Annotated in this window: 50 protein-coding genes (1 of these 50 only partly in view); 33 read left to right on the forward strand and 17 right to left on the reverse strand. The window is 69.4% G+C overall.

What is annotated here, in order from left to right:
• Positions 1-341, reverse strand: partial view of a cytochrome P450 gene (locus ACFYTS_RS27160; RefSeq protein ID WP_357278786.1) — the beginning only. The gene continues 772 nt to the left of window position 1, outside the view; only the first 341 of its 1113 coding nucleotides appear in the window; the start codon lies at positions 339-341; the stop codon falls past the left edge of the window.
• Between the two features lie 171 nt (positions 342-512).
• On the opposite strand from ACFYTS_RS27160, the gene ACFYTS_RS27165 reads away from it, so the two are divergent.
• Positions 513-1325, forward strand: a complete 813-nt coding sequence (locus ACFYTS_RS27165; protein WP_357278788.1) for an SAM-dependent methyltransferase — start codon at positions 513-515, stop codon at positions 1323-1325.
• 23 nt (positions 1326-1348) lie between these two features.
• On the opposite strand, the gene ACFYTS_RS27170 is transcribed toward ACFYTS_RS27165, so the two are convergent.
• The 4 genes from ACFYTS_RS27170 to ACFYTS_RS27185 form a co-directional block, all read right to left on the reverse strand.
• Positions 1349-1789 (reverse strand): hypothetical protein, encoded by a 441-nt coding sequence (locus ACFYTS_RS27170; protein WP_387308161.1) that lies wholly within the window; start codon positions 1787-1789, stop codon positions 1349-1351.
• A complete protein-coding gene (locus ACFYTS_RS27175; RefSeq protein WP_387308163.1) occupies positions 1786-2643 on the reverse strand; it encodes a hypothetical protein in 858 nt (285 codons plus the stop codon). Before ACFYTS_RS27175 ends, ACFYTS_RS27170 begins: the two co-directional genes overlap by 4 nt.
• A gap of 386 nt (positions 2644-3029) precedes the next feature.
• A complete protein-coding gene (locus ACFYTS_RS27180; RefSeq protein ID WP_387308165.1) occupies positions 3030-3617 on the reverse strand; it encodes a polyprenyl synthetase family protein in 588 nt (195 codons plus the stop codon).
• Between the two features lie 271 nt (positions 3618-3888).
• The gene (locus ACFYTS_RS27185) at positions 3889-6051 is read right to left on the reverse strand and encodes a germacradienol/geosmin synthase (RefSeq protein WP_387308167.1); all 2163 of its coding nucleotides are present in this window, start codon (positions 6049-6051) and stop codon (positions 3889-3891) included.
• 301 nt (positions 6052-6352) lie between these two features.
• On the opposite strand from ACFYTS_RS27185, the gene ACFYTS_RS27190 reads away from it, so the two are divergent.
• Positions 6353-7561 carry a glycosyltransferase gene (locus ACFYTS_RS27190; RefSeq protein WP_387308169.1) on the forward strand — a complete coding sequence of 403 codons (1209 nt, stop codon included), beginning with the start codon at positions 6353-6355 and terminating at the stop codon, positions 7559-7561.
• Between the two features lie 119 nt (positions 7562-7680).
• Positions 7681-8037: a ribosomal subunit interface protein gene (locus ACFYTS_RS27195; RefSeq protein ID WP_357278800.1), complete on the forward strand. Its 357-nt coding sequence runs from the start codon at positions 7681-7683 to the stop codon at positions 8035-8037.
• 105 nt (positions 8038-8142) lie between these two features.
• Here the strand turns inward: ACFYTS_RS27195 and ACFYTS_RS27200 are convergent, their stop codons facing one another.
• The gene (locus ACFYTS_RS27200; RefSeq protein WP_357278802.1) at positions 8143-9003 is read right to left on the reverse strand and encodes a LuxR C-terminal-related transcriptional regulator; all 861 of its coding nucleotides are present in this window, start codon (positions 9001-9003) and stop codon (positions 8143-8145) included.
• A 55-nt stretch (positions 9004-9058) separates the two neighbouring features.
• Between ACFYTS_RS27200 and ACFYTS_RS27205 the strand changes: the two genes are divergently transcribed.
• From ACFYTS_RS27205 to ACFYTS_RS27235, 7 genes are all read left to right on the forward strand, one after another.
• Entirely contained in the window at positions 9059-10696 is a 1638-nt protein-coding gene (locus ACFYTS_RS27205; RefSeq protein ID WP_387308171.1) for an AMP-binding protein, read from the forward strand.
• Positions 10693-12399, forward strand: a complete 1707-nt coding sequence (locus ACFYTS_RS27210) for an AMP-binding protein (RefSeq protein WP_387308175.1) — start codon at positions 10693-10695, stop codon at positions 12397-12399. Before ACFYTS_RS27205 ends, ACFYTS_RS27210 begins: the two co-directional genes overlap by 4 nt.
• Before the next feature lie 53 nt (positions 12400-12452).
• Complete coding sequence (locus ACFYTS_RS27215; protein WP_379094651.1) at positions 12453-12644, forward strand: hypothetical protein; 192 nt, start codon at positions 12453-12455, stop codon at positions 12642-12644.
• Between the two features lie 68 nt (positions 12645-12712).
• Positions 12713-13627, forward strand: a complete 915-nt coding sequence (locus ACFYTS_RS27220; protein WP_357278810.1) for an AraC family transcriptional regulator ligand-binding domain-containing protein — start codon at positions 12713-12715, stop codon at positions 13625-13627.
• 49 nt (positions 13628-13676) lie between these two features.
• Complete coding sequence (locus tag ACFYTS_RS27225) at positions 13677-14603, forward strand: AraC family transcriptional regulator ligand-binding domain-containing protein (protein ID WP_387308177.1); 927 nt, start codon at positions 13677-13679, stop codon at positions 14601-14603.
• A gap of 9 nt (positions 14604-14612) precedes the next feature.
• Positions 14613-15623 (forward strand): AraC family transcriptional regulator ligand-binding domain-containing protein, encoded by a 1011-nt coding sequence (locus ACFYTS_RS27230; RefSeq protein WP_387308180.1) that lies wholly within the window; start codon positions 14613-14615, stop codon positions 15621-15623.
• Between the two features lie 179 nt (positions 15624-15802).
• The gene (locus ACFYTS_RS27235; protein ID WP_357086464.1) at positions 15803-15994 is read left to right on the forward strand and encodes a hypothetical protein; all 192 of its coding nucleotides are present in this window, start codon (positions 15803-15805) and stop codon (positions 15992-15994) included.
• Positions 15995-16012: 18 nt separating this feature from the next.
• Here ACFYTS_RS27235 and ACFYTS_RS27240 read toward each other — a convergent pair whose 3' ends face one another.
• On the reverse strand, positions 16013-16510 hold the full coding sequence (locus tag ACFYTS_RS27240) for a DUF3558 family protein (RefSeq protein ID WP_357278816.1): 498 nt from the start codon (positions 16508-16510) through the stop codon (positions 16013-16015).
• A gap of 14 nt (positions 16511-16524) precedes the next feature.
• A complete protein-coding gene (locus tag ACFYTS_RS27245) occupies positions 16525-17034 on the reverse strand; it encodes a DUF3558 domain-containing protein (protein ID WP_387308182.1) in 510 nt (169 codons plus the stop codon).
• Between the two features lie 40 nt (positions 17035-17074).
• Between ACFYTS_RS27245 and ACFYTS_RS27250 the strand changes: the two genes are divergently transcribed.
• A complete protein-coding gene (locus ACFYTS_RS27250) occupies positions 17075-18043 on the forward strand; it encodes an ABC transporter permease subunit (RefSeq protein WP_387308185.1) in 969 nt (322 codons plus the stop codon).
• Here ACFYTS_RS27250 and ACFYTS_RS27255 read toward each other — a convergent pair.
• The gene (locus ACFYTS_RS27255; RefSeq protein WP_387308187.1) at positions 17955-18917 is read right to left on the reverse strand and encodes a DNA polymerase domain-containing protein; all 963 of its coding nucleotides are present in this window, start codon (positions 18915-18917) and stop codon (positions 17955-17957) included. The genes ACFYTS_RS27250 and ACFYTS_RS27255 overlap by 89 nt on opposite strands.
• 248 nt (positions 18918-19165) lie before the next feature.
• On the opposite strand from ACFYTS_RS27255, the gene ACFYTS_RS27260 reads away from it, so the two are divergent.
• On the forward strand, positions 19166-21388 hold the full coding sequence (locus ACFYTS_RS27260) for a LuxR C-terminal-related transcriptional regulator (protein ID WP_387308189.1): 2223 nt from the start codon (positions 19166-19168) through the stop codon (positions 21386-21388).
• 54 nt (positions 21389-21442) lie between these two features.
• Here ACFYTS_RS27260 and ACFYTS_RS27265 read toward each other — a convergent pair whose 3' ends face one another.
• From ACFYTS_RS27265 to ACFYTS_RS27285, 5 genes are read right to left on the reverse strand one after another with little or no spacing between them, the layout of a single operon-like run.
• Complete coding sequence (locus tag ACFYTS_RS27265; RefSeq protein ID WP_387308191.1) at positions 21443-21631, reverse strand: hypothetical protein; 189 nt, start codon at positions 21629-21631, stop codon at positions 21443-21445.
• Positions 21632-21646: 15 nt separating this feature from the next.
• Positions 21647-22900, reverse strand: a complete 1254-nt coding sequence (locus ACFYTS_RS27270) for an epoxide hydrolase family protein (protein WP_387308192.1) — start codon at positions 22898-22900, stop codon at positions 21647-21649.
• Entirely contained in the window at positions 22897-24315 is a 1419-nt protein-coding gene (locus tag ACFYTS_RS27275) for a cytochrome P450 (RefSeq protein ID WP_387308194.1), read from the reverse strand. The genes ACFYTS_RS27270 and ACFYTS_RS27275 overlap by 4 nt, the downstream gene beginning before the upstream one ends.
• A 45-nt stretch (positions 24316-24360) precedes the next feature.
• The gene (locus ACFYTS_RS27280; protein ID WP_387308196.1) at positions 24361-25389 is read right to left on the reverse strand and encodes an alpha/beta fold hydrolase; all 1029 of its coding nucleotides are present in this window, start codon (positions 25387-25389) and stop codon (positions 24361-24363) included.
• Positions 25331-26344 carry a ParB N-terminal domain-containing protein gene (locus tag ACFYTS_RS27285; RefSeq protein WP_387308198.1) on the reverse strand — a complete coding sequence of 338 codons (1014 nt, stop codon included), beginning with the start codon at positions 26342-26344 and terminating at the stop codon, positions 25331-25333. Before ACFYTS_RS27285 ends, ACFYTS_RS27280 begins: the two co-directional genes overlap by 59 nt.
• Before the next feature lie 453 nt (positions 26345-26797).
• Here ACFYTS_RS27285 and fabD point away from each other — a divergent pair, with 453 nt between their 5' ends.
• The 21 genes from fabD to ACFYTS_RS27390 all read left to right on the forward strand — a co-directional run bounded on the left by fabD (position 26798) and on the right by ACFYTS_RS27390 (position 48486).
• Positions 26798-27787 carry an ACP S-malonyltransferase gene (fabD, locus tag ACFYTS_RS27290; protein ID WP_357278824.1) on the forward strand — a complete coding sequence of 330 codons (990 nt, stop codon included), beginning with the start codon at positions 26798-26800 and terminating at the stop codon, positions 27785-27787.
• 106 nt (positions 27788-27893) lie between these two features.
• Complete coding sequence (locus ACFYTS_RS27295; protein WP_357086477.1) at positions 27894-28316, forward strand: acyl carrier protein; 423 nt, start codon at positions 27894-27896, stop codon at positions 28314-28316.
• Entirely contained in the window at positions 28316-29098 is a 783-nt protein-coding gene (locus ACFYTS_RS27300) for a 3-oxoacyl-ACP reductase family protein (protein ID WP_357278826.1), read from the forward strand. Before ACFYTS_RS27295 ends, ACFYTS_RS27300 begins: the two co-directional genes overlap by 1 nt.
• Before the next feature lie 41 nt (positions 29099-29139).
• Complete coding sequence (locus ACFYTS_RS27305; RefSeq protein WP_357086481.1) at positions 29140-29592, forward strand: hypothetical protein; 453 nt, start codon at positions 29140-29142, stop codon at positions 29590-29592.
• Positions 29589-30899 (forward strand): beta-ketoacyl-[acyl-carrier-protein] synthase family protein, encoded by a 1311-nt coding sequence (locus ACFYTS_RS27310; RefSeq protein ID WP_387308201.1) that lies wholly within the window; start codon positions 29589-29591, stop codon positions 30897-30899. The genes ACFYTS_RS27305 and ACFYTS_RS27310 overlap by 4 nt, the downstream gene beginning before the upstream one ends.
• Positions 30896-31408 (forward strand): 3-hydroxyacyl-ACP dehydratase FabZ family protein, encoded by a 513-nt coding sequence (locus ACFYTS_RS27315; RefSeq protein WP_387308203.1) that lies wholly within the window; start codon positions 30896-30898, stop codon positions 31406-31408. Before ACFYTS_RS27310 ends, ACFYTS_RS27315 begins: the two co-directional genes overlap by 4 nt.
• Positions 31405-32679, forward strand: a complete 1275-nt coding sequence (locus ACFYTS_RS27320) for a beta-ketoacyl-[acyl-carrier-protein] synthase family protein (RefSeq protein WP_387308205.1) — start codon at positions 31405-31407, stop codon at positions 32677-32679. The genes ACFYTS_RS27315 and ACFYTS_RS27320 overlap by 4 nt, the downstream gene beginning before the upstream one ends.
• A gap of 18 nt (positions 32680-32697) precedes the next feature.
• Positions 32698-35250: a beta-ketoacyl synthase N-terminal-like domain-containing protein gene (locus ACFYTS_RS27325; protein WP_387308207.1), complete on the forward strand. Its 2553-nt coding sequence runs from the start codon at positions 32698-32700 to the stop codon at positions 35248-35250.
• Between the two features lie 55 nt (positions 35251-35305).
• Positions 35306-36439, forward strand: a complete 1134-nt coding sequence (locus ACFYTS_RS27330; RefSeq protein WP_387308210.1) for a 3-oxoacyl-ACP synthase III family protein — start codon at positions 35306-35308, stop codon at positions 36437-36439.
• Positions 36429-36986, forward strand: a complete 558-nt coding sequence (locus tag ACFYTS_RS27335) for an ester cyclase (RefSeq protein ID WP_387308212.1) — start codon at positions 36429-36431, stop codon at positions 36984-36986. Before ACFYTS_RS27330 ends, ACFYTS_RS27335 begins: the two co-directional genes overlap by 11 nt.
• Positions 36983-38197: an FAD-dependent monooxygenase gene (locus ACFYTS_RS27340; RefSeq protein ID WP_387308215.1), complete on the forward strand. Its 1215-nt coding sequence runs from the start codon at positions 36983-36985 to the stop codon at positions 38195-38197. The genes ACFYTS_RS27335 and ACFYTS_RS27340 overlap by 4 nt, the downstream gene beginning before the upstream one ends.
• A 1-nt stretch (position 38198) precedes the next feature.
• Positions 38199-38906, forward strand: coding sequence for a bifunctional 2-polyprenyl-6-hydroxyphenol methylase/3-demethylubiquinol 3-O-methyltransferase UbiG (ubiG, locus tag ACFYTS_RS27345; protein ID WP_387308218.1), 708 nt, complete (start codon positions 38199-38201; stop codon positions 38904-38906).
• Positions 38903-39868 (forward strand): NADP-dependent oxidoreductase, encoded by a 966-nt coding sequence (locus tag ACFYTS_RS27350; protein WP_357278844.1) that lies wholly within the window; start codon positions 38903-38905, stop codon positions 39866-39868. The genes ubiG and ACFYTS_RS27350 overlap by 4 nt, the downstream gene beginning before the upstream one ends.
• Positions 39869-39911: 43 nt before the next feature.
• The gene (locus tag ACFYTS_RS27355; protein ID WP_379094597.1) at positions 39912-40268 is read left to right on the forward strand and encodes a hypothetical protein; all 357 of its coding nucleotides are present in this window, start codon (positions 39912-39914) and stop codon (positions 40266-40268) included.
• A gap of 205 nt (positions 40269-40473) precedes the next feature.
• Complete coding sequence (locus ACFYTS_RS27360; protein ID WP_357278848.1) at positions 40474-40947, forward strand: DUF1772 domain-containing protein; 474 nt, start codon at positions 40474-40476, stop codon at positions 40945-40947.
• A gap of 45 nt (positions 40948-40992) precedes the next feature.
• On the forward strand, positions 40993-42741 hold the full coding sequence (locus ACFYTS_RS27365; RefSeq protein WP_357279038.1) for a BTAD domain-containing putative transcriptional regulator: 1749 nt from the start codon (positions 40993-40995) through the stop codon (positions 42739-42741).
• A gap of 2 nt (positions 42742-42743) precedes the next feature.
• Positions 42744-43247 carry a DUF2505 domain-containing protein gene (locus ACFYTS_RS27370; RefSeq protein WP_357278850.1) on the forward strand — a complete coding sequence of 168 codons (504 nt, stop codon included), beginning with the start codon at positions 42744-42746 and terminating at the stop codon, positions 43245-43247.
• The gene (locus tag ACFYTS_RS27375; protein ID WP_357278852.1) at positions 43244-44170 is read left to right on the forward strand and encodes an SDR family NAD(P)-dependent oxidoreductase; all 927 of its coding nucleotides are present in this window, start codon (positions 43244-43246) and stop codon (positions 44168-44170) included. Before ACFYTS_RS27370 ends, ACFYTS_RS27375 begins: the two co-directional genes overlap by 4 nt.
• Before the next feature lie 6 nt (positions 44171-44176).
• Positions 44177-46369: an MMPL family transporter gene (locus ACFYTS_RS27380; RefSeq protein WP_387308222.1), complete on the forward strand. Its 2193-nt coding sequence runs from the start codon at positions 44177-44179 to the stop codon at positions 46367-46369.
• Positions 46370-46456: 87 nt separating this feature from the next.
• The gene (locus ACFYTS_RS27385) at positions 46457-47773 is read left to right on the forward strand and encodes a DUF2786 domain-containing protein (RefSeq protein ID WP_387308224.1); all 1317 of its coding nucleotides are present in this window, start codon (positions 46457-46459) and stop codon (positions 47771-47773) included.
• Between the two features lie 80 nt (positions 47774-47853).
• A complete protein-coding gene (locus ACFYTS_RS27390; protein ID WP_387308226.1) occupies positions 47854-48486 on the forward strand; it encodes a hypothetical protein in 633 nt (210 codons plus the stop codon).
• Between the two features lie 409 nt (positions 48487-48895).
• Here ACFYTS_RS27390 and ACFYTS_RS27395 read toward each other — a convergent pair whose 3' ends face one another.
• The 3 genes from ACFYTS_RS27395 to ACFYTS_RS27405 all read right to left on the reverse strand — a co-directional run.
• Positions 48896-49393, reverse strand: a complete 498-nt coding sequence (locus tag ACFYTS_RS27395) for a DUF4232 domain-containing protein (RefSeq protein WP_387308228.1) — start codon at positions 49391-49393, stop codon at positions 48896-48898.
• A gap of 175 nt (positions 49394-49568) precedes the next feature.
• Entirely contained in the window at positions 49569-52034 is a 2466-nt protein-coding gene (locus ACFYTS_RS27400) for an FHA domain-containing protein (RefSeq protein WP_387308230.1), read from the reverse strand.
• A gap of 199 nt (positions 52035-52233) precedes the next feature.
• The coding region (locus tag ACFYTS_RS27405) for an Ig-like domain-containing protein (protein ID WP_387308231.1) at positions 52234-52702 on the reverse strand (469 nt) is incomplete at its 5' end.

The raw sequence follows: 52702 nt of genomic DNA on the forward strand, positions 1-52702 counted from the left end.
GGCCCGGCGAACTCCGCCATCAGATCGAAGCTGCCGCGCGCGAGCAGCGGCTCCAGCATCGAGACCGCGATCTCGCGCAGCCGCGGCCCCAGCGCCTGCACCCGGTGCGCGGTGAAGGCCCGCGTCACCAGGCCGCGCAGCCGGGTGTGCTTGGGCGGGTCCATGGCGACGAAGGAGAAGAAGCGCTCGGCTTGCGGGCCCCAGAAGGCGGGCTCCATACGCAGGCCGTTCTTGCTGGAGAAACGATCCGAATCGCGGAGGGCGGCGAGCACGTCCGCGTGGCGCGACAGGGCCCAGAAATCGTCGGTCTCGTTCCGGTAGACCGGGGCCTCGCTGCGCAACCTGGCATAGTAAGGGTACGGATCGGAATGGACTTCGAAATCGAACGGGCTGTATCGCAACTGCATGACGAACCTTCCGGCGATGTCGCGGCGCGGGCGCGGGACCGCCGCTACCGATCCGCAACTGGAGCTGACATAGTCAGACAGTAGCCGAAAAGGATTGGGAGCGTTGTGAACTCGGATTCAGCGGCGGAGCGCGTCGACACCACCAAACCACACCCGGCCCGCCGGTACGACTATTGGCTGGGTGGTAAGGACAATTTCCCCGCGGATCGCGAATCCGCCGACGCGGTCGCCGAGGCTTTTCCGACAGTCCAGCTCGCCGCGGTCGAGAATCGGAATTTCCTGCGGCGCGCCGTTGCATATCTGACCGGTGAAGCCGGAATCCGCCAGTTCCTCGATATCGGCACCGGCCTGCCCACCGCGGGCAATGTGCACGAGATCGCCCAGGGCATCGCCCCCGAATCCCGCATCGTCTACGTCGACAACGACCCCATCGTGCTGGTGCACGCCCGGCACCTGCTCGACAGCTCCCCCGAGGGCCGGACCGCCTACCTGGACGCGGACCTCCGCGACCCGAAGCGCATCCTCGATCACCCCGACCTACGCTCGACCATCGACCTGAGTCAGCCGGTCGCGCTCATGGTGGTGGCGGTGGCGCACTTCATGCCCGACGACGAGCACCCCTACGAGCTGATCCGCACCCTCACCGACGCCCTGGCGCCGGGCAGCTACCTGGTCATGTCGCACGCCACCAACGACTACTTCGACGAGCATGATCTGGCCCGGTCGGCCGAGGCCAACACCCGCAGCGGCGTGCCGTTCCAACTGCGCTCGAGCGCCGAATTCGCCCAGTTCTTCGACGGCTTCACCCTGGTCCCGCCGGGCATCACCGCGGTCACGCTGTGGCGGCCGGAGGAGTATCGGCCGCATCCGCGACCGGAGGCGGTGTCCATGCTCGGCGCGGTGGCCCGGATTCCCTGACCGGTCCGCGCCGAGCCGCGTGGTCACAACCTGCCGACATCCTTGAGCACCCGCCGGGCCTGCGCGAAGAGCATGCCCACATTGACCGATTTGCGGCACACCACCACCACGACCACATCCTCGCGGCTCTCGGTCCTCACGAACAGGTGGGTGAGGTTGTCACTGTTGACCAGGACCTCCTGGAAGTAGTGGCGGTCGGAGCGGATGCCGCGGCGCTCCTTCCAGATGTTCTCGATCATGACCACATTGCGGCCCTGGAACAGCTCCAGGGTGGCCGCGGCCAGCAGATCGAGCACTTCGGTGGGGTGGTTGTCGACGGTCTCCACGGCCAGCAACATGCCGGTCGCCATATCGATGGCGCCCGCGGCGATGCAGTCAGGCACGTCCGATCGCAGCATCTTGACCAGCGTCGCGATTCGATCCGTCATGCTGCCGGGTGCGCCGGCTCCGCTCGGATTGTTCATTGCGTCCTCTCTGATTTCCTTGGGGTGAGGCTTCGTTGACCGCCGCGCAGCATGGGCTGGGGCGGGCTGGGCGGGAGCGCGTCATTGATGCCGCTGGCCCCGCGGCGGCGGCGCGGCAGCAAGGTGCGGCCGGTCAGGCCGCGGGCGGACGCGGGGCCGAGCGGACCCGGATCGGCTTCCACCGGTGCGATGACGAGCAGGTCGTCGTCGAGCATCCGGACCACCTCGACGGTGACCGCGTACAGGCTGCGGCACAACAACTTCGCGATATCGCGGCAGCTGCGGCGGCCATTGGACCACAGCAGGATCTCGCGGCGGTGGCCGCTGCCCGGACCGCTGAGCAACACCCGGCCACGTTCGGTGAGCTGCAGGTGATTGCGGTGCGGGGAGATACGGCCGTGGGCGAGCGCGCCCAGCCGCCGTTCGGTCTCCAGCAGTATCCACTCGGGTTCGAAGCCGGGCACCTGCGGCGCGGCGTCCTCGAATGTGCCGGGCGCGTCGGTGGATTCGAGGTCAGTGTCCGACTGCCAGAAGCAGTTGCCGATCCAGCCTGAGGTGATGGCGAAACAGCCGTCCACCGCGGCCATCATGGTCACCACGCGCAGATCGGCCTCCCCGGTGGAGGTGCGCCCGGGGCGCGCGAGCAATTCGCGCACCCCGGGCGCACCGGGCGAGTCCACCGTGACCACCAGCCCGTGGACGATGCGGAGGTCGCCGCCCGGCTCCCCGGTCACCCGCAGTACCCCGGTCCGCGTGGTGGCCGCCGCCTGCGCCAGTTCCCGGACCAGCTCGCGGGCCGATTCGCGGTCCAACGCCGGAAGGCGCCCGGGTCCGGCGACAGGTCCCGTAGTCATGCGCGAACTCCTGGGGAAATAGGCAGAACGACATGGCGCGAATGTGCGACCGACCGCGGCCGACAGCGAAATGCGCACGCCTGGTGAATATTTCGACGGCGAATCGCACCAAACTCGCTCTCCGCGTGTGGGATATCGTGACAGCCCAGCAGTTTTGGGGCAATGGATTCCTGCGAATCGAGTACTTAAGTCCCTTCGCGGCTACCGAATTCACTGGGCGGGATACCAGCATCACCAGCGCAAGCGATCCGCTACCCGCGCGTCACAGGGGTCAAGTCCTATTAACAGAGGCAGCGCGGAGTCACAATTCTTCCCGACGGAATTATTTTGCGGCGCAATATGAACCGCCCGGTCGAATTGATTTGTCTGATTTCGAATCGGCGCGATTATCGAGGACTCACCGATCGCGCGGGACGACGCATTCCGCCAGGGCCAGCAGATCCGCGGCGGGACGTCCCCCCAGCATGTCCGCGGCGGCGCGCAGATGGCGCAGGGATTCCGCTTGCGCCCAAGCCTTTCCGCCCGCACGCGCGATGAGATCCGCGGCGTGCGCGGCCGATTCGCGATCCAGAGCCTTCCTGGGCCCGGTCGTGATGCCGGCCCAGGCAGAGCTCGATGACCACGTCCGCCAGCCGCGCGATGCTGTCCAGCGTCGTGGTCGCCGGGGCGTCGGCCAGGGTCCAGATGGCCCGGCTGTGCAGGGCGTCCCCGACCAGCACCGCGTCGTCCACGCCCCATAACTGCCACACCGTGGGACGCCCCCGGCGCACGGTGCCACCCTCCACGATGTCGTCGTGGATGACCGTGAAGTTGTGCACCATCTCGGCCGCGGCCGCGGCGTGCACGGCGGCGGCGGGCTCGGCGTCCAGGGCCGCGGCGGGCGCCAGCACCAGCGCCGGGCGCAGTCCCCGGCCCGACTCCCCCTCCGCCACCACACCGTTCGCGTCGCACCAGCCCACGTGGTACTCGGCCATCAGGCGCAATTCACTGGGCAGGGTGTCGAACGCGACCCGCAGCAGCGGCCGGGTGAGACTCTTGGCCCGCCGCAGTAGGTACGGGGCCCGCTCATCGAGCCCGATTCCACTGTCCCGCGTGCCTTTCCGGTGAGAAACGCGGGACCGGCCGCTGTCGACGAACTCATGGCAACCTCCAGTGAACTGCTGCGGACTCGTGATCGCCGGACCCGACCGGGCCGGCGCCGACCCGATGGGCACCGGGCCCCGCGAGATGTGGGTGCCGACCGGCTCAGCGACGAGCCGCGGGGACGGCGTGCGCGCTGACGAACGGCCCCAGCGGGCGGCCGAACGCCGGCCTGGGCCGCGGCACGCGCAGCGCCGCCTCGGAGTAGCGTCCGGTCCTGATGTGCCAGTGCAGGTTTCCGGCCATGTGATCGCGCAGCCGATCGACGTGCGTCAGCAGCGCGGCCCGGACCTCCTCCGACAGTTGATGATCGGCCATGAAGCCCGGAAGCTGATCGCGGACAACGAGTTCGAACTGCCGCAGCCGCTCATTGGCCAGGTCCACCACGATCGCCGACGCGCGCTCCCGCGAACAGCCCAGGAACGACTGCGTCAGATACACCAGATTGTGCAACTCGTGGTCATATTCGATTTCCCGCTGATACGAGTACAGATCGTTGACCAGACCGGCGTAGTCCTGCGCCGAATGGTGCAGCTGCCGGACGATACCGGAGTCCGCGAGTTCCGCGACCGCCGGATCCGAGACAACTCCGGGCGAATGGAGAGCATCCAGCGCGCCGAACAAGGGACCGCCGGAGGTGATCCGCCGCAATTCGAGATAGTCGACCGGATCCGGCAAACGGTTCCGGGTCTCGTTCTCCAGCACGGTGATCCAGCCGTCGACGAGTTCGATCAGCGCCGCACGCAGTCGATTCCGGCCACTGTCGTCGCACACCGCCGACGTCTCCCGCCACAGCGCGGCCAGACCGAATTCGAGCGGACTGGACGGCGCCGGCGCGCTCTCGCTCAGCTGAAGGGGTAAGCGCCGCAATTGATCCCGGCCCGAGACCGGATCGGCCCGGAACACCCGGGTCCCCAGATCATCGGCGTAGCTGCCCCAGGCGCACCAGCGCGAGCGCGACATCAAGGTCTCCGCGTCGGCCTCGGGGTCGGCCATGGCCAGGAGCGCCGGGAAGTCCGCGCCCGTCAGCGATTCCGCTGTCCAGCCCACCCGCGGATCCAGCAGTCCCACCGAGGCCGCCCACTTCGAGACATCGGCGCGGGCCAGCTCCACGTGCGGATTCACCCCCACGACATAGGGCATCTCCAGCCCGGTGACGGGCAGCGGACCTGCCACCCGGGGCGGCGGCACATGCTGATTCAGCTGTACCCGCAGCCCGGGCCGCAGCCGTGCGCCGGCGGTGCCCAGCCCGGTCGGCCCCCGATCGACGCCGCTGTTCATGTAGCGACTCGACCGCAGATGCCATTCGTGCCCACCGGACTGCCAGTCCTGCAGTCCCAGCGTGTAGCGCGTCACCGCGAACTGTTCCTCGGGAGTGGCCGCGCGTTCGGTGAACAGCTGCGGCACCTCGGCGAGGGCGGTGTGCTCGAACTGCCCGAGGCGGGAGGTGAGCACGTCATTGGTGAGCTCGGCGGCCGCCTGGGTGGGTAAACCCAGGAACCGTTCCAGCACCAGCACCATGTTCGCGTTCTCACCCTCGACCCGCACCTCGCGTTCGTAGGAGAACAGGTCGTTGCGCAGATGCACTGCGTCGGAGAAGGTTTCGCACAGCACTCGCAGCGGGCGCTCCTCGGCGAAACGGTCGGGCACCTCGGCGCCGCAGGCGAATTCCACCAGCGCGGCCGACCAGGGCGCGCCGCCCACCCGGCGGCGCATCTCGATGTACTCGATCGGATTGGCGACCCGGTCGCGGGCGATATTGTCCAATTCCCAGAGGGATTCGACCATGAGGTTGTGGGTGGAGCGGCGCATGCGCCGCCGCCAGCCCTCCGACATGGCGGGCACGGTGCGGGCCCAGCAGTCGGCCAGCCCGGCCTCCGAGGCGTTCTCCGGTTCCGGTGCGGGACAGCCCGGTTCGGCCATGAACTCTTCCAGGCGCGCCAGGTAGCGGGTGGCCTCGGCGCGGTTGCCGGTGCGCTTGTAGGCGTCGAGGAACCAGTCGTCGAAGTAGAAGACCCAGATGTACCACTCGGTCAGAAGCGTCAAAGTCTCGGCGTCGCAATCGGGATGGGTGTAGGCGCACAGCAGCGCGTACCCCATGCGCTCCAGTTTCTCGGCGTCCCAGATGGGTTTGCCGTCGACCCCGGGCTCACCGAGCATGCCCAGGCGCTCGGCCCATTCGGCGGCGTGGACGCGGGCGTAGTCGTGATGGGGATTGAGCCGGGCGGGGTGCGGCGTATAGAAATCGGGCAGGGTGAAGGGCTTCAATGCGTGGCCCTCTCGCTGGGCTGATCAATAGGACATGCCGGTGAGCACTGCTTTTGGGAAATATCGCTACTCGGGGAAAGGCCGAACGGGACCGCGTAGGAACTGCACTGCGAAGACGTGACTCTCACTGCGACAACGTGATCAGTGTCACAACCATGGTAAAGGCCCGTAGCCGTCTCGCCAACACCTCGCAATATTCTCCGACCGACCGGTACCTCCCGGACCGGTCCCCGCAGCCGTTCCCGGGATAGCCTGGGCGCTGCCCCACCCACCCGACCCACCCCGCCCAGGAGGATCGTCCATGTCGAATCCCGCCGCCGACCGCACCCCGATCCTGCAGCGGCTGGGCGATCGTGGCCGGGTCCGGGTGATCGTCGCCGGCGGCGGCACCGGCGGCCACACCTATCCGGCGGTCGCCGCGGTCCGGGCGCTGCGCGATCTGGCCGCCGAGGCCGGCGCCACCGCCGAGGTGCTGTGGGTCGGCGTGCCCGACAGTCTCGAGCAGCGGGTGGCGGCCGAGAACGACATCGACTTCACCGGCATCAAGGCCGGAAAGCTGCGGCGCGACCGCAATCCGCTGAAAATGCTCAACAAGGACAATGCCCGCGACGCGCTGCGGGTGCCGGTCAGCGTGCTCACCGCCCAGGGCGTGGTGGGCCGCTTCCGGCCGGACGCGGTGCTGTGCACCGGCGGCTACGTGTGCGCCCCCATCGGCATGGCGGCCGCGCTGCGCCGTCGCCCGCTGGTGATCCACGAGCAGACCACCGGCATCGGCAAGGCCAACCTGCTGCTGGCCCGGATGGCCGACCGCATCGCGCTGTCCTCCGAGGCCTCCATCGGCATGCTGCCCGCCAAGGTCCGGGGCCGGGCCCTGGTCACCGGCAACCCGATTCGGCCCGCGCTCGCCACCGGCGACCCCGCCGCGGCGGTCGGGGCCCTCGACTGGGAGGGCTACGCCCCCGGCCTGCCGACCGTCTACATCACCGGCGGTGCGCAGGGTGCGGTGCAGATCAACGATCTGATCCGGGAGCTGCTGCCCGAACTGCTGCACTCCGCCAACGTGATTCACCAGTGCGGGCGGCTGTCCTTCGAGCAGGTGCGCGACTTCGCCGCCACCCTGCCCGAGGGCGTGCGCGGCCGCTACCTGGTGCGCGAGTTCATCGGCCCGGAGCTCCCGGACGTGCTGGCGCTCACCGATGTGGTGATATCCCGTTCCGGCGCGGGCACTCTCGCGGAACTCACCACGCTGGGCAAACCGTCGGTGCTGATCCCCTACCCGCATTCGGTGGGCGGGGAGCAGATCCGCAACGCGCGGATCCTGGCCGACCACAATGCGGCCCGCGCCCTGGTCGGAGAGGACGCCACCGCCGCCAATCTGCGCGCCGCCCTGACCGAGCTGCTCACCGAATCCGAGACCCGCGCAGCCGTTTCCGCCGCGGCCCGCGCCCTCGGACACCCGGAGGCCGCCGAGCACCTGGCCCTGACCGTGCTGGACCTCGCCACGCGATGAATCGGTTCGCCGCGTGGTGATTCCGGTCCCACGCGAGCGATCCCACAGGCGGGTCTCAGCCCGGGTAGGTATGGTCGAAGGTGTCAGCAAGTTCTCGGCTATTACCGAGAAGATTGGAGATGCCAGCCATGCAAATCCAGGTCTTCGCCGACAAGAACGTCGGCGGCGGCGCGATCGCCCAGGATGCAACCGATACCATCGCTGCGATTCTGGACCGGTTCGCGGATCATCTCACCCGGGTCGAGGCCCACATCACCGATGTGAACGGCCACAAGGGTGGTTCCGAAGACAAGAAGTGCACCCTCGAGGCCCGGCCCAAGGGCCAGCCGCCGGTCGCCACCACGCATCGCGCGGCCACCGTCGAGGACGCCTACACCGGGGCCGCCGACAGCATGGCGCACCTGCTCGACAGCAAGTTCGGAAGACTGCATCACGCCAAGGGCGGCGAATCCATCCGCCACCTGGTGGCGGACTGAGCCGGCCGACTCTCGGGGCTTTCCGGGGCCGGCCCCTGAAAGCCCACCCGGGTAGGACGAGTTCGATTCTCCGGGGCAGCTGAAGCCCCATCCCGTGGGACGCGTTTACGGAAGGAGCCCGAGGCGGCGTGCTCGCACGACCGCCTCGTGGCGATTGTGCGCGCCCAGTTTGGTCATGGCGCTGCGCAGGTAGCTCTTCACGGTCTCCGGACTCACCGAAAGCCGCTGGGCCGCTTCCACATTGGTGCAGCCCAGGGCGATATGGGACAGCACGTCCAGTTCGCGCGGAGCCAGCGTCACCGCGTCGTCGGCGGCCGCCACCCCCGACACCAGGCGGGCGAGTTTCTCCGTGACGTCCCGCAGCCGCGCCCGCGCCGTGGCGTCGGAGACCACCTGGGTGATCCCCCGCAGTTCGGCGTGCAGATCCCGGAGTTGTTCGGTGGCAATCACATTGGCGCTGTTCAGGGACTCCCGCGCGAAGGACAGCCGCAGCCGCCGATCCACCTCGTCGCGGATGGCCAGTTCCGTGCTGAGCCGCCGCGCGGCCTGCACCATCTCGTCGGCCACCCCGTCGCCGATCACCCCCGTTTCACGATTGGCGACATAGATCACCGCGCGCGCCTCGCCCTTGACCACCACCGGCACCGCCACCACCGAGCGCAGGCCCTCCCCCAGCACCGGGACGTCGTAGTGGTGGGTGATGGTGGACGCCGAGCGGTAGTCGGCCACCGAGCGCGGGCGGCCCGTCGCCACCGCCGAACCGCCCAGCCCGGAGCTGTACGCCACCGCCAGCCCCCGCATGCCGTTGGTCCGGGTTCCGACGAACTCGCTGAGCACCAGCGTGCCCGCGTGCACCTCGCCCCCGAAGACGACCGGCAGCTTGCTCAGGGCGGCGAGCGCGCGCAACTCGGCGCGCAGGGCGTCGCCGTCGCTGGGGCGCAGGAGCCCGTCGGCGGCCGTAGTCATCGGGTAGCCCCTTTCGGGGGTAGTCGAGGCTGGGTGTGACGTAGATCCTACTGGTGTGACCGAGAGCACGAGCTACACCTTCGGAGTCTGGGACGCTCCCCTGCTGGGCGACACCATCGGGGCGAACCTGGACCGGACCACCGCGGCGCATCCGGACCGCGAGGCCCTCATCGACTACACGACCGGCGTCCGCTGGACCTACCGCGAGTTCACCGACGAGGTGAACACCCTGGCCCTGGGCCTGCTGGCGGCCGGGATCGGCAAGGGCGACCGGGTGGGCATCTGGGCGCCGAACTGCCCGCAGTGGACCCTGACCCAGTACGCGACCGCCAAGATCGGCGCGATCCTGGTGAACATCAACCCGGCCTACCGGGCCCACGAGCTGCGCTACGTGCTGGGTCAGGCCGGGATCCGGCTGCTCATCGCGGCGCCCGCGTTCAAGACCTCCGACTACGCGGCCATGATCGACGAGGTCCGCCCGCAGTGCCCGGAGCTGGAGCAGGTGGTGCTGCTCGACAGCACCGAGTGGCGGGACCTGTTCGCCATCGGGCGCGCGGCCGATCCGGACCTGCTGGCGACGGCGCAGTCGGCGCTGTCCACCGACGATCCGATCAATATCCAGTACACGTCCGGCACAACGGGTTTCCCCAAGGGCGCGACGCTCAGCCACCACAACATCCTCAACAACGGGTATTTCGTGGGCGAGCTGTGCGGCTACACCGAGCAGGACCGCATCTGCATCCCGGTCCCCTTCTACCACTGCTTCGGCATGGTGATGGGCAATCTGGCGGCCACCACGCACGGCGCGGCCATGGTGATCCCGGCCCCGGCCTTCGACGCCCGCGCCACCCTGGAAGCCGTTGCGGCCGAACGCTGCACCTCGCTGTACGGGGTGCCGACCATGTTCATCGCCGAACTGGCCGACCCGGACTTCGACGCCTACGACCTGTCCTCGCTGCGCACCGGCATCATGGCCGGATCGCCGTGCCCGGTGGAGGTGATGAAGCAGGTCATCGAGCGGATGGGCATGCGCGAGGTGAGCATCTGCTACGGCATGACCGAGACCTCCCCCGTGTCCACCCAGACCCGCCACGACGATTCGCTGGTGCAGCGCACCGCCACCGTGGGCCGGGCCGGGCCGCACATCGAGGTCAAGATCGTGGACCCGGTGACCGGGGTGACGGTGCCGATCGGCACCGCGGGCGAGCTGTGCACGCGCGGCTACTCGGTGATGCTCGGCTACTGGGGTCAGCCCGAGAAGACCGCGGAGGCCATCGATTCCGCGCGCTGGATGCACACCGGCGACCTGGCCACCATGGATGCCGACGGGTACGTCGCCATCACCGGGCGGATCAAGGACATGGTGATCCGGGGCGGCGAGAACATCTACCCGCGCGAGATCGAGGAATTCCTCTACACCCATCCCGACATCATCGACGCCCAGGTGATCGGTGTGCCCGACGCCAAGTACGGCGAGGAGCTGATGGCCTGGGTCCGGCTGCGGCCCGGGGCGGCGGAGCTGACCGCCGAGACCCTGCGCGAGTATTGCACCGGCAAGCTCGCGCATTTCAAGGTGCCGCGTTACGTGCACGTCGTCGAGGAGTTCCCGATGACGGTGACCGGCAAGATTCGCAAGGTCGAGATGCGGGAGATCAGCGCGCGGCTACTGGGACTGACCGAGGAGAACGCGTGAGCAACGTCAATACCGAGGCCTATCGGGCGGCCCGTGATGGTCTGCTGGCCGCCGCCACCGACTACGACGCGGCGGTGCGCGATTTCGAGTGGCCGCGACTGTCCGGTGAATTCAACTGGGCGATTGACTGGTTCGACGTCATCGCCCGCGGCAACGACCGGCCCGCGCTCTGGATCGTCGAGGAGGACGGGTCCGAGCAGAAGGTCGGCTTCGCCGAGATGTCCGAGCGCTCGGATCGGGTGGCCACCTGGCTGGCCGGGCTGGGCGTGGGCAAGGGCGACCGGGTGATGCTCATGCTGGGCAATCAGGTCGAGCTGTGGGAGGCCATGCTGGCCGTGGCCAAACTGGGCGCGGTCATCATGCCGACCACCGGCGCGCTGGGCCCGGCCGACCTGAGCGACCGGATCGAGCGGGCCGGAGCGCGCTTCGTCATCGCCAATCACGGCGACGCGGCCAAGTTCGACGAGGTGCCCGGCGACTACACCCGAATCGTGGTCGGCGGGGCCGTCTCCGGTTGGCAGAACTACGCCGATGCCGCGGCGGTCGAGTCGGCCGGCCCGTTCCGGTCGGTCACCGAGGTGACCGATCCGCTGCTGGTGTACTTCACCTCCGGCACCACCAGCAAGCCGAAGATGGTGCAGCACTCCCAGATCAGCTACCCGGTCGGTCATTTGACCACCATGTACTGGATCGGCGTCCGGCCCGGCGACACTCACCTGGCCATCAGCGCGCCCGGCTGGGCCAAGCACGCCTGGAGCTGCTTCTTCACGCCGTGGCTGGCCGAGGCCACCGTCTTCGTCTACAACTACGCGCGTTTCGACGCCGCCGCCCTGCTCACACAGCTGCGCCGGGCCGAAGTGAACACGTTCTGCGCGCCGCCCACGGTGTGGCGCATGCTCATCCAGGCCGATCTGGGCGAGCGTCCGGCCGGGCTGCGCGAAATCCTCGGCGCGGGTGAACCATTGAACCCCGATGTCATCGCGCAGGTCGAGAAGGCGTGGGGCCTGACCATCCGTGACGGCTTCGGCCAGACCGAAACCACCCTGCAGGTGGGCAATACGCCCGGACAGCCGCTGGTGCCCGGCTCCATGGGCCGTCCCGCTCCGGGTGTGCCGGTGGCGCTGGTGGATCCGATCACCGGGCAGCTCGCCGACGAGGGCGAGATCTGCCTGGACCTGTCCGCGGCGCCGGTCAACCTGATGACCGGCTACCTCGGCGATCCCGAACGCAATGCCGCGGTCATGGCGGGCGGCTACTACCACACCGGCGATGTCGCGGCCCGGGACGCGAACGGCTACATCACCTACATCGGACGCACCGACGACGTGTTCAAATCCTCCGACTACAAGGTGTCGCCGTTCGAATTGGAGAGCGTGCTCATCGAGCATCCGGCCGTGGTGGAGGCCGCCGTGGTCCCGCAACCGGACGACACGCGGCTTGCCGTGCCGAAGGCATACGTTTCGCTGGCGGCGGGATGGGAACCCAACGCCGAAACCGCCCGCGCCATCCTCGAATACGCCCGCGACCACCTGGCTCCCTACCTGCGTGTCCGCCGGGTGGAGTTCACCGAACTGCCGAAGACCATCTCCGGCAAGATCCGCCGCGTGGACCTGCGCCACCGCGAGGAACAGGCGCACGCGGAAGGCGTCACCATCCCCACCGAGTACCGCTACGAGGACGTACTGACCGACACCACCCGCTGAACCCGCCCCACCCCTACCAACCCGCCCTGCCCCTGCGACAGATAGGAACACCCGTGTCCCACACCGTGGAATCCGCGACCGCCTACGTCATCGCCGCCCTGGAGGCCAAGGGAACCGCCTCCCGCGACGACTTCGACGTGTCCGGCATCGTCAGCGCCACCCACAACATCATGCAGACATGGGATTTCCGCGCGGTCGCCCGAGACCGCTTCTGGGGCATCGCCGCCACCTTCATCCGAGCCTGACCAGCGGGCTCGCTCACAGTTCCGCGAATTCCGGGTTTCCGGCCCGGAATTGCCCTCACCATTGGCACGTGCACACCTCCGACTCCGTGCTGCTGCCCCGCTTCGTGCTGTCCCGCGCCGCCTCGGCGGGCCTGGATCCGGCCCGCCTGGCGCGGGAAGCCGGGATACCGGGCTGGCTGCTGGCCGACGGGGACGCCCGGGTATCGAGTCACTACTTCCCGCGCCTGTGGGAGCTCTTCGAGCACGAACTCGGCGACCCGGAGGCCACGCTGCGCGCCACGGGCAGCTACCGGCTCGGTGAATTCGGGCTGATCGACTACCTGATCTCGACCGCGGATACCGTCGGCGCGGGGCTGGGGGTGCTGGGACCCTACGTCGGCTCCATCTCCACCAACTTCCGCATCGAGGCCGGCGCGCAGACCGAGACCGAATCCACCTTCGACGTCTACACCGTCAACATGGCGGGCCGCGGACGTGATCTGTCGGTGCAGATGGCGCTGACCTCGCTGGTCTCGCGCATGCGTCAGATCACCGGGCAGCCCATGGATCCGGTGTGCGTCGAACTGCGCGAGCGCGCGCCGCGCCGGCTGGACGCGTTCACCGAGCAATTCGGCACGGCCCGCCTGGAATTCGGCGCCCCGATGGATCGCATCACCTATCGCAACACCGACTTCGAGCGGCCGCAGATCACCGCGGACCCGATGCTGGCGGCGGTGCTGCGCCGCCACGCCGCCACCATGCCGCCGCCGCCCCCGCGCACCACCGAATGGCCCGACCGGGTGGCCACGGCATTGGCCGAGGTGCTCGACGGCACCGACGCGCTGCTCGAACAGGTCGCGCGGCGGCTGTACACCAGTCCCCGCACCCTCCAGCGCCGCCTCGCCGAATCCGGCACCACCTGGCGGCTGGAGGTCGATCGGGCCCGCAAGCGGCATTTCGAAGACCCCGAGCCTGGGACGCCGCCCCCGGACGACGCGCTATGACGCCCGGGATCGACTGCGGTACAGGATCTCCAGGCTCGAAGGTGGATGGGTGACCGCATCGGACAGCGTGCTGCTGGCGCGCTTCGTACTCACCCGGGCTCGGGCCGTGGGTGTGGATCCGGTGGCGTTGGCGCGGGCGGCGGGGATCGGGCCGTACGCGCTGGAGGCCTCGGCGGGAAGTGTTCCGGGGCAGTGTTATCCCCGCTTGTGGGAGTTGTTCGAGCGCAGGGTGGATGTGCCGCACGTGGGACTGCGGGCGGCCGAACGATATGGAATGGGGGAACTGGGGATGATGGATTATCTGCTCGCGACCGCGCCGACGGTCGGCGAAGGCTTCCGGGCCGTAGGGGAATTCGGGTCGCGGCTGTCGGGCAACCGGCGGGTAGCCGTGGTCGCCGAGACCGATCGGCAGGTCACGTTCGCGTCGGAGAGCGCGGCGCGGGGCCGGGGCGCGGAGGTCGCCGCGCAGGCGAGTTTCGCCTACCTCACCGGCCGGGCCCGGCTGGCCGCGCGGGCGCGGATCACGCCGGTGGCGGTCACCCTGCGAGAACGCGCGCCCCGACGACACGGTCCCTACCGGGAGTTCTTCGGCACGGCGGCAGTGGATTTCGGGGCCGAGGTCGACAGCCTGACGCTGCGCCGCGCGGACCTCGACCGGCCGCAGCATTCCGCCGATCCGGGCCTGGCCGCCGTGCTGCGGCGCGGCGCGGCGGCCGCCACCCTGTCCACGCCGCCCGCCCGGGCCTGGGTTGATCTGCTTGCGGCCGAACTCGATTCACTGAGCGATCCGGCCCCACCCGGGCCGGATCGCGACACCGTGTGCTTCCGGGCGGCGGCGTCCCTCGACGCCGTCTCACTATCCGATATCGCGCGCCGGCTGGGTACCAGCCCGCGCACCGTGCAGCGGCGGCTGGCCGCGGCCGGGACCAGCTGGAGTCGGGAGCTGGCGAACGCTCGCCGCCGGGCCGCGTGGTGACGGTCGGCCGTGAACACTCGATCCGATTGTCACGACAGCATTCTCATGGCCCGGTTCGCGTTGGAGCGGGCGGTGCGGGCCGGACTCGACGCCGACCGGATCGCCCGGACGGCGGGCGTGCCCGCCTGGCGCGAAGGTGGTGAGGGCACCCGGGTGTCGTCCCGGTACTGCCTGCGGGTGTGGGAGCTGATCGAGTGCGAGACCGGGGATCCCGATATCGCGCTGCGCGTGTCCGAGGAGAGCACCACCGGTGAGTTCGGGCTGCTCGAGTATCTGTTCCTGTCCGCGGCCACGCTCGGCGACGCGCTCGAGGCGTGCGTGCGCCATACCGGCAGTCTCAGCACGAGTTACGGCTTCCGGGTCGCGCGCCGCGACGAGCAGGAGGTCTGCTACGAGGTGCGGTCGGGGGTGGAGGACTGCCGGGGCCGGGAACTGTTGATACAGGCGACTTTCGCGCTGCTCGTGGGGCGGACGCGGGCCGCCACCCGCTACCCGGTGGTGCCGGCGCGGGTGAGCTTCCGGCAGTCCGCTCCCGCCGATCTCGCCACCGTCACCGAGCTGTTCGGCACCCGCGCAATCGATTTCGACGCCCCGGCGGACGCGCTGACGCTGCGGGCCGCGGATCTGGCGCTGCCGATGAAGTCGGCCGACCCGGAGCTGACGGCGGTGCTGCTGACCTACGCGGCCACCCTGCCCCCCACTCCGGAGGCCGGGGCGACCTGGCTCGAGCAGCTCGGCGACGCCATCGATCTGGCTCTCGCCGATGGCGCTGCGACGCTGGAAGTGGTTGCGCGGCGGCTGCTGACATCGCCGAGATCACTCCAACGCCGACTGGCCGAGGCCGGAACCACTTGGCGGCGTGAGGTGGATCACGCACGCCGCCGCAGATTGCAACGCGCCGAACACCTTCCACGCGCCCAGCAGGCGGAATTCCTGGGTTACGCGGATCCGGCGAGCCTGCGGCGGGCGGTGCAGCGGTGGCGGGACCGGGCCGATCCGGACCCCGAAGACCCCCGTTGAGGAGCCGAAATCGCACCTACCGTACGGTATTCCGGCAACCCCACAGCAAGGTTGGCGTGTCCTGGATCGGTTTGGCGCTTTCGGAACTCCCGCACCGGGCGGACGGAAATCAGACTGGACGGAAACGCCAGGACACTGTCACGCGTTCCCCCGGATCGGTACTCGATTGGAGCTTCCTCGTGCCCCACACCGCAGAAACCGCCACCGCCTACGTCGTCACCGCCGTGGAGGCCAAGGGCACCGCCACCCGGCACGACTTCGATATCAAGTCCATCGTGAGCACCACCCACAATCTCACCGAGAGCTGGGATTTCCACACCGTGGACCCGAACATGTTCTGGAACATCGTCGCCACGTTCCTCGAGCACTGAGATCGGTTCCCGCGCGCGTCAGATGCCGTCGACCGAGAGCGTCGCGTTCATCAGATTCATGGCCGTTGCGCACGGATCGGGCTGCGCGGTGTGATCGCGGTTCCGCACCCACCAGGTGACGGTGCCGGTATCGGCCACCGTCACAGCGCAACCACCCGGATCCGCCGGGTCCCGCCAGTACATGCCGCCGAAGTTCCGCACCACGAGCCGCTCCACGCGGTATCCGAACCGGTCGGCGATCCTCACCTCCCGTGCGAGCGTGTCGTCCCGCAGCCAGGCATAGGTGATGTCGACCGCGCCGCCACCGGGATTCGTGGCGGTCCAGTCACACACCGTGGGCTCGCTCTGCCGCCGCATACCGGTGACGCCGATGGCCGCGGCCAGCTTCCGATCCTCCAGGGGGCCACAGCCCGCCAGTAGGTTCGGATCGGCCGCGGGGCGGGCGTCGGCCTGCCGGTCGGCGTGCGAACACCCGGACAGGGCGGCGATCAACAAGGCCGCCACCGTGATTCGCATTCCCGGGCGCGCCATCAGCTCTGCCCCGCCTGGGTCAGGGTGGCCGCGGCCAACTGCTCGACGCCCTGGCAGGCGCGCGCGCTCGACCGTTCGGACCAGTCGATGAAGTCGGTGTCGCCGAATGCCACCGCGACCTCACAGGATTGCGCGCCCCGCCATTCGATGCCCGGCTGCCCGGCGATCCGGACGGTGGCGGGACTGCCGGTGGTGACCTGGTCACGGCGGTCCCGCAGCAAGCTGCCCCGGAACCAGTGGAAGGTGACGGCGTAGTCGCCGCCCGTGGCGGGCTGCCAGGCGCAGCCGATCGGATTGGCCGAAACCCGGTGCGCACCGGCCGATCCCGTGGCCTCGGCCACCTGGGCGTCGGATACGCCGCCGCACAGGCCGATGGTGTCAGGAGATGGTGCGGCCGCCTTCGGCGCGGCGGTCGTGGTAGCGGCCCGCTGCTCCGAGGAGTTCCCGCACCCCGCGACCGCCAGCCCGATCAAGGCGATCCCCACCGCCGCGCGCATCGCTCTCGTCACGCGGACCAGACTAGGTGAACGTCCCGAAACACAACAGCCGATGCCGCGTCCGCGAAACCGGCTGCACGCCGTCGACTTTCTGGTGCTCGGCGTGGCCGTGTTCCTGATCGCCGTCGCGCTGCCGCTGTTCCGCGATATGTCGGTGCCGTGGACGCCGGGCTCCGGAACGGAATCGGTGTCGACCGATCCCCGGGAACTGCCGTACTTCGCGGCGCGCACCACGCTGCGGATGTTCCTGGGGCTGGCGGCCTCGATCCTGTTCACGCTGGTCGTCGGCCAATGGGCGGCGCATTCGCGGCGGGCGGAGAAGGTGCTGGTCCCGATGGTGGACGTGCTGCAATCGGTGCCGGTGCTGGCGCTGGTCTCCATCACGGTGACCGCGTTCGTGGCGCTGTTCCGCGGCTCCTTCCTGGGCGCGGAGGCGGTGTGCGTGTTCGCCATCTTCACCGCGATGGCCTGGAACATGACCTTCGCCTACTACCAGGCGGTGCGCACCCTGCCGCGGGAACTCGACGACGCCGCCCGCATACTGCGGCTCACCCGCTGGCAGCGGTTGTGGCAGCTGGAGGCCATGGACGATCTCGGCGTGCACGGGTGGCTGCGGTGGAAGTCATTGATCCTGCCCGCGATCGCCCCCGGCAATGTGGTCGGGGCGATCACCGCGTTCGGCGGGGCCTGGAACGCCACGCTGGTCGGCGAGGCGGTCGAGGCGGGCGGCACCCACCCACCTGCAGGCGTACGGGCTGGGCGCCTACATCACCAATGCCACCGCGGCGGACGTGTTTCCGAAGGTGCTGCTGGGCACCGCGGTGATGAGCGTCGTCACCGTGACCATCAACCGGCTGGTGTGGCGTCGGCTACAGCTCCGGGCGGAACAGCGTTTCTCGTTGAGCTGAAACAGTTTTCGAAAGGAGGACAGCTCAGTCCGCGCGGCGGGCGCGGGCGCGGCGTTTGCCTTCGTGCATGGCCTGCACCCGCGCCACCGGGATGGTGTGGCCCTCGGCGATGAGATCCGCCGGGAGCGTTTGCGGTTCGGGCATCGCCTCGGCCCACGGGTCCCGGTCGCCGAGGATGGCGGCGGCGGTGCGCACGGTGAAATCGCGCGGATCGATCTCCGGCAGGTCGGCCCAGCCGACCGGGAACGACACCGTCGCGCCGGGCCGCACCCGCGGGCTGTACACCGACACCACCGTCGCCCCGCCGGCCCGGGTGGAATCCAGGAAAACCTTGCCGCCCCGGTCTTCTCGAATGAAGGCCGTGGTGGCCAGGTCCGGGTCGAGCCGTTCGGCGCGCGCCGCGATGGCCCGGGTGGCGGCCGCCGCGTCCTCGATATCGACCCCCGCCCGCACGGGCACGAAGATGTGCACCCCCTTGGACCCGCTGGTCTTCACCGCCCCCGCCAGTCCGTCGTCCGCCAGCGCCCGCCGAATCAGCTCGGCCGCGGCCACCGCCTGCGAAAACGGCTGCCCCGGTTCGGGATCGATATCCAGCACGAGATGCGTGGGCCCGCCGGAATAGTCGACCAGATCCTCCGCCAGCAGCAGCGTCACGTGGTACTCCACCGCCCGCTGATTCCCGAACCACAACAGTGTCCGCACGTTGTCGCACAGGGCGTACGACACTTCCCGTTTCGAGCTCCCCGCCCACAAGGTCTTCCGCCGCACCCACTCCGGGGTGTACTTCGGCAGGTTCTTCTGCATGAACGGCTCCTGCCCCGGCCGCACCCGCACCACCGACAACGGCCGTTCCCGCAGCGCCCCCACCATCCGCTCCCCCACCGCCTCGAGATAGTCGATCAGCTCCCCCTTCGTGGCCCCCGCCCCATCGAACAGGGGACTGTCCAGACTGGAGAACTTCAGACCGGCCCGCGCGTCTTCGCCCATCGGCCCACCATGCGCCCCCACCGCACCCCCGTCAACCACCCCGGCCGTGTCCGCGGTCACCGGCGATGGGAGACCGAACCTAACATCGTGCGGATTCACCGGCGAGAGCAACAATCTGTCACCCTCGCGACCGCCCGTGGGCGGAGCCTCGTTCACTAGGGTCGGAAGCATCAGGCAGCGTCGCCGACTGAATCACCGGTCTGGCCGCACGTCGTCCACCCGAGCTCCCGACCCAGGAACGGTGGAGAATGCCCGAAACCCGTCGCAGTCCCGTCCTGGTCGGACGGGCATCGCAGCTGGCCGACCTTCGTGAGCTCATCCTCGATCAGAGCATCCGGTTGCTCACCGTGACCGGGGGCGCCGGTGCAGGCAAGAGCCGGCTGGCCGCCACCGCCCTGCGGATTGCCGAGAGTCGGCTCATATCAGTCGATTTGGCCGAGACGACCGACGGTGAACAGGCTTGGCAAACGATCCTGGACGCACTGGGCGGCCCGGCGGAGCCGCACATCAGCCTGCGCGGACCGGATGCGGTGACGGCGCGAATCGGAGCGGAACCGATGATCCTGCTGGCCGACAATTGCGATCTCGTCGCCCGCGATCTCGCGTCCGGACTGCCCGCCGTGCTGGCCCGGTGCCCGGAGCTGACCGTGGTCGCGACCAGCCGCCACGCGCTCGACCTGTATCAGGAGGTGCTCTACCTGGTTCCGCCGCTGTCCATCGCGTCCGACGGGTCCGAGGCCAGTCCCGCCGCTCAGCTCTTGTCGAACTGCGTCGAAACCCGCTTCCGCGACGGGGCCATCGCCGCGGACCGATCACAGCTCGAGCAGATCGCGGCCGAATTGGACGGCGTACCGGTGGGATTGGAGCTCGCGGCGACCGCGGTCGGGCGACTCGGCGCCGAACGAACACTGGAGCGGATCCGCTCCGGGCAACAGCTGCCGCCCTCGCCGTTCGTCGATATCCCGGCGCGGCACCGCAGCATTCGCGCATGCGTGGAGTGGGGACTGAACGATCTCGACGAGATGGGTCTCTTCGTGCTGCTGCACGTCGCCGCTTCCAGCGTCCTCACCGATCTCGAGGAGGTGCTGCTGCTCAGCGGCGAGCGGGGTGATCCGATCGCCGGCAAGCTCGCCGAGCTCGTGGACCGCAGCCTGCTCGGCCACTCGGTCGCCGAGAACGGCCACTACACCTATGCGATCTCGGGCTTCACCCGGTCGTTCTGCCGCCAGTTGCTGTACGCGGATCGGGCACTCGCGGAACGAGTGCGCTTCCGGCGCGCCGAGGGACTCCGTCTGCTGGCCCGCGAGATCACTCGGCTGCTCGCCGAGCCGGACGGCCGCGCCGAGGCGCTACGCCTGGTCGGCCGCTGGCTGCCGGACATCGTCGCCACCGTCCGGTACCTGATCGACCACGACGCGTATCGGGACGCCATCGAGCTGCTGTCCGAGCTGGAGGACGTCTGGATCGAACGGGGACTGCTCGCCGATGCCGAGGCCATCGTCGCCACCCTGCTGGCGGCGGTCGATTCCGGAGCCCACCCGCCCACGCTGATGGCCGCGGGTCGCGAGCTCCTGGGCCGCTGGGCACTGCGATCCGGGCGTTTCCAGGACGCGAAGCGACTGCTCGCACCGGTCGTCTCCGCGCGGAACACCGACACCCGCCGTACCGACCCCGCCCTCGTCCATCGGGCGGGCCGCGCCCTGGCCCAGGTCCATCACGAGACCGGAAGACCCCAGCGGGCCCGTGCGCTGCTCGCTCGATTCCCCTCGGCCGCAGCCCCACCCGCGGAGCAGCCGGTCGCCGCGCTCGTGGAGGCGGTGATCGGACTCGGCGACGGGCCGCTCGACGACGAAACCTCGTCGGCCCTGCGTGATCACGCGGCCGCCCTGCCCCGCCGCCGTGATCGGCTGACAGTCCTGAACACGCTCGGCCGGACCCTGCTGCGCGCCCGGGCGCCGCATCGGGCGCTGGAAGTCTTCCATCTCGTGCTGCGGACACCCGAGCCGGTGATGAGCCCGCTGGAAATGGTGGCGGCACTGGAAGGCTGTGCCCGGGCCTACGATGCCGCGGGAGACGGGTATTCCGAACAGACACACCGGCTTTCGGCGGCGGCCCACTGGATCCGGGCCACCTGTTCGCCGTCCCGGCTCGCCGGGCATTCGGCCGATCCGGCGGTGAGCACCATCGGTGCGGTGCTCGACATCGACGAGGCCATCGCGTACGCGCTGTCCATCCCGCTGCTGTCGCGCGCCGATCTGGGATCTCCGTTGCTGTCCCGGCTGACCAAGCGGCAGCTCGAGACGGCGCTGCTGGTCGCTGAGGGCATGACCAACCGCATGATCGCCAATCGCCTCGGGATCGCCGAATGGACGGTCGTGAACCACCTGCGGCAGGTGATGACGAAGCTGGACTGCCCCAGCCGACTACACGTCGCGCTGGTCATCGAACGGGAGACCCAGCAGCCGGCGTGACGAGGCCACCGCGTGGCGGCCGGGGCAACGCTGACCCGGCCACCACGGGCGGTATCACCGAACCGTCGCGGCCGGCTGCCGCAGGAGGTCGAGTTCCTCCTCGAGATCGACCGGCGCGGTGTTGGTGAAGATCACGTGATCGATACCCCGGCCCGCGAGCGCGGCCAGATCCTCGTCGATCTGCTCGGGCGAGCCGCCCAGAAAGGGCCGTTCGCCCTCCATCGGTTTGGCCGTGATCGGCATCGGTGTTCTCCTCGATCACCGTCCCGTGCGGAAGGTCGCTCGAATGTCCTCGATGACGGCGTCGGGGTTCTCCCACGGGGTGAAGTGACCGCCGTGTTCGTGCGCGCCGATATGGACCGGGTTGTACCAACCGCGGTGGCGCGCATCGTCGAGGAAGACCTGGGCGCGGTTGGCGGTGGTCACACCGGGCGGGTTCTCGAAGCCGAGGAAGGTGAAACCCGTTGGCGCTTCGATGATCGGCGTCCGGTCGTGGGCGGGCCTCCACGGGTAGCGAGTGGAATTGATATAGGCGCGGATCGACGTGGTGATGGTGTTGCCGACCCACCACATGGTGGCGTTGGCGAGCAGATGGTCACGGGGGAAGACGCTTTCGACCTCCCCGCCCGATTCACTCCATTCGGTCCAGCGCCGCAGAATCCACGACAGCATGCCGACCGGCGAGTCCGCCAAGCCGAACGACAGGTTCTGGGAATCGAGGATGTGGACCGCGCTGTGGGAGGCGTAGCGGTACTGGAACGCGAGGATGCCGTCCCGGATCTCGTCGGGGACCCCCGGCGGAACCATGAACCCGCCGGTGCCGTCCCAGGGCCGCTCACCCTGGAACACGTCCAGATGCACGGGGTGCCCGAGCCAGATGCCGTGCAGGTCGGCGGCTCGCGCGTGGCCGAGTTGCGCGGTCACCAGCGCCCCGTAGTCCGCGCCGCCGGCCGCGTATTTCCCGAAGCCGAGATGCTCGGTCATCAGGCTGTGCCAGAGTTCGGACATCTTCCAGAAGTTCAGGTCCGTCCGCCCGGTGGGCGCGGAGAACCCGAAGCCGGGCAGCGAGGGCACGATCACCTCGAAGGCGTCGGCCGGATCGCCGCCGTAGGAGCCGGGGTCGGCCAGCTGCTTGACGACCCGGGTCCATTCCCGGAAGCTCCAGGGCCAGCCGTGTGTCAGGATCAGCGGGATCGGCGCCGGGCCCCGGCCCGGTTCCCGGAGATAGTGGATCGGGACGCCGTCGACGATCGCGCGGTAGTTGTCGTAGCTGTTGATATCGGATTCTGCCGCGCGCCAATCGAACTCGTCGATCCAGTAGGCGACGAGCTCCTTCATGTACGCGACGCTGGTGCCGTAGTAGGTCTCGTCCTCGCGGATATCAGCGGGCCAGCGGGTCGCGAGCAGGCGGGCCTTCAAGTCGTCGAGCGTCTCCTGCGGAACCGCGACCACGAACTTCTCCGGCGCGGCCGCCGTCACGGAAGCCGCTGTGCTGTCATCGATTACGGTCACTTGACTCGCCGCCTGATGGTCATCGGCATGCCGCCCTCCGGCCCGAGCACCCCGCGCATCCGCCATTTCGGGGCGTAGCCGGGGACCCGCTCGGGAGCGAACAGCCGAGCCAGGGTGACCAGCAGGATCTGCGCCTCCAGATAGGCGAAGCTCTTGCCGATGCATACCCTGGGTCCGGCCGAGAAGGGATGGAAGGCGAAGGGATGCATGCTCTTCTCGGCATTGTCAGCCCATCGATCCGGATCGAATCGCTCCGGATCGGTCCAGAAATCCGGATGCCGATGGGTGAGGTAGGGCGCGACCACCACGATCGAACCCGGTTGCGCCACATACGGTCCGATGCGCACCGGCTCCACGACATCACGCAGGTACAGCGGCGCGGGCGGATGCAGACGCAGTGCCTCCTTGATCACGCACAGTGAGTACGGCGCGCGCTCCAAGTCGTCGACGGTGAAATCGTCGGGCAGGGCATCCACTTCGGCGCGCAGCCGGACGGCCGACTCGGGGTTGTTGGCCAGCAGATACCACACGAATGCCAGAGTGCGAGCGGTTGTTTCGTATCCGGCGATGAACATCGTCACGCATTGGTCGCGCAGGACCATGTCAGCCCGATCGGCCGGGCCGAGCTTCGCCTCATTGGCGATCATCTTGGTGAGCAGGTCGTCGGGACGGTCCCGCGCCGGCATCCGCCGGCGTTCCGCGATCACGCCCAGAATGAACTCGTCGACCCGCTGCCGCGCCTGGTCGTAGCTGCGGCGGCCCGACGTCGGAACCCACTCGGGCGCTTTGAACTTGTCGGTATTGCGCCCGGAGGTATACGTGATCATGGTTTCCACCGCCCCCTTCAACTGGGCGATGACATCCCGGCCCGCCGTGCTGAACAGCGTCTTGAGCAGGATGGAGGCGGTGAGCGTCGCCATCTCGGGCACCATGTCCACCGGTTCGCCGCCCGCGGACTCCGGGGTCCAGCGGGTACTGAACCACCGCACATCCTCGAAGAACAACGGCACATACTCGCGCACCGACTTCGGCGTGAAGAAGGGCGCCAGCACCTGACGCTGCGACTTCCATTGCGCGCCGACGCTGGTCGCGACGCCCTCGCCCATCCAGTACTTGCGCACCGGATCGTAGCTCGCGCCCTTGGTGTATTTGTCCATCTGCTCGAGCGTCACCATGCGGACGTGGTCGGGATGGGCCAGCACGACCAGCCGGCGCGGACCGACCTGCAGCTCGGAGACATCGCCGTGCTCGCGCCAGAGCTGCTCGACCACCCCCAGCAGGCCATTCTTCTTGGTGTTCACCGCCGTGGCGAAGCCGTACTTGTCGCGGGTACCCGGCATGGGGAGTGTTTCACCGTCGCCGCCCAGGACATTCGATTGCGAATGGTCCACCGGACAGCCTTTGACCTCGGTCATATGTGTTTCACCTCGATACGAATAGAAGATCGAACGATCGCGTACTCAGGCGACAGCCCGAGTTTCCTTCTCCGGCAACTCCGCCGACAATTCGCGAATGAATTCCACGGCGATCTCGGCGACCGACTGCGGCGACTTCAACCAGGACATGTGCCCCAGCCCCGAGTCGATGACCTCCCGCCGCAGCGGCGCCCGGCCGAATTTGCCTACGAGCAAATCCGTTTCACGAATCGAGACCCGGCGGTCGGCCGCGAAATTGATCGCGAGGACCGGCGTCTCGCTACGGCCCATCGCCGCTTCGTAATCGAATTCCGCCCCGCGCGGCTCGAATCGCCCGGACAACACCAGGTTCGCGATGTCCGTGGTCAGGCCCCGGGTCGGCCGACCCAGCATCTTGGTGGCGGGCAGCCAGCCGATCCGGGCGATGAGGCCGAACAGCGCCCGGGCGCCCAGCCAGCGCCGCGTCGACACCGCCCGCAGCTCCGACACCGGCGCCAACCCCGAGGCCACCAGGATCAGCCCGGCAACGCGCTGATCACGGGCGACATGGCAGACGGCGAGCTGGCCGCCGAAGCTGTGGGCCAGGACGTAGACCGGGCGCCCGGCCGCGAGATCCCGCGCGTACTCGGTGGTCAGGTGGTAGTCGTAGATCACCTGGTCGTGCATGCCGTAGCGACTCGAACGCGGCGGCCGGGGAGACGAATTCCCCTGACCGTGCAATTCACCCACCACGACGGTGCAGCCCTGGCGACTCAGTTCGGCCGCCAATCCGGAATACCGCGCGCCGGACGCCGCGATACCGGGCCAGACCACGACAACCGGTGCGTCATCGGCGTTTTCGGCACGGAATGTAGTGACCACGGCGACAGTGCCGTCCGGCAACTCTATGGATCGTGTTGATTGCGTTTCGGACATAGTCGGCAACCCTTTCCGTTCTGACATCCACTCGAATCCGAAGCTCGCGGATCGATGGCCAGAGATTAGAGGGGTTCGCTTTTCCCGGGCAATACCGTGTTCAACCGCGTTCAACCGCGATTCGGTCGTCGGTTGCACGCGGGCTCGCCGCCAGTTCATCGGCGAATTTCCGCCAGCCCGCGGCACATTCGAGCGCGACCTGTGCGACCAGATCGGCACAGTGCGGCGGTACGGTCATGACCAGTCGTTCACGAGCGCTGTCGTCGAGCAGCGGCGAGCTGAGCAGCCGCAGCAGGGAGCGACCGGAGCCGGACATCCGCAGGGAGGGATCACGATACATCGCACGGAGCAGATCGCCGGCGGACTGCCCGCGTACCTGGACCGGCTTCGGGGTGCGCCGGGCCCGCGACGGCACCGGGTCCTCACCGCGATCCAGCCGCGCCCGGACATCCCGGACGGTCGCCGGGGATATTCCGGCGGCACTGGCGATCTCGCGTAGCGAGGCGTCCGGCCGCGCGGCGAGCAATCGGCTCGCCCGCGCCCGTCCGGCGGCGCTGTCCACCGGCCTGACCTTGCCGTCCCGCCCGAGTCTGGACGCCACCGCCGGGACCGCACCCCCGGAATCGGTTCGCATCGCGGCGATCGTCTTCGCGGCCAGGCCGGTGACCGAGGCGAGCACGCGATCCGACCACTGCGGATGAGTCCGCAACAGGCGCAGCGCCGCCGCCGCGCGGTCGGCCGACGACAGCGGTAGACCGTGGTGGACGTTCGCCCGCACCGCCAGTGCGAAGGCGTCCGCTTCGGCGCCGTCGAAGTACACGATGTCGATCTGCGCGTCACCGCGCAGCTCGGCCGCCCGCAGCCGATGCACCCCGTCGATCACCCGCATGGTCGGGCGGTGCACCAGGATCGGCGGCAGCCGGGTCTGCGATTCCGCCAGGCGCTCGACATGGTCGGCATCGACACCGCCGACGCGCGGGTGATCCCCGATCAGCAGCGACGCCGTCGCGGCCCGGACCACCTCGCTCGGTCCGGTCCCCCCGATCGTCTGAACTTCCGTACCCGACATGGAACCGGCCGACAGCCGCACCAGAGGTCGATCGCTCGAGTTCATGGTTCCCCTTGTCTCTCAACGGATTTGATGGATATCGAATGCTGCCATCGAAGTCGAGATTAGAACTCGTTCACTCGGGGCGGCCACCCCGCGCGCCCGTCGCCGCCGGACCCGACCGGACCCCGAATCGTCACATTGGCGATTTGTAATGCTCTGTGCCACAACATCTTTCATAATCAATCGGCAATCGCATTTCTGCTCTGTTCCGGAGCGCACGTAGCAAGACCTTGCTGCAATAGAACTCGTTACAGTTCTGTTTCAGGGCGTCCGATCCGTGCCCTCGGGGACGTTGCGCGGCGGCTCGAAACCCCTGCCTCGCCGGGATGGTTACTGCGTGTTTGGTTTTCCTCGAGGACCGCTCGAGCCGGGATTCACATACTCGGGACGCGAACAGCGACGTTCGGGATCTGACCCCGAGTAGCCACCGGCTACCTGCACGATTCGGAAGACATCATGAACGCCAATCTGATCGCGGCGGCCCAGGAGTTGGCCGCGCCGGGGGCACCGGACGGGCAACGGCGGGTACTGGCCATGTTTCCCGGGCAGGGATCGCAGCGGGAGGGGATGGCCGCGCATTTGATTCGGGAGCATCCCGAGACCGCGGGGGCCGTGTTCGAGCGGGCCGACGAGTGCCTGGGGCTGCCGATGCGGACGCTGTGCACGGAGGGGGACGCGGAGCAGTTGCGGGCCACGGAGGTGGCGCAGCCGGCGATTCTGGCCACGGCGCTGGCTACCTTCGAGGTGCTGCGGGCCGAGGGGTTCGCACCCGATCTGGTGGCCGGGCACAGTCTCGGGGAGTTCGCGGCGCTGGCCGCGGCCGGAGTGCTGGATCTCGCCGACGCGTTGACGTTGGTTCGGCTGCGGGGTGAGCTGATGGCCGAGATCGCGGCGGCGGTGCCGGGCGCGATGACGGCCGTGTCCGGGGTGGACGCGGGGCGGATCGAGGAGATCTGCGCGGGCGTGGACGGGGTCGTCGAGCTCGCCAACTACAACGCGCCGGATCAGTCGGTCATCTCGGGGACGGCGGAGGCGGTCGCGGCCGCCACCGAGCTGCTGCGCGCCGCGGGGGCAGGCTCGCTGGTCGCGCTGCGGGTCGGCGCACCGTTCCACTGCTCGCTCATGGCGTCCCTCGAGGAGCGGTTCGCCGCCGGGCTGTACCTGGCCGACTTCCGCGATCCCACCACCACCGTCATCAGTTCCGTGACCGCACAACCGATTTCGAGCGGCACAGAGGCGCGGGAACTGCTGCGCCGCCAGCTCACCGCCCCGGTCCGCTGGATCGAGGTGATCGGCACCGCCGCCGAACTCGACTGCACCGACTACCTCGAGATCGGCCCCGGACGCGTGCTGTCGGGGCTCGCCAACCGCATGGTCGGCGACGCCACCGTGCGCAGCACCCAGGACGCTCGCCGCATCGCCGCGGCCGTCGCCCAATACGCCTGATCCCGGCCGAATACGCCCGAGCCAGGCCGTATCCCACCGATCACACCCCTGCGGCAGGCGCCGCAGGGGTCCCCACCAACCCCTCACCGAGAAAGAAGGAATCACCATGCCCGAAACCACCACCGACTTCGCGCCCGCCGTCACCGACGCGATCGCCGACGCCCTCGGTATCGACCAGTCCGAGGTGACCCTCGATGCCACCCTGATCGACGAGCTCGGCGCGGAATCCATCGACCTGCTCGACATCCTGTTCCGTATCCACCGCGACACCGGCGTCAAGATCGCCGTCGCCGACGTGCAGGAACTGCTGCAGGGCGGCATCCCTGACGACGAGTTCGGCGACGAGAACGAGATCGTCTCCGAGATCGGGCTCGCCCACCTGGAGAAGGTGCTGCCGCAGTTCGACCGCAGCAAGCTCAACGGCCCGCTGCGCGGCGAGCAGGTGCTCGGCCTGGTCACCGTGCGCAACCTGGTCGACCTGGTCGCCCAGCGGGCCGCCGCACCGGCCGAGGCCGAAGAGGTCGCCTGATGCCGGAGCAGGATTTCGCAGGCAAGGTCGCGCTGGTCACCGGCGCGTCCCGCGGCATCGGCCGGGCCGTCGCACTCACCCTGGCCCGGCGCGGCGCGGCGGTCGCGGTGAACTACCGCTCCCACAAGGACGAAGCCCTCGAGGTGGTCGCCGAGATCGCGGAGTTCGGCGGCCGCGCGGTCGCCGTCGGCGCGGACGTGTCCGAGCTGGCGGCGGCCAAGGATCTGGTGGAGCAGACCCGGGATCAGTTGGGCGGCTTGCACATTCTGGTCAACAACGCGGGCATCACCCGCGACGGGCTGCTGCACGACATGGATCCGGCCGAATGGTGGAAGGTCATCCAGGTCAACCTGGGCGGCGCCTTCAACTGCACGCACGCCGCGGCCGGGCACCTCATGTCCCAGGGCGAGGGCTCGATCGTGAACGTCTCGTCCATCATGGGCGAGAAGGGCCTCACCGGGCAGTCGAACTACTCCACCTCCAAGGGCGCGATGAACGCCCTCACCCTGGCCTGCGCGGTGGAGATGGCCCGGTTCGGGGTGCGGGTGAACGCCGTGCTGGGCGGCGTCATCCCCACCGATCTCATCGGCGACCTGCTGCAACGCGACAACGGGAAGGGCCGCACCCATGTCCCGATGCGCCGCTACGGCGATGTGGGACAGGTCGCGGAGGCGGTGGCCTGGCTCGCCAGTCCCGCCGCCGATTACGTCACCGGAGAGCTGCTGCGCGTCGATGGCGGCCTCGCGGTGCAGCTCAGCAACGGCCGCCTGGTCTCCCGCTGAACACCCCGGCATCCCGCTGAATCGGAAAGGACGTGACTGCCATGCGATTTCATCTCATCGACCGAATCGAGTCCTGGGAACCGTTGCAGCACATCACGGCTCGCAAACTCACCTCGGTCTACGAGAACGTCTGGCAGCCGTCCGCCACCGGCCCCGTGCTGCCCTTCGGCCTAGCCCTGGAGGCGCTGTGCCAGGCCGGGGCCTGGCTCGTGCTGCTCAGCTCGGCGCACACCAAACGCGCCGCGCTGCTCACCGTCGGCGAAGTCACCATGCACCGCGACGCGGTACCCGGTGACGTGCTGCGGATGACGGCCCGGGTGGTGCACGCGACGCCAGAGGCGGCGGTGGTGGACGGCTGGATCGAGGTCGACGGCGAGCGAATCATGGACGCCCGCAACATCATGTGCGCCCTTATCGACGCCGACCGGCTCGACGACCCGGCCGACACCGAACGGATGGCGCGCCACCTGCTCGGCGAGGAGCTGGTCGGATGAGCACCCCGGCCGGACGCCGGCGGGTGGTGGTGACCGGCGTCGGCGCGGTCACCCCGCTCGGCGTGGACGCGCCGTCCACCTGGGACGGACTGGTGGCCGGGCGCAATGCCATCGGCCCGCTGACCACCTTCGACTGCACCACCTTCCCGGTCCGGATCGCCGGGCTGGTCCCGGAGTCCTTCGATCCGGCCACCGCGATCCCGGCCACCGCCGACCGGCGCTGGGTGTCCCGGCCCGGCCTGTTCGGGCTGGCGGCGGTCGGCGAGGCCCTGCGCTCCGCGGGCCTGGATGCCGAGCAGCCCTATCCGCCCTCGGATCGCGGGGTGGCCATGGGCGCGAGCGTGGGCCGGCCCGACCTGGGGATGGTGCTGCGGGTCTCCGAATTACGTTCCCGCACCGGGAAACCCGACGCGTTCGTGCGGCCCGCACCGTCGGCCACCCTGACCGGCAATCAGAACCTGGCCCTCAACGCCATGGTCCGGCTGATCGGCGCGACCGGTCCGATGGTGGGCATCCACACCGCCTGCGCCGGATCCGGACACGCCCTCGGCGAGGCCTTCCGGCTGATCCAGGAGGGCGACGCCCGCATGATGGTGGCCGGCGGCTACGACTCGCTCACCACCTGGGCCGACATCCTCGGCTTCGGGCTGCTGGGCGCGATGACCGACCGCTACAACGACGATCCCGCCGCCGCCTCGCGCCCCTTCGACGCCGACCGCAGCGGGTTCGTGATCGGCGAGGGCGCGGTGTCCTTCGTGCTCGAGGACCACGACTCCGCGCTCGAGCGGGGGGCGCCGATCCTGGGCGAGCTGCTCGGCTACGGGTCCACCATGAATGCCTGGCGGATCACCGACTCGCCGCCGGACGGTGCGGGCGCGATCGAGGCGATGGAATCCGCCCTGACCGAATCCGGTTTGGGCACAGCCGATATCGACTACATCGCGGCGCACGGCACCAGCACGCCCGGCAATGACGTCTCCGAGACCCGGGCCATCAAGAAGGTGTTCGGCGACGACGCCTACCGGCTGGTGGTGTCCTCACCCAAATCCATGGCCGGGCACCTCACCGCCGGGGCCGCGGCCCTGAACCTGCTGGCGGCGCTGGGCGCGATCCGGGACGCGGTGGTGCCGCCCACCCGCAATCTCGACACCCCGGACCGGGCCCTGGATCTCGACTACGTCCCCCATCGCGCGCGCCGGATGCCGGTGCGCGCGGCCATGATCAACGCCCTCGCGTTCGGCGGTTCCAATACCTGCCTCGTGGTGGGCGCACCCCCGAACACCCCCGAACTCAGGGAGCAGCCATGACCGCGTCCCACCCCGCGCCCGCCGACCTCCCGGCGGCGGGCATCGGCACCCCGGGATTCGATCGAATCCTGCTGGTGAGCCCCGGCCTGCGCGCCGAGGCCCTGCTGAACGTCACCGGCACCCTGCCGTTCTTCGACAGCCACTTCCCGCGACGTCCCATCCTGCCCGGCGTGCTGCTGACCGAGAGCCTGATCGCGCTGGCCGTCATGGCCGCCGGTGATCCGCTGCTGCGGCTGCGCGCCGCCGACGGGCTGCGCTTCCGGCGCTTCATCACGCCGGGCGATCAGGTGCACCTGACCGTCGAAAGCGTCAGCACCGGAACCGATCCGGACGAGTCGGTGTGGCGGGCGACCGCCACGGTGGAGGGCCGGACCGCCGCCGCCATCAAGAACCTGCGCCTGGCGCGTAGGCCGATCGCCGCGGTGAACGGCGATTCCGCCGCGGCGATCGGTGGCCCCGCCGCATCGATGCCGGTCGCGAACGGCTTTGCCGCCGAGGTGACGTCGTGACCGCGCGGCGCGTGGTGATCACCGGCGTCGGCCTGGTCACGGCGCTCGGCGAAGGCGCCCGCGAGACCTGGGACGCGCTGGTGGCGGGCCGCACCGGCATCGCCCCGCTGCGCGCCTACGACCCGGCACCGCTGCGCACCCGGCTCGGCGCGGAGATCCCCGACTTCGATCCGGGCAAGTTCCTGTCGCTGCGGTCCATGCGCACCTCCACCCGCGGCGACCAGTACGGCGTCGCGGCCGCCACCCTCGCGCTGCGCGACGCCGGGCTCGAGCGCAGTGACCTCGGCCACCGCACCGGGCTGTATCTCGGTGGCAACAAGGACATCTGCCAGCGTGACGACTCCATCGCCGACATGGAGGCCATTCGCGGCGTCGACGGCGAGCCGGACATGCGCAAGCTGGGTGAACTGGCCCGGTCGATCGTGCCGCCGCTGGCGTATGTGGAGGGTTTGCAGAACGGCGGGACCTACCACATCTCCTCGCTGTTCGGCCTGCGCGGACCCAATGCCTTCTACGCGGGCGCGGCCGATTCCGGTGCGACCGCGATCGGCCGGGCCATGCGCGCCATCCGGCGCGGGGAGGCCGATCTGGCCGTGGCGGGCGGTTACGACGACGCCACCAACTGGTGGGCCATGGCCAAGCTGGATGGACTCGGCGTGCTGTCACCGCGAAACGAACTGGATACCAAGGCATTCCGGCCGTTCGACCGCGAGCACACCGGCTCCGTGATCGGCGACGGCGCGGCGATCCTGGTCCTCGAGGATCGTGATCGGGCGCTGGGGCGCGGCGCGCACATCTACGCCGAGCTCGCGGGCTACGGCATGGGCAACGACTGCGTGCGCCCGCCCGCCTCCGATCCGGACGGCCGCGGCCTGGTCCGCGCGATCACGGCGGCGCTGTCGGATGCCGATGCGGCGGGCCCGGATTGCGTGTTCTCGCACGGCTGCGCCACCACGCTCGGCGACACCAGCGAAGTGCGGGCGCTGCGCACCGCCCTCGGCGGAGCCGCCGACCGGGCGGCCGTGACCAGCGTCAAACCCCAGACCGGGCATCTGGTCGGCGGCGCGGGCGCGCTCAATGCCGCCCTGGCCGCGCTGGCCCTGGACTCCGGCGTGGTGCCCGCCACCGCCAATCACGAGAACCCGGCCCCCGGATGCGATCTCGACATCGTCACCGGCGCGGCCCGGCACGCCCGACCGAGGGTCGCGCTGGCCCTGGCCCGCGGCCTGGAGGGTCAGGCCGTGGCGCTCACCCTCACCCAATCGAACTGATCGACAGGACTTTCCGCCATGCACGAAACCCATCGTCCGGCGCCCCGGCGCATCGTGATCACCTCGCTCGGCGCGATCACCGCACACGGCGCCGGCGCGGAGGAACTGTGGCAGCGGGTGCGCGGCGGCGAGGTCGCCATCCGGCCGCTGCGCGAATTCGCCGTCGCCGGACTGCCCGCGGCCATCGGCGGCGAGATTCTCGACCCGCCGCGCCCCAAATACGACTACCTGGCCCCACTCGGCCTCACCGACCCCGAACCGGCCATCGACTACGCGCTCATCGCCGCCGAGGAAGCCATGGCGGGCGCGGGATTGGGCGTGCTGGAGGCGGGCGCGGCCCCCCGCCCGGACGCGCTCCCCGCCCATCGCTGGGGTGTGGCCTTCGGCAGCTGCAACAGCGGGATCCGCAGCGCCGAGAAGGCGGTCCGCCGCGCGGTCGACGCCGGACGCACGGTCGGCGCGGACGAACTGGGACTCGGCGACGACCGGCACCTGCTGCTGGTGTCACCCCAGTTCTGCGCGGAGGCCCTCAGCGCGGCCTTCGGGCTGAAAGGTCCCGTGCTGTCGGTCAATACGGCCTGCGCGTCCAGCGCCCACGCTCTGGCCCACGCCGTCGAGCAGATCCGCGCCGGACGCGCGGACGCCATGCTGGTCGGCGGCAGCGACGCGCTCAGCGAGATGGCGTACTACGGCTTCAACAGCGTCGAATCGCTGTCCTCGCGACCGGCGCGGCCGTATTCCCGTGACCGCGACGGTCTCTCGCTCGGCGCGGGCGCGGGCATGATGGTGCTGACCTCCGCCGAGGTGGCCCTCGCGGCCGGCGCCCCGATCGTCGCCGAGGTGCTCGGCTACGGCATGTCCGCCGACGGCTACCACGCCACCGCCCCGCATCCCCAAGGCGCGGGCGCGGCGCGCGCCATCCGCGCCGCCATCGACACCGCCGGGCTCACCCCCGTCGACGTGCCCTACATCAACGGGCACGGCACCGGGACCCCGAAGAACGACTCGGCCGAGAGCAACGCGGTCCGCGCCGCCCTCGGCGACGCCGCCCAGGACGTGGTGCTGAGCAGCACCAAATCCATGATCGGCCACCTGCTCGGCGCGGCCGGAGCCGTCGAAGCCATCGTCACCATCCTCGGCCTGCGCGACGAGATGATCCCGCCGACAGCAGGTTTCGCCGAGACCGACCCGGCCTGCGGGCTGGATCCCGCGCCGAACCAGGCCCGGCCACTGCCCATGCGGGTCGCCGCCTCGAACAATTTCGCCTTCGCCGGGGCCAACGCCTGTGTCGTGTACGGGCGGCCGCGCAGCGCTCCCACCCGGCCCGCACCCGAAGTGGGCGACGGGACCGCAGCGATCGACACGACCGGGACCGCCGCCACAACCAGGACCCCGGACCCTGCCGATGCCGGCGACGCGTCCCACGGAGGCGACCGCGCCGGCCTGCGTGGCGGGGCCTCCATCAGTGATGTCACCGGGGCCGGCGAGTTCGATGAGGTCGTCGTGACCGGGGTCGGTGTCCTCCTGGGCGGGGCGGCCGATGCCGAACAGCTGTGGGCCGCATGGCAAGCCGGGTCCGGAATCGCAGAGTCCCACCACGGTTTACGAGTCGTGCGAGTGAGCACCGACCCGGGAGCGGCCATTCCGGCGAAGGCGCGGCGGCGGATGGACCGCCTCGGCCAGTTCGCCGTGGCGACCAGCGGGCAGGCGCTCACGGCGGCCGGGCTCACCGCCGACGAGAGCGTGGGCGTGGTGCTCGGCACCGGTGTCGGGCCGATGAGCAGCATCTCCCGATTCTTCGAGCCGACGGTGCTGGGCGGTCCACTGCAAGGCAATCCGGCGATCTTCCCCAATACCGTCTTCAACGCCGCCGCCGGGCAGGTGGCGATGGCGCTGGGCGCGAAGGGGCCGACCTCGACTCTCACCTCGGGTCACGCCGCCGGCGCCGCCGCTCTCGGCACGGCCTTCGACCTGTTGCGAGCCGGACGTGCCGACGCCGTCCTCTGTACTGGCGCGGACGAGCTCTCGCCCTACGCGCTCGACGCCTACCGGGGCGCGGGCGTGTTCACCGGTCGTCACGGCCGCGCATTCCAGCTCGCCGAGGGCAGCGTCACCCTGCTGCTGGAACGGGCCTCGACCGCGCGGGCCCGCGGGGTCACACCGCTGGCCGTGCTCGCCGGCTACGCCACCACCTGCGACGCGCTCGGCATCGCGCGCTGGGATCCGCGCGGGCACGGGGTGGAGCGGGCCATGCGCGATGCCCTCAGCGCGTCCGGGGTGAAACCGGAAGACCTGACCGCGGTCTGGACCGGCGCAGCGGGGCTGCCTGCGGTGGACGGCCCCGAGCGCCGGGCCGTCGATCGGCTCGGCCTGAACCCGGGCTGTGCCCGGCACGAGCCCAAGCGGGTGCTCGGCGATCCCATCGGCGCGGGCGCGCAGCTGGCCGCCGCGCTGGCCATCACCGCGTGGGCGCACGGCGCGGACCACGGCCCGGTGCTGGTCAACGGCTCGTCGCTGGGCGGCACCCACACCAGCTTCGTGCTGACCCACCCCGCGACCGCACCGCGGTAACCCGACGCACCCACCCAATCGTGAACGCACACATCGAATCGTGAACGGAGACACCATGCCGAACCTCGACACACGCCACGTGTCGATCCTGTCCACCGGCTCCTACCTGCCCGGGGACCCGATCGACAATGCCACCCTCGAGCGCCTGTGCGGGCCCATGCCCGCCGAAGTCCTCGACAACATCCAAGTGCGGCAACGGCATTGGATCATCGACCCCGCCACCGGCCGCCACACCACCGGCACCTCCGCCATGGCCACCACGGCGGCGCGGCGGGCGCTGGCGCGCGCCGACATCGACCCGGCCGAGGTGGATCTGCTGGTCATGTCCTCGGCCAGCCCCGAATACCAGCTGCCCGCCGTGGTCACCTACGTGCAGGAGCAGCTCGGGCTCGCGCACTGCGCGTCCATCGAATTCCGGGCCGCCTGCACCGGTTTCGTACAGGGCCTCGACTACGCGCGCCGCCTGCTCGCCGACGGCACCTACAAGACTGCCGTGGTGATCGGCGCGGAATCCATTTCGCCGCTGCTGGTTCCGATGTACCTCGGCATGGACCCCGAACTGGTGCGCATGCGCGACCGGCTGGTCATCAACTCCTTCGGCGACGGCGCCGGGGCGGTCGTGCTGCGCGCCGGCGAACCAGGCAGCGCCGACCCGAACGGCGAATTCCGTTTCGCCACCGCCTGTCTCGGCGGTGACCGCAAGCCCGGCATGCAGATCGTCGGCGGCGGCACCCACGAGCCGGTGTTCGATCAGGCCAAGCGCAAGCGCCTGGTGGAGATGAAGCTCGACGTGAACGGGACCGCCACCTTCGGGCCGCAGGTGTTCGTGGCGGGCATGAAGGACATGCTGGCGCGCACCGGGCTCACCGTCGCCGAGATCGACGCCTGCGTCCTGCCCGAAGGCAATGCCGACTACTTCACCGCCGAATTCGACGCCGCCGGAGTCTCTCCCGAGGACCAGGCGGTGCTGGCCAAGAACATCGTCGAGAACCTCGCAACCGTCGGCGCGACCGGCTCCGCGGCGGTGCCGCTGGCCCTCGACGACGGCTGGGTCCAGGGCCGGGTCCGGCCCGGCGACCAGGTGCTGCTGCTCGCCGTGGAGGCCAGCCGCTACCTCTACGCCGGTCTGTCGCTGCGCTGGGAAGCCCCGTTCGCCGAATCCGCCGAGGTGATCGACCATGTCGCCTGATCACGTGTTCACGGCGGAGGAGAACGCGCGCATCATCCGCCGCGTCTTCGACGAGTTCGTCAACCAGGGCGACTTCTCGGTGGTCGACGAGATCTACTCCCCCGACATGGTCGACCACCAGCCGCTGCCCGGCGCACCCGACGGCACCGCGGGCGTCAAATACACCATCGCCGGTCTGCGCGAAGGCTTCCCGGACCTGCACGTCACCATCGAGGCGCTCAGCGCGCACGCCGACTACGTGGTCATCCACAACACCTGGCGCGGCACCTTCACCGGCGAATTCCTGGGCATGGACCCCACCGGGGAGGCCATCGAGTTCAAGGGCGTGGTGGTGTGGCGGCTGGCCGACGGCCTGATCTGCGAACGCTGGGGCATCGGCGTCGAATCCGCCATGCTCGAGGCGCTCGGCCTGGGCTGGCTGATGTCGGGCGCGCTGGGCCGCAAGGGCCGGCGCCGCAAGGGCGGCGGCATGGACCTCGCGGAACTGGCGGCCACCGTGTCGTCCCTGACCGAAGCACCGTCCCCGACCGAAGCGGGCCGGCCGTGACGCAGCGGCCACTGACGGTTCTCATCTCCGGCGGCGGCATCGGCGGCCTGGCCGCGGCCCTCGCGCTGCGGCAGCGCGGCCTGCGCGTGCGGGTCTTCGAGCGCGCCACCGAACTGCGCGACGGCGGTGCGGGACTGCACATCTGGACCAACGGCACCATCGCGCTGCAACGCCTCGGCGTGCTGCGCGAGGTGCTCGAGACCGCCCCCGTGCAGCAGATCACCCACTTCGGGACCTGGCGCGGGGACCTGTTCGGCGCGTGGCCGGTCGGCGGGTTCATCGAGAAGTACGGATGCCCGACCATCGCGGTCGAGCGGTCGGTGCTGCACCGGGTCCTCAGCGCGGCGGTCACCGCCACCGGCGACGACGCCGAGATCCGCACGGGCGCAGCCGTCGTCGGCTTCGAACAGGACGACACCGGCGTCACCGTGGAACTGTCCGACGGCGACCGGGTCCGCGGCGACGTCCTCATCGGCGCGGACGGCATCAACGGCATGGTCCGCAACGGACTGCTCGGCATGGCCCGGCCGCGCTACACCGGCTACATCGCCTGGCGCGGCAAAGCCGAACTGCGGCACGAGAAGATCCCGCCCGGCACCTTCTACGCGTTGTTCGGGCCCGGCACCCGATTCACCTTCTACGACGTCGCACCCGGCGTCGTGCACTGGATGAGCGTGGCCAACGGCGAACCCGGCGGCCACGACGACGGCGACCCCCGAGAGCTGTTGGCGCAACGGCATCGGGGCTGGATGGCCCCGGTCGAGGAGATCCTGGCCGCCACCCCGCCCGAGGCCATCATCCGCGGCGACGTGCTGGACCGGGCCCCCGACAAGCGCTGGGGCGCCGGCCGGGTCACGCTGCTCGGCGACGCCGCCCACCCCATCACCTTCAATATCGGCCAGGGCGCGTGCCAGGCCCTCGAGGACGCCCTCGTCGTGGCCGAGGAACTCGACACCACCGACCCGGCGACGGCGTTGCGCCGCTACGAGAAACAGCGCCGCGCCCGCACCGCCGGACTCCAGAAGGTGGCCTGGCGGATCGGCCGCCTCGGGGCGGTGGAGAACCCGCTGCTCATCCGGCTGCGCGAACTCGGCATGCGGCTGGTGTGGCCGTGGCTCGTCTTCCGCATCGCCGAACGCGACCAGATCGCCTACGCCACCCGCTGGCGCACCCCCGAACCGACCGCATCACTGCAGAAAGACGGTGTCTGACATGAAGCAATCCCAAACCGAGGCCGACTTCTTCGGCGACTTCGCCGAATCCTGGTGGGACGACGACTCCGCCATGAAGGGACTCACCTCCTTCCAGCGCCCGCGCTTCGAGTACTTCGACAAATTCGTCCAGGACTGGGCGGGCAAGAAGGTGCTCGACGTCGGCTGCGGCGGCGGATTCACCACCGAATACCTGGCCGGGCGCGGCGCCGAGGTGAGCGGGATGGACCCCTCCGCCCGGCTGGTCGCCGCCGCCCGCGCGCACGCCGAATCGACCGGCAAGAACATCGAGTACTCGGTCGGGCGAGCCGAGGCGCTGTCCTACGCCGACCACACCTTCGACGTCGTCACCTGCGTGGACGTGCTCGAGCACGTGGACGACCCGGCGCTGGCGGTCCGTGAGATCGCCCGGGTGCTCAAGCCCGGCGGAATCTTCTGCTACGACACCATCAATCGCACCCTGCTGGCCCGCATCGTGATGATCTGGATCCCGGAGTACCTCACCGGCATGGTGGCCCGCGGCACCCACCATCACCACCAGTTCATCAAACCTGCCGAGCTGGCCCGCCACCTCGACGCCGCCGGGTTGAAACCGCTGGCCAAGCAGCGCGGGCTGACCATCCTCGGCAAGAAGCGCGACGGCAACCTGATCATGTTCACCACGGCGGACCTGTCCTCCACCTATATCGGTGCGGCGGTGCGCTCGTGAAGGCGGTCTTCTATCGGCGCTACGGCGACGCGTCGGTCCTCGAATACGGTGAGCTGCCCATCCCGAAGATGGCGCTCGACGGGGTGCTGCTCGACGTCAAGGCCGCCGCGGTCAACCCGATCGACTGGAAGGCCCGCGAGGGCTACCTGGATCCGTTCGCCGACACCGTGTTCCCCATCGTCCCGGGCGCGGACGTCTCGGGCGTGGTGCGCGAGATCGGCATCGGCGTCAACGAATTCGCGGTCGGCGACGAGGTCGTGGGCTGCGTGCGCGAGGACTACCTGAGCCGCGGCAGCTTCGCCGAGGTGATGCCCGCGCCGGTGCGGGCGCTGGCGATCAAACCGCCGAACATGGGCTGGGCCGAGGCCGCCGCCATGCCGCTGGCCGCGCTCACCTCCTACCAGGCGCTGGTGCGGGTGCTCGACGTGCAGCGCGGGGAGACCGTACTCGTGCACGGCGCGGCCGGTGGCGTCGGCAGCGTGGCGGTACAGATCGCGGTGCACCTGGGTGCGCGGGTGATCGGCACCGCCAGCGAGCGCAACCACGAATTCCTGCGCGAACTGGGCGCTGAGCCGGTGAATTACACGGTGGGACTGGCCGATTCGATTCGCGCGCTCGCCCCCGACGGGATCGACGTGCTGCTCGACGCGGTCGGCAAACGCATCCAGCGCACCGTGCTGCCGCTGCTGGCGCCGCATGGCCGGTTCGCCTCCGTGGTCGACCCGAAGGCCCGAGAACTCGGCGGCTCCTACGTGTTCACCCGGCCCGACACCGGCGACCTGCCCGTGGTCGCCGCACTCGCCGCCAAGGGCGTGTTCCGGGTGCCGGTCGGCGCGGTCTTCCCGCTGCCCGAGGCCGCCGGGGCGCATCTGCTCAGCCAGGGCGGACACGCCCGCGGAAAGGTCGTGGTCGCCGTGGACGAGGCGGTCTGCCAGGAGGAAAACCCTTACGATGAACGGTAATTCAATGCTAGCCCACCGCCGCGTGCAGGGCACGGTCCGGCAGATGGCATGGTCACAGGCGCTGGCCCGGATCGCCATCGGCACCGGCATGCTCACCCAACCCGCCACGGTCTCCAAATCGTGGTCGGGTGAATACGACGACAACGCCTCCTCCCTGCCCACCCGCGCGTTCGGCACCCGGGACGTGGTGATCGGACTCGGCACCGTGTGGTCACTGCGGCGCGGGCACCCGGTGCGGCACTGGTTCGTGCTCGGCGTCGCACTCGAACTGGTGGATGCCACGGTGACGCTGAACAAGCGCGGACGCCTCGGTGTGACCGGGCCGCCGGACACCTGGGAGTTGCTCACAGCAGCGGGATTGGCCGGCGGAATTCTGGTAGCCGCGGCGTTGCGGGAGTAACGAACCCCCTACCGCCCCATAACCGATCACAAAGCGCACCGGGCGAGAACTGGCCATCGCCACAATCACATTTCGGTGAAATGTATTGCACCACACCGTGCAACATAATGTTCACGACAATTTGCGACGATCACCACTACCGACGCCGAGGTGGAGAATCGGCGGTAGCCGTTCTCGCCCTTGGCCATTCGCCGAGGATTTGCTAATGGAAATTCTGTTCCAGTCAGCCATAGGTATTTCAATTCTGACGACCGCGGTCGTCTACGGCACCGATTTTTTCTGCGCCCTGGTGCTGCGGACGGCCTTCGCCCGCATCGACGACCGCGCCCTGGCCGCGGTCACCGGCCGGATCCACGAGGTCGCCGACAAACGCATGCCGATCCCGGGCGCGGTCGGCGTGGTCGCCGCGGTCGTGGCCACCGGCCTGGCGTTTCTCGACGGCAAGACCGCCGCGGGGGGCTTCGCGGCACTCGCCGTCGCCACCCTGGCCGTCTGGCTGGGCATCTACGCCCGGATCAGCGCGCCGGTCAACAAGCAGCTCACCGCCGCGGTCATCGCCGACCGCGTCCCCGCCGACGTCCGCGAGATGCAGCGCACCTGGGACAGCGTCATCGTCGTCCGCGTCGTCCTGCAGGGAATCGCCCTGGTCGCACTTTTTCTCGCGGCGCTGTCCATGTAATGGGCTGCGCCGCAACCAAACCAGGGGGGGAAGTTAGGCGTGACAATGATCCAGTTCAAGCTCCTGGGCCCGGTACAGCTCCACGTCCATGGCAAACCCGTCGACCTCGGGCCGCCCCGGCAGACCAGCCTGCTGGCCGCACTGCTGGTGGACTCGGGCCGGCCGCTCTCCATCGACACGCTCATCGACCGCGTGTGGGGTGATTCCCCGCCGGTCGCCGCCCGCGACGCCGTCTACACCTACGTCGCCCGGCTGCGGGGGGTGCTCACCGAGGCCACCGCCGGGCACGGCGGCCCACCCGTCCAGGTCAACCGCGGCTCCGGCGGCTACACCCTGTCCACCCCACCGGATTCCGTCGACCTGCGGCACTTCATGGACCTGGTGGACCGGGCCCGCGCCACCGACATCGACGACCCCGGCCGCGTCGAACAACTCGCCGCGGGGCTGAACCTGTGGAACGGCAGCGCCATGACCGGACTGGACAGCGAATGGGCCCGGCGACTCAGCGACTCGCTGCACCGGCTCAAGCACGAGGTCACCGCCGACTGGGCCGACGCCGAGATCCGGCGCGGCAACCACTCACTGGTGATCAACCGGCTGCACACCGCCCTGCTCGAGGAACCGCTCGTGGAAGGGTTGCAGGAGCGGCTGATCCGCGCCTACTTCCTCAATGGCGAGACCGCCCAGGCGCTGCGGCAGTACGAACTGGCCCGGCGGCTCATCGCCGACGAGCTCGGCGCCGACCCCAGCCCCGGCATGCGGGACCTGCACTGCCAGATCCTGCGCGGCGACCCGCCCACCGTCACCCTCGGCATCGCGCCCGACATGGTGCCGCTGGCCCCGCTCGGATTCAGCGGACGCGACGCCGAACTGGCCACCCTGACCGGCATGCTCACCGACGAGCCGTCCCCACGGCCGGTGCTGGTCACCGGCGGCGCGGGCGTCGGCAAGACCGCGCTCGTACTGCAGGCCGCCGACTTCCTGCGCGACCGCTTCCCCGACGGGATGCTGTTCGCCGACCTGGCCGAAGGACCGAACACCACCCCGGAGACGGTGCTCGGCCGATTGCTCACCGCGCTCGGCATCCCCGCCGACGCCATGCCCGCCACCCTCGCCGAACGCGCCAACCTCTACCGGGCGCGGCTGGCGCGGCGACGGGTCCTGGTGATCCTCGACAATGCCGTCACCGAATCGCAGATCATCCCGCTGCTGCCCGCGGGCGGATCCAGCACCGCGCTGATCACCAGCCGATTCGCCTTGGGGCTCACCACCGTCCGCACCTACGTCCTGCACGAGCTGTCCCGCACCCAGGGCCTGCAAATGCTGGTCGCCACCGTCGGGCGGGCGCGGGTGCTGCCCGAATGGGAGGACGCGGGCAGCGTCGCCGACCACTGCTCGGGCATCCCGCTGGCCCTGCGCGCCGTCGCCTGCCGCATGTCGGCGCGACCGCACTGGACCTTCGCCCGCATGCTGGCCCGGATCAGCGACGAACAACGCCGCCTCGAAGTCGTGTCCTACCAATCCCTCGACATCCGCGCCAGCCTCGACCTGACCTTCGACCGGCTCGACAGCACCGCCGCCGGCGTCTTCCGCGACCTCGGCCACCACACCTTCGCCGGAACCGAATTCATCGCCCCCGACCACCCCGAACTCAGCGCCGACGAGGTCGAGGACGCCATGGACCGGCTCGTCGACGCCTACCTGCTCTCCGAAGTCGGCCGCGACGAGGCCGACCGCGCCCTCTACCGAATGCTCGACATCCACCGCATCTACGCCAAGCACCTGGGAGACTGACCATGCCGCGTTCCGTGCAGCACACCACCCCGTACCCGTACAGCGACGTCCAGTTCCACCGCGCCCTCGGCTCCCGCGACTACTGGGAACAGCGCATTCGCGAAATCGACGGCGCCGACGCCGAATTGGCCGCCTTCGAGGTCACCCCGAACCGCACCCTGGTCACCGTCAACACCGTCATCCCGGCCTCCTCCCTGCCCGGCCCGGCCGCCACCTTCCGGCCCAACGGCGTGCGCTACACCTACAGCGAGACCTGGTCCGAACCAGCCGACGGCATCGCCCGCGGGCGGATGGACGGGCAGGTCGAGGGCATGACCATCAAACTCGGCGCCGACCTGGTGCTGCGACGCACCGACAACGGGTGCGAGTTCACCATGTCCGGTCAGATCGAAGCCCGGGTTCCCCTGATCGGCAGACTGATCGAGGCCGATATGGGCAAGACGTTCACCAGCACCGCGGCCGCCATCGACGAGTTCACGATGAAGTGGCTGGAGAACGCGGCATGAGCCTTCCCGTTCTCATCACCGGCGCGACCTCGGGGCTCGGCCTCGAGACCGCGAAAATTCTGGCCGCCAAGGGTGTTCCACTGATTCTCGGATGCCGTGACACCGAGCGGGCGGAGGCCGCTCGGCAGCGGATCCGGGAACACGCGCCCACGGCGCAGGTGGACCTGCTGGAACTGGAACTGGCGTCGCTGGAGTCGGTCGGGGCGGCGGTGGAAGCCCTGCACCGCCGCGAACAGCCGCGGCTCGGCGCGATCGTGTGCAATGCCGGTCTCCAGATCGTGGACCAGGTGCGCAGCTCCGAGGACGGCTACGAATTGACCTTCGCCGTCAATCATCTCGGGCATTTCGCGCTCGTCACCGGGTGCGCGGACCTGCTCGACGCAGGGTCACGGGTCCTGGTGGTGTCCAGCGACGTGCATCAGGGGCCGCGCAAATCGATGGGATTCCCCGCGCCGCAGTGGCGCGCGCCCCGCGAACTCGCCACTCCCGGTGAAGGTTCCGGCCGCGACGGGCGGGTCGCCTACGCCACCAGCAAACTCGCCAATGTGTATTTCGCCTACGAGCTGGCCAACCGGTGGGGCGATCACGGGATCACCGTCAACGCCTTCGACCCGGGCCTGATGCCGGAAACCGCGCTTTCCCGCGGCTATTCGGCGCCCGCCCGCATCGGATTCCGGCTGCTCGCACCGCTGCTCATCCGGGTCATGCCCATCGCCCGCACGGTCGCCCGCTCGGCCGCCGACCTGGCCTGGCTGATCACCGGACCCGACCTCGCCGACACCACCGGCAAGTACTTCACCGGCGCGACCGAAGTGCCCAGCGCGCCCGAGTCCTACGACCCCGAGCGGGCCGCGGAACTGTGGCAGGTCTCCGAAGACCTGGTCCGGACCGCGCGCCGGGTGCCGCCCGCCGAACGGCGGTGAGCGCGCGTGCTGCTCGCCATCGCCCACTTCGCCCAGCGCCGCGCGCGTGCCGTCCTGGTGCTCGCGGGGCTCGCCGCCATCCTGTGCTACGCCATCGGGTGGTCGGCGCCGATACATCTGAAATCCGGCGGCTTCCAGGCGCCGGACTCCGAATCCACGTGGGTCGACCGGTATCTCGAAGACCACTTCCCCGGGGCGGCGCCGAATGTGGTGCTGGTGCTCACCGCGCCCGACGGGATCGACACGCCCTCCGCCACCACGGTGGGACAGCGGATCACCGATGAACTGAAAGCGAACCCGGATCTTCAAGGGGTGCAGTCGTATTGGAGCGTCCCGACCGAGATGCGCACCGCGCTGCGCAGCACCGACCGCCACAGCGCGGTCCTGGTGGCCTACGCGCGCGGCGACGACACCGCCGCACCGAAACTCGCGGGCACCCTGGCCGACAAGTACAACGGCAGCCAGGACGGAGTCCGGGTCCGGGCCGGCGGTGAAGCCGTCGCGCTCGCGCAGATGAGCAAGCAGATCACCCTCGACCTGGTGCTCATCGAATCCATCGCGATCCCGCTGGCCGGCATCGCGCTGGTGCTGGTGTTCGGCAGCCTCGTCGCATCCATGCTGCCGTTGCTGGTCGGCGTGGTCACCATCGGCGCGGCGCTGGCCGTGCTGCGGGCGCTGGCGGCGGTCGGCGACGTCTCCATCTTCGCGCTCAACATGACCACGGCGCTGGGGTTCGCGGTCGCGCTGGACTCCAGCCTGTTCATGGTGAGCCGGTTCCGGGAGGAGATCGCGGCGGGCTCCGACACCGTCGACGCGGTGGCCCGCACCGTCCGCACCGCCGGGCGCACCGTGCTGTATTCCGGTCTGACCGTGGCGCTTTCACTCGCGGCGCTGCTGGTGTTCCCGCTGTACTTCCTGCGGTCGTTCGCGTACGCGGGACTGGCGGTGCTCGCCGCCGCGGTGTTCACCACGCTGCTGGTGCTGCCCGCGGCGCTGGCGCTCATGGGCACCCGGGTCGAGGCGCTCGACGTGCGGCAGTGGCTGCGCCGACGACTCGGCCGGCCCGATCCCGTCCCCCAGCCGGTGGAGCGGGACCGGTGGTATCGCTTCGCCATGGGCGTTATGAAGCGGCCGGTCCTCGCCATCGTGGCCGTCGTCGCGGCCTTGCTGCTGCTCGGTGCGCCGTTCCTCGGCGTGCGCTTCGGGTGGGCCGATGATCGGGTACTGGCCTCCGGATCCAGCCGGGAGGTCGGCGACGCCTCCCGCACCGGCTTCTCCGAGAACCTCACCGCGGGCATCCTCGCCGTCCTGCCCGACACCCACGGGGACACCGCGCGCGTGGCCGACTACGCGCGCACCCTGTCCCAGGTCCCGGGCGTGAGCTCGGTGCTGTCCAGCGGCGGCGTCTACGCCGGGGGACTCCCGGTCGCCGGGCCGCAACCCGTCATGGCCGGGGACGCCGGAACCTACCTGCGCATCGGAACCCGCCTCGACCCCTACTCGGCCGCCTCGACCGAACAACTCGACCGCCTCCGGGCGCTTCCCGCCCCCGGACCGGTGCGGTTCGGCGGCCCCGCCGCCCGCAACGCCGACTCCGTCCACGCCCTCGGCGCACGAGTCCCGTTGGCACTGGCCCTGATCGCGATATCGATGTTCGTCGTCCTGCTGATCTTCACCCGCAGCGTCGTGCTCCCGATCAAGGCCCTGGTCCTCACCGTGCTCTCCCTGGCAGCCACCTTCGGAGCCATGGTCTGGATCTTCCAGGACGGCCACCTCTCCGGCGCCCTGGGCTTCACCCCCACCGGATACCTCGTCCCCACCATGCCGATCCTCATGTTCTGCCTGGCCTTCGGCGTATCCATGGACTACGAGGTCTTCCTCCTGTCCCGAATCCGAGAGGAATACCTCGAATCCGGCGAGACCGGGCGTTCGGTCGCCGTGGGCATCGCCCGCACCGCACGAATCTTCACCGCGGCAGCGGCGCTGCTGGCCATCGCCTTCGTGGGCATGGTCTTCGCCCACGTCTCCTTCGTCCAGCTCTTCGGTCTCGGCCTCACCCTGGCCGTCCTGGTCGACGCCACCGTCATCCGTACCATCCTGGTCCCGGCCCTGATGCAAACCATGGGCCGCCTCAACTGGTGGGTGCCCGGACGCACGAAAACCGCTGCGCCCGAACCGGTATCCACCGACGCCCGCTGAGCCGGGCTGCCGGTCCCGCTCAGCGTGACCGGCAGCCCCCACGGGACGAGACCGTGGCCGCCCGGCCGTGAAATAGGGTTGATGGCCGTGGGTAAGCCGAATCGCAAACACCGGGCCGCCAAGTTGCGTGCGCAACTGGGTGACGTTCGCTTCCTGACCAGCGAGGGAGAGCAGCCGACCACGCAGGAAGTCGGGAACGCGGTGCTGGCGGCCGCAATGGCCGCGGCGCGGGTGGGAGCGGGGAGTAAGACGGCTCGGGGGGATTCCGGAATCGCGGGGCGGTTCGCCGAGGAGGTCGCGGAGAGCGGGCTGTCGGATCACGTTGTCGGATCCGGAGCGCACCTGGCCGGGCGGCACGTCATTCGGCGGGTGTTTCAACACGGGTGGCTGCCGGGGGATGTACACGAGGCCGCGGTACGGCGGGTCGACGAGTTCGCCGCCGGGTTCCTCGTCGACGTGATGGCCGATCATGTGCGGCCCTTCGCGGCCGAGACCATGGACGAGACGTGGGTCGAGCAACTCGACGCCATCGAGGCTCGGGTCTGGTGGTCGGACTCGGAACCGTTCTTCGGGCAGTGGGCGGCCAAGCACATGCTGACCTCACGCGAGGCCATCGCCACCGTGGTCGAGGCGCTCGCCTTGCTCCTTCTGCTGCCGGAATTGGAGCTCATCAGGCCGTTGCCGGGCAGTGCGCGACCGCGGGCCGGGGCGCATCATCACGTCGACGAGAAGGTGCTCGGGCGGGTGCGCGGGTTGCTCGCGAAGGCCGAATCGACCTCGTTTCCCGAGGAGGCCGAGACCTTGTCGGCCAAGGCGCAGGAGTTGATGACCAAATACGCGCTCGATCGGGTGCTGGTCGATGCCGACACCGCGGTGCCCGATCTGCCTGGGGCGCGGCGGATCTGGCTCGACACCCCTTACGTCGACGCGAAGGCACTGCTCGTGGACGTGGTCGCCAAGGCCAATCGCAGTCGCGCCATCGGGGCCTCGGAATGGGGGTTCGTCACCATCGTCGGGGACGACGCGGATCTGGAGGCCATCGAACTGCTCACCACCTCGCTGCTGGTGCAGGCCACCCGGGCGATGATCGCGAGCGGACAGGACACGCCCGACGACGGGGCGCGCAGCCGGACCTTCCGGAAATCGTTCCTGGTCGCCTACGCCACCCGCATCGGGGAGCGGCTCGCGGCGGCCACCGCGGCCACCATCGCCGAGTCACCCGACTCCGAACGGCTGCTGCCGGTGCTGGCCTCGCATCAGATCGCCGTCGACGCGGCCTTCGACGCACTGTTTCCGCAGGCCCGCAATCGCGGCATCACCATCCGCAGCGCCGAGGGCTGGGATGCGGGACGGGCCGCCGCGGACCGCGCGCAGCTCGACGCCCGGCGGCCGATCGGCCGGTAGTCCGCCGCACGATCCTGCCGGTCGGTCTCGAATCCATGACGGCGCGAGCAAACGTCGCAAGAACACGTTACAGTCCGGCCGTGAAATATCTTGTGGGATGCGCAATGGCCCTGTCGTTCGCGGCGACGGGTTCACCGGTAGCGCAGGCGGATTCCGCACCGACGTGTACCGACACCCCGAACTCGTACACCGCCGGCTGGCAGACCGGATGGGCGTCGTACCAGGCCGCGGAGAAGAGCGGATCCTCCGGTTCCGCCTCGCGCACGGTCGACCTGCCGATCACCATCAACGCCCCGATCGACAAGGTGTGGACGGTCTACTCGAACCTGCGCAACGACATCGGCCGCCACCCGTTCCTCAAGGACATCATCACCCACCGCACCTGCAGCGACGGGGTGAGCACGACCATCGATTTCACCGCGCTGGAGAACATCCCGATGGGCTCGGTCGACTACCCCGCGAAAACCCAGGCCGAACAGCGCCTCTTCCCGGCCGACCGGTACTACCTCACCGACAGCTACGACACCCCCGGTGTCATCACGCATCAGAAGGTGACCTTCACCGACAACGGCAACGGCACCACCGCGGTCAACGAACACATCACCTTCAGCTGCAACCCCCTGCTGCTCAACTTCACCGTCACCAACGGCGTCTCCTCCCACCAGGCGTACCAGGCTGCACTGAAGCGGGACATCGAGAACGGCACGCTCTGACCGCCACCAGGCGTAGCCACCGAAAAGGCCCGGTCCAGCAGGACCGGGCCTTTTCTCATACGACGCCGCGGGACGCCCTTATACGAGCCTCTTCCTCAGAGGCACCAAACCAAGTCTGCAGATCCCGGCAGCGGGAAGGTGAAACAGATGCCGACTGATCCATCCACGGGCGTAGCCTGCGGTTCGCTGGCCGACGCCACCGATGCTCCGGCGACGCCGAGCGACAACACGATCGCGGTCGCGGCTACGGTCCCGGCGATTCTTGCTTTCATTTGATCAACTCCTTGCACCATGTTCCGAGGAAGGACTTTCCCTTCAAAGGTAGCCAGCAGTTTCCTCAGCCGTAACTGGTGACACCGACCCTGAATGGTGGTGGACACTCCTCAGTACCCCCACTGAGGGTCCATCGCTAGTGCAGGGGACCCACGAAGGTCCCCGGATGCGTCGCGCCCTCGGGCCACACCGTGATCGCCCCCAGGTCCGCGGGCCATGGGGCACGCAGCTGGGTGGTGGAGTCCGGCGGAGTGAGAATCACTTCGCCGGGAGTGCTGGTGCCGGTGACGTAGGTCAGCGTACTTGTCGCCCGGCCGCCGGGAGCGAGGGTCACACGGTGCGGCTGCTGGCCGGTTCGGGGCAGTGAGGCGGGACCGCCGTGGTCACCCACAGCGCCCAGGTCCACACCGGGAAAGCCCTGCAGGACGCAGGATTCGCCAGCTGTATTGACGAGCACGAGACTTGCGGTGCGCTGATTGGCCCCGGCCCGCGCGGGCTCGGCCTGGATCGTCAACCGCAACTGTGAAGCAGCGCACCACGGTTCGTCCGCCTGTGCCTGCCCGTCCGCGATGAGAGGCATCAAGATGCCCACCGTCGCCGCGAAGACTACCGAAGCCACTGCCCTGGAACGCATCTACCGACCCTCCGAATCCTGTGATCGGCCGTCACCTTTCTGGACCGAACTTATGGTCGGCTGAAGATCCGCTGAACACACCGACGGGTCCACCATGACGGTCGCGCACCACGTCCGCCCCCACACACTGCGGGCAACGCGAAGGATCCACAGGTGCGGTAGTCCTGGAGCAGGCTCACATCCGGGCGGCAGGGGCACCGCGCCGCCGTGGCTGCAGCTGGTGCAGCCGATACCAGGCCAGCGCGAGGAAGATCGCGGCGAGACCGGCGAGGACCCCCATATCGAGCAGCCATGTGCCGATGGTGTGTTTCCACAGCGGGTCGGGCCCGCCATCGTGCGGCGAGAGGGTATCGAGGTCGATGCTGGCCGCTGCGGCGCCGTAGCCCCACCGGGACGGCGACACCAAGGACAGCTGTTGCAGAACGGGCGTGCCGGGAAGCCGCACCAGCCCGCCGGTGAGCACCAGTTGCGCCATCGACAGCACGATCAGCAGGGGCAGTGTCTTTTCCGAGGTGCTCACCGAAGCCGACACCAGCAAGCCCAACGTCAGCGACGCGATGCCCAGCATCGCCATCGCCAAGACCAACTCCAGCTGGGCCGACGTGAATAGCCCGCTCGGCGGAAAACTCGTGCCGATAGAGCCGATCAAGAACAACACCGCCGCCTGAAGGATGGTGATCACACCCAAGACCAGCAGTTTCGACATCAAATAGACCCCGGCCGACAGTCCTGCCGCGCGTTCTCTGCGGTAGATCGTCTGTTCCTTGACGATCTCGCGAATCGCGTTGCCGGTGCCGACGAAGCAGGCGCCGAAAACCAGGATCATCAGCTTGGTGGAGGCATCGGTGTTGGTTCCCGGCGCCCCGGTGAAACCCGCGCCCGCGGGCACCGCGGCGATCAAACCGCCCAGCAGCAACGGCATCACGCCGAGCAACGCCAGATAACTGCGGTCCGAGGCGATCACCGCCAGATACCGCCGGCACAGTGTGCTGAGCTGGCTGAGCTTGGACTGCCGCGCGGGCGGCGGCGAAGCCGGTGCGTGTACTTCGCCCGGTCCGATGTCGTCGATCGGCCCGACATCGACGTAGTTCTCGAAGCGCGGGGACTTCCGGAACTCACCGGCCCAGTCGCGGTCCTCGTCCCGGTCGAATGCCTGGAACACCTCGGCCCAGGTGCGCTGCCCGAACTCCTGCAACCCCTCCGCGGGCGGTCCGTAGTAGGCCAGCTTGCCGCCGGGCACCAGCACCAGGAGGCGGTCACAGGAATCGAGATTCGCCACGCTGTGTGTGACGACGATGACGGTCCGCCCGTCGTGGGCGAGTTCGGACAGCATTTCCATGACCGTCTTGTCCAGGCCGGGGTCCAGGCCGGAGGTCGGTTCGTCAAGGAACAACAGGGACGGTTTGGTCAGCAGTTCCAATGCGACGCTGACCCTTTTGCGTTGCCCGCCGGAGAGCCGATCGATGCGGGTGTCGGCATGGCGCGTCAGGCCGAGTTCGTCGAGGACTTCGTCGACTCGCTGCTCGCGCTCCTCGCGGCGGGTGTCACCGGGGAACCGCAGCTCGGCCGCGTAGAGCAGGGCGCGTCGCGTCGGGAGCTCTTTGTGCAGGATGTCCTCCTGCGGAACCAATCCGATCCGGTGTCTCAGCTCGTCGTAATCGGTGTACAGGTCGCGTCCGTCGTAGCGGACGGTCCCCTCGGTCGCGGGCCGCATCCCGGTGACCGCGCCCAACAGCGTCGACTTGCCCGCACCGCTGGGTCCGATGACCCCGACGAGTGAGCGCTGCGCGATGGGGAAGGTCACGTCGTCGAGCAGCACTTTCCCTTCCGGTGTCCGCACGATCAGGTTCTGGACACAGACCGAGATGTCACCGGTGTCGACGGACTCGCGCAGTTCGTTGCCGACGAGCCGATAGGTGGTGTGTCCCATGCCGATCAAGTCGGATTCGGACAGGTCCGCGGTCTCGATCCGGTGGCCGTTGACATAGGTGCCGTTGTGGCTGTCGAGGTCGACGACTAGATATTTGCCTTCGTCGATCACCTGTAGTTCGGCGTGATGGCGAGACACCATGAGGTCGGGCACGACGATGTCGTTGTCTGCGGCGCGTCCGATCCGGAGCGTGCCCGAGACGATCCGTACTACCGCGCTGGGCTGGGTAGCCGGAGGCGACGACCGCGACACTCGCCGCGGCAGGCCCGGCTCGAACAGGGTGACCGTGGCTTCATCGTCCAGGTCATAGCCAGGATTCGGGACGACCATCGTGTCCCCGCCGAAATCGTCATCGGGCTCGGAGACGGGGGCGGGGTTGGGTGATTCCAGCGAGCAGGACAGCCGCGCACCGTCTTTGGCATGCCCCAGCTGGAAGGTCTCGTCGTGGTCGATCAGCATCCGCTCGACGCGCTGACCGTCGAAAAAGGTGCCGTTCAGACTGTGCGCGTCCTCGATTTCCCAACCGTGCGATCCTCGCTCCAGCACGGCGTGCACGGCCGAGACACGCGGATCGGTGACAACAACGTCGGCGGTCGGATCGCGGCCGATGTTGTACACACCCCCGGCGCGTAGCCGATAAACGTGTTCTCGCGTCTGCACCACGAGAACCGGCGACTCGGGGAATTCTGTGGAGGACCGCTCATCCGCCATAAGGGGAGTATACGACCCTGCCGAACTGCGGGCCGAGTGCCGATGGGATCGGAAATACGGTGCCCGATGATCGCGACCGGCCACCGCGTCGTCCGGATGCAGAACCGCCTCACCGCCCGACAGCCGGTATTACCCATCGCTACCGCGGTGTCTGTCCCCGGCCGTACCGGCTGGGAACAGACACCGCGGTAGCTTTTGTTCAGTGGCTGGAACCGAGGCTGCCGGGCAGTGAGCTGCCGGTGCCGGTGCCGGTGCCTCCGGTGGGTGCGACGGTGATCGTGACGGTGGTGGTGGACGCGTTGACGGTGCCATTGCCGGAGTAGTCGGCGGTGATGATGTGGCTGCCGGCGGCGGTGGGGGTCCACGTGATGGTGGCAGTGCCGTCAGCGCCGACCTGGGCGGCGGTGCCGATGACGGCGCCACCGTCGGTGAAGGTGATGGTGCCGCCCGCGTTTGCAGGGTTGACCTTCGCCGTCAGGGTGATCGCGGTACCGACGGTGGCTCCTGTGACCGGGTTGACGGTCACGGTGGAATTGCTGTCGGCCGCAGCGACGTTCACCTGTGCGGTGGTGTTGGATCCGGTGACACCGTCACGCCCCGAGAACGTCGCGGTCAGCGTGTGCGCACCAGCAGCCGAGGGCGTCCACTGGAAGGTCGCGGTGCCGGTC

This window comes from Nocardia sp. NPDC004151 (assembly GCF_042874235.1).
Classification (GTDB): domain Bacteria; phylum Actinomycetota; class Actinomycetes; order Mycobacteriales; family Mycobacteriaceae; genus Nocardia.

What these genes read in the sequence shown, in the direction of transcription:
- ACFYTS_RS27170 (WP_387308161.1), bottom strand. Translation starts at nt 1,789, where the DNA reads ATGAACAATCCGAGCGGAGCCGGCGCACCCGGCAGCATGACGGATCGA.
- ACFYTS_RS27175 (WP_387308163.1), bottom strand. Translation starts at nt 2,643, where the DNA reads ATGACTACGGGACCTGTCGCCGGACCCGGGCGCCTTCCGGCGTTGGAC.
- ACFYTS_RS27180 (WP_387308165.1), bottom strand. Translation starts at nt 3,617, where the DNA reads ATGGCCGAGTACCACGTGGGCTGGTGCGACGCGAACGGTGTGGTGGCG.
- ACFYTS_RS27190 (WP_387308169.1), top strand. Translation starts at nt 6,353, where the DNA reads ATGTCGAATCCCGCCGCCGACCGCACCCCGATCCTGCAGCGGCTGGGC.
- ACFYTS_RS27195 (WP_357278800.1), top strand. Translation starts at nt 7,681, where the DNA reads ATGCCAGCCATGCAAATCCAGGTCTTCGCCGACAAGAACGTCGGCGGC.
- ACFYTS_RS27200 (WP_357278802.1), bottom strand. Translation starts at nt 9,003, where the DNA reads ATGACTACGGCCGCCGACGGGCTCCTGCGCCCCAGCGACGGCGACGCC.
- ACFYTS_RS27240 (WP_357278816.1), bottom strand. Translation starts at nt 16,510, where the DNA reads ATGCGAATCACGGTGGCGGCCTTGTTGATCGCCGCCCTGTCCGGGTGT.
- ACFYTS_RS27250 (WP_387308185.1), top strand. Translation starts at nt 17,075, where the DNA reads ATGCCGCGTCCGCGAAACCGGCTGCACGCCGTCGACTTTCTGGTGCTC.
- ACFYTS_RS27255 (WP_387308187.1), bottom strand. Translation starts at nt 18,917, where the DNA reads ATGGGCGAAGACGCGCGGGCCGGTCTGAAGTTCTCCAGTCTGGACAGT.
- ACFYTS_RS27260 (WP_387308189.1), top strand. Translation starts at nt 19,166, where the DNA reads ATGCCCGAAACCCGTCGCAGTCCCGTCCTGGTCGGACGGGCATCGCAG.
- ACFYTS_RS27265 (WP_387308191.1), bottom strand. Translation starts at nt 21,631, where the DNA reads ATGCCGATCACGGCCAAACCGATGGAGGGCGAACGGCCCTTTCTGGGC.
- ACFYTS_RS27275 (WP_387308194.1), bottom strand. Translation starts at nt 24,315, where the DNA reads ATGACCGAGGTCAAAGGCTGTCCGGTGGACCATTCGCAATCGAATGTC.
- ACFYTS_RS27280 (WP_387308196.1), bottom strand. Translation starts at nt 25,389, where the DNA reads ATGAACTGGCGGCGAGCCCGCGTGCAACCGACGACCGAATCGCGGTTG.
- ACFYTS_RS27285 (WP_387308198.1), bottom strand. Translation starts at nt 26,344, where the DNA reads ATGAACTCGAGCGATCGACCTCTGGTGCGGCTGTCGGCCGGTTCCATG.
- fabD (WP_357278824.1), top strand. Translation starts at nt 26,798, where the DNA reads ATGAACGCCAATCTGATCGCGGCGGCCCAGGAGTTGGCCGCGCCGGGG.
- ACFYTS_RS27295 (WP_357086477.1), top strand. Translation starts at nt 27,894, where the DNA reads ATGCCCGAAACCACCACCGACTTCGCGCCCGCCGTCACCGACGCGATC.
- ACFYTS_RS27300 (WP_357278826.1), top strand. Translation starts at nt 28,316, where the DNA reads ATGCCGGAGCAGGATTTCGCAGGCAAGGTCGCGCTGGTCACCGGCGCG.
- ACFYTS_RS27305 (WP_357086481.1), top strand. Translation starts at nt 29,140, where the DNA reads ATGCGATTTCATCTCATCGACCGAATCGAGTCCTGGGAACCGTTGCAG.
- ACFYTS_RS27310 (WP_387308201.1), top strand. Translation starts at nt 29,589, where the DNA reads ATGAGCACCCCGGCCGGACGCCGGCGGGTGGTGGTGACCGGCGTCGGC.
- ACFYTS_RS27315 (WP_387308203.1), top strand. Translation starts at nt 30,896, where the DNA reads ATGACCGCGTCCCACCCCGCGCCCGCCGACCTCCCGGCGGCGGGCATC.
- ACFYTS_RS27325 (WP_387308207.1), top strand. Translation starts at nt 32,698, where the DNA reads ATGCACGAAACCCATCGTCCGGCGCCCCGGCGCATCGTGATCACCTCG.
- ACFYTS_RS27330 (WP_387308210.1), top strand. Translation starts at nt 35,306, where the DNA reads ATGCCGAACCTCGACACACGCCACGTGTCGATCCTGTCCACCGGCTCC.
- ACFYTS_RS27335 (WP_387308212.1), top strand. Translation starts at nt 36,429, where the DNA reads ATGTCGCCTGATCACGTGTTCACGGCGGAGGAGAACGCGCGCATCATC.
- ubiG (WP_387308218.1), top strand. Translation starts at nt 38,199, where the DNA reads ATGAAGCAATCCCAAACCGAGGCCGACTTCTTCGGCGACTTCGCCGAA.
- ACFYTS_RS27355 (WP_379094597.1), top strand. Translation starts at nt 39,912, where the DNA reads ATGGCATGGTCACAGGCGCTGGCCCGGATCGCCATCGGCACCGGCATG.
- ACFYTS_RS27360 (WP_357278848.1), top strand. Translation starts at nt 40,474, where the DNA reads ATGGAAATTCTGTTCCAGTCAGCCATAGGTATTTCAATTCTGACGACC.
- ACFYTS_RS27365 (WP_357279038.1), top strand. Translation starts at nt 40,993, where the DNA reads ATGATCCAGTTCAAGCTCCTGGGCCCGGTACAGCTCCACGTCCATGGC.
- ACFYTS_RS27370 (WP_357278850.1), top strand. Translation starts at nt 42,744, where the DNA reads ATGCCGCGTTCCGTGCAGCACACCACCCCGTACCCGTACAGCGACGTC.
- ACFYTS_RS27375 (WP_357278852.1), top strand. Translation starts at nt 43,244, where the DNA reads ATGAGCCTTCCCGTTCTCATCACCGGCGCGACCTCGGGGCTCGGCCTC.
- ACFYTS_RS27395 (WP_387308228.1), bottom strand. Translation starts at nt 49,393, where the DNA reads ATGCGTTCCAGGGCAGTGGCTTCGGTAGTCTTCGCGGCGACGGTGGGC.
- ACFYTS_RS27400 (WP_387308230.1), bottom strand. Translation starts at nt 52,034, where the DNA reads ATGGCGGATGAGCGGTCCTCCACAGAATTCCCCGAGTCGCCGGTTCTC.